Genomic DNA, 57,671 nt, shown 5'->3' with positions numbered 1-57,671 from the left:
CACCACCGCCGTTCAGGTTTCGGGCGACAGCCCGGTGCTTCTGGACAGCTATCTCTCGGGCGCCATTGAGGTCGACGTCGACGCGCTTTGCGATGGCAAAGACGTGCATGTCGCCGGCATCATGGAGCATATTGAGGAAGCGGGTGTGCACTCGGGCGACTCGGCCTGCTGCCTGCCGCCGCATTCGCTCTCGGATGAGACCGTGGCCGAGCTGAAGCGCCAGACCATCGAGATGGCCAAAGCGCTGAACGTGGTCGGTCTGATGAACGTGCAGTTCGCGATCAAAGACGGCGTGATCTTCGTTCTGGAAGTGAACCCGCGCGCCTCGCGCACGGTGCCTTTCGTCGCCAAAGCGACCGACTCGGCGATTGCCTCGATCGCAGCCCGTCTGATGGCCGGTGAGCCGCTGACGAACTTCCCGCTGCGCGCGCCCTATGCGGCAGACGTCGGTCCGGACACCCCGCTGCCGCTGGCCGATCCGATGACCCTCGCCGATCCGAAAACCCCGTGGTATTCGGTCAAAGAGGCGGTGCTGCCCTTCGCCCGCTTCCCCGGTGTCGACCCGCTTCTGGGGCCGGAAATGCGCTCGACCGGCGAAGTCATGGGTTGGGACCGCACCTTCGCTCTGGCCTTCCTGAAGGCACAGATGGGCGCAGGCGTGACCCTGCCGGAAAGCGGCCGCGTGTTCCTGTCGGTCAAAGATCAGGATAAATCGGAAGCTCTGGCCGATGCCGCCCGCGATCTGATCGCCCTTGGCTTTGAGCTGACCGCCACCCGCGGCACCGCGAAATGGCTGGCCGCCGAAGGCATTGCTGCCACCGCGATCAACAAGGTCTACGAGGGCCGTCCGAACATCGTCGATGCGCTGAAGAACGGCGATATCGCTATGGTGATGAACACCACCGAGGGCACGCAGTCGGTCTCTGACAGCCGCGACATCCGCCGCTCGGCGCTGATGGATAAGATCCCCTATTTCACCACCGCCGCCGCCTCGATCGCGGTCGTGGCTGCGCTCAGGGCCCGCGGTGAAGGCTACGGGGTCCGCACCCTCCAGGGTTGACCCCCCCTCTCTCAAAAATTTCAAAGCCGGGCAGCCAGGTTGCCCGGCTTTTCGGTTGCCCTGAGCCGCGCTGGCGGGCTTTCCTTTCGTGATTTTGGCAGACTTCCCTTTGTTGTCCCAAAAGATTTAGCTGATCTCAGGTCACTGTCGCTGCCGTTACATTCTTATGCGCCCCTTTCGACACCGCGCCAGCGAGAGTTTGTCCTGAACAAAGCGCCCGGCCAGCCATGTCGGGTTGATGTCCCTCACTTCCCATCGCCGCAACTGCGAAACTCCCGCGAGACTGCAGGCAAAGCAAAGTCTGAGGCAGGAGAGAATGGAAGACCGCAGCCGCAGAAAACCGCGAACGTCTGCGCCTCTCTGAATGCACCGGGTCAGGCTGCCATCGATGGCATTTCTCCGCTTTCGAACTCCACAGCGCTCCGACAGCGAAGCTCAGCGACAGGCCTTGGCGTCGGCTCCCGCCCTTATGTCAGGGGGGCTCGCCCTGCCCTGGAAAGGGGCGTCGCGATCGGCAATGGCAGATTGCGGTTGTTGACCGGTGAAGACTGCGCAGCGCTTCAAGCTTATGCCGTCACAGGGGCTTCCTGAGAAGCAGCGCAGTCCCAAAAGAAGCTTTGGTCGAGACTCGTAGTGATACTGAGCAGATGGGGCGGTTGCCGCCCGCCCCCTTATCCGCAGGCGACAGACTGCAAACGATGCCGGGTCGCTTGCGGTTGAGGCCTTCACACAAGTTCCCCTCCGGACGCGATTTTCTGCATGGCTGGGGCTGGTGCCAGGCCCACATTCATCAGGGGCGAAGAGCAGTGTGTCCTGTGTCAAAGCCCGACATCTGACGCCTCCCTAACATCGGCGTCAGGTCACGGGTCACAGACAAGGCATCCGCAGCTTTGCGGCTTCGGGTCGGGTCGGACAGCTGAGCGCAGGATGTCAGCGGCAGTCGCCCTCGCAAACAAAAGAACGCGCCCGCTTTGGCCCATGCTGACGCAGACCGCTGATGACCGGGATCCGGTTGCAAGGGGGGCGGTATGACCCAGTCATGGATGTAACTGCGAAGAAGACACTGCCTGTAGGGGAAATGATCGATCAGATCAGGATTGGGAAAACCAGTTAAGGCTAAGGGCCCGGCAGCTCGCGGAACAGATCCGGGCCCGATCATGCTGATCTCCATATCGACCCATGGCCTTTGGAAAAGCCACAGCGCGACCGGAGACCGCAGGCGTTCTGACCCGAAGTGCACAAACTTCCTGCTTCAGGGAGGGCAACCCCAGCAGGCCCGGGTTTCTCAGACACCTGCGCGGCACATCATCGCCCCCCCTCCACTCTCAGCGGGCGAGAGCATCCCGTTCTTCGCGTCTGTACGCCTGGCGCCGTCGCAATCAAACACGTCCCGCCCTGCCTTTTAACGGGTCCCGTCAGTCATACGGCCGATCCGCTCACGCCAGAAGAAGCTCCCGACGATCGCAGTATCGTGTCACTTACAGCGGCGACTCATGGAATGAGCGGGCCTCTGTGCGCGCAAAATGCAGTCCGGTCCATGCTGGTGAACCGGCCGCCGTGATCCGAATGACCCGGCACTTTTCTGATTGATTTGCGCCGCAAGACGGCCAGAGCAGGCCTCTGGAACGAACCCCTTGTCTGCCGGCTTTCCAGCGACCAGCGGGCCACACGCCGGGGCTACAGATCGATGCCCGAGCCATGACTACCCCATTTGTTCGAGCAACCATGGCAGGGCGCAGGGTCAGCAAAGCCTTCCGGCGTTCGGATGAAGGTGATGTCGGGCCCCCAAACCCTGCCTGGTGCATCGGTGTCGAGCGGCCAGCCGAGGCTTCGCCGGTTCCTCTCGAACCGTTCGCGTTCCACAATGATTGCAGATTTGCCGCCATAGCTGCCAGGGCGACGTTTACAGCCGATCTCCCGCTTAATCCCTGTAAGCTGTATCAGGCAGGCGCCGGGGGTGACGGGCAGATGCTTTCGCCCCCTGCCATCAGATAGCCATGTACTGTGCGATAGCCACAGATTTTACCGCTCTCAGTCCAGGCACCGCGCAGAAATTTGATCTGATACCCACCGCCCTGAGCCGCCGCTGGCCGTATTCTTTAGCCACACCGGGCGCCTTCATCATAAGGCAAAATCACTATATTTTCACGCAATAATATTCATTATAATATCATAATGACCGTTATTAAGTGATATTTAAAATTACTGATATACGATCAAACTCTTCAACGCAGTCAGCATTGCACCCTGGCAGGGCCCGACCTTCGATCGACGGGACATTCATCCGCTATCGTCGCTGCAGGTCGGTCCGGGCGCCAGCTGCAGCGTCAGGGCCCGGCCTGCCGGTCCGGCCCGCATTCAACTTATTCTTCGGCTTCAGATCTGACTGGACAGTGACGCTACCCCGATTGGTGTCAGTATGGCTCACATGCGACGACGGATCCCGGTTGCGGGTCCCCTGATCTGCATCTGACCTCAGCCTGACCAACAGACGCCAAATCGCGTCACCATCTGGCAACGGCGCCCAGAACAAACACCATTGGCCGCAAGCGCGCTCAGATCACAGGCCTCCCCCGCTCTATATTGGAGTGTGCAATCCTCGAAACGGCGAGACCGGCTTTCTAAAACACCCACCCTGCCCTGCGGATACTGCCTGCGCATCTGCACCTCTCGGGCATCAGGCCTGAAGAGAGTGTGGCCAGTGCTGCGCTCGATGGGACGAACAATTTTCCATCCTGGAAACAGGCCCTCCCCCGCTCCTGCGCTCAGGCATCAGCCCCATTCGCCCTTACGAATCAGACGGTTTGCGGACCGCTCGGCGTCGGCAGAGGCACATGCCCCCGGTTCTCCCTCACGCGCCTCAAAAGCCGCGGATGCCACAGCATTCTCCCAGAGGCTCAATGCCTTTTTACTATGCCGACGATCAGCGTATAGCGCATCAAGGTCTTTAAACCGAGATATTTAATATATCGAGTAATATCCATTAATCTCATTTTTCAATTCTAATAGATAATTCATGCATATTTTTGGAATAGTTTTCTGACTGCATCCTTAGGTGTTTGATCCCACGGTTTGATGGTGTGATCCTTTCGCAGGAATGGAAGGATGCCCTATGGGACAAATTCGTCATAGAAGCGCCACGATCGAGCCATGGCACGCCACTGGTTCGATCGTGGCGAGGGCACGCTGTCCAAGCAGCAATAATGAGGGCTTGCCCGCCATCGGATCAACGGCAGGCCCGAATGATCGCAAGACGAAAGCCTGCCTGCCATTGGTTCAAAGGCAGGCTTGAGTGCTCGCGGAGCTGAGCCGGGAACTCGGGATCAATCCGAAGACGGTCGCCAAATGGCGTAAGCGATCCTCCGTTGAAGTTCAGAAGACGGGGCCAAAGGAGCCCCGTTCGACCGTTCTGACCGAGGGAGAAGAGGCTATTGTCGTGGCCTTCCGGCGCCACACTCTGCTTCCCCTGGACGATTATCTCTATGCCCTCCAGCCCGGCATCCCGCATCTGAGCAGATCGGCTCTTCATCGGTGTTTACAGCGCCACGGGATCTCAAAGCTGGAGGATATCAGCGGCGATAAGCCCAAGCGGCAGCAGTTTAAGCGCACCCCGATCGGGTTCTTCCACCTCGATATAGCCGAGGTGCAGACGGCGGAGGTATGAGGAGGGTCAGCCAACGATCCGGGGGATCGTTTGCCCGACGCTTGGCTGTATCTCTTTGTGGGCATTGACAGAACCAGCAGGTTCGCGTTGACCCAACTGGTCGACAAAGCCGATCGGAAAACCGCCTGGGAGTTCCTCGAATATCTCCTGCAGGTGGTGCCTTATCGGATCCACACCATCCTCACTGACTGAGCCATTGAGGCGCCATTGGTTCAAGCCCAATGGCGAAGGGCATCCGGTTCGCAGATCAGCCGCGCAACAGAAATCAGGTCTGGTTCCGCCCCATGCGCTTCGACATGATCTGTGACGCGCATGGCATTGAACACCGGCTGACGAAGCCCAACCACCCCTGGAGTTTGGAGGATCAGAAAACAGTCCGGGTATGAGCAGGGCAAGCATTTGATCCGGGGGATCAAATACCCTGCGATTGGTTTTCCCGACAAACGGTCAGGTCGAGCGGATGAACCGAACGATCAAAGACGGTGAAGCAGATCAGAAAACGATCCGGGGGATCGTTTTCCTGCTGAACGTCAAACGCTTCCACTATCAGGATCATCAGCAGCTCAGGGCGCACCTTGGCGACCATATGGCTGCCTATAACTACGCCCGCAGGCTGAAGACCCTCAACGGCCTCACGCCTTATGAATACATCTGCAAAATCCGGACTTCAGAGCCGGAAAAATTCATCCTCGATCCGATCCACCAGATGCCGGGACTGAACACCTAAACAGCCCGGCCAGCGTCTCATGGCCAGGGACTTCGACAGGCAGGTGGAAAAGCTCCAGGTCCGTGCCCTTCGCAATCCTTCCCGGACCAGTGGCGCTCGACTGCTCAGTCCTCAACCCTATCGCAGGAGAAAGAACAGCGATGACCGTTCGTGCTGCATAACCCGCGAGGGGGCGCAGGGGCGGTCTGGCCCATGGCCGGGCTGTGTAACAGCAACAGCGCCTCCGCAAAGGACAGCGGCCCCGCCCTCGCAAGTCAGCGCGGAAACTGGCACGCTTCTCCACACCAATACAGCGCGTCTCACAGCTGCCTCACGCGAAATTTTGCCCGCAGCACTTGCCAAACGCCCCTTACTCAGGCCAGGTGCGGCCGGATTTCAGGAATATCGCATGATGAGCCCTCTCGCCGAACGTCTTCCCCCCGCCACCCCGGCGCTGCACCGCACGGGCCTTCTTCTGGGTCTGGCCCTGCTGCTTGCGGGCTGCGCTGATATGACGTCGACCTCTGCGCCGCGCCTTACCAAAGACGGGGCGGCCGCCCGCAGCAACTATGCTGTCACCCCGAAGAATATCGATGCGGTGCGCGCACGTGCGCTGGACACCGTCAACAACACCCGCAGTTCGGCAGGTCTGGGGCCGCTGGCGCTCGACGGATCGCTTAACAGCGCGGCAGAGCGCCACTCGGCTTCGATGTCGCGGCAAAAACGCGCCTGGGCCTTTGGTGAGGACGGCTCGTCGCCGATCCACCGGGCAAGTCAGGCCGGTTTTCAGGGCGGCTTCCTCGGTGAGATGGTCTCTGAGACCTACCAAAGCGAGGTGCAGGCCATCGCAACCTGGGCCGCAAAGCCCGAGTTGCGCGCAATCCTGCTTGACCCGCGCGCGACCCGCCTGGGCATCGGGGCCTTTCAGGACCCGGATATGAAACTCTGGTGGACCCTGAATGTGGGTCAGTAAAACGGAACAAGAGATGGCACAGAGCTTCAACCGCCGCCGCCTGCTGGGCTATGGCGCATTTGCCGCTGCGGGCCTTGCGGCCCCCGGCCTTCTGCGCGCACAGGTGACCATGGTGCAGCCGACCCAGGGGCATCATCACAATGTCGCCGGCTTCAGCGCACAGCGCTGGCAGGACCACTTTCAGCATCTGCGCAAGGGTGCGATCCTGTGTGATCTGACCTCGCGGGTGCTGCACTTCTGGTCGGAGGATGAGCAGACCTATCTGGTTTATCCCTCCTCCGTTCCCCGGGATGAGGAGCACACGCAGCTCGGCTATACCGAGATCGTGCTGAAGCGCCGGAACCCGACCTGGGTTCCGACGCCCACGATGCGGGCCGCAGACCCGACCCTGCCGGCAAGCGTCCCGCCCGGGCCGGAGAACCCGATGGGCTCTCGCGCACTGAACCTTGGCTGGCAATATTACCGTATCCACGGCATCGACAATCTGGATAAAATCGGTCGTCCGGCCTCGTCCGGATGTGTGGGGTTGTTCAACCCCAACGTCGAAGAACTCTTTGAGCTGGTTCAGGTCGGCACCCAGGTGCGCTTCCTGTGATCCTTCGGGCCGGGGGCTAAAGCCAGCCGCTGGCCCGGAAACTCACCTCCCTTTCGCGACCGATGATCAGATGATCATGCAGCACAAGGCCAAGTGCCTGCGCCGCATCCCCGACCTTCAGGGTCATGGCGATATCTGCGTCTGAGGGGGTGGGATCGCCGGACGGGTGATTGTGGACCAGAATGAAGGCGCTGGCATCGAGTTCAAGCGCCCGCTTCACCACCTCACGCGGATAGACCGGAACGTGATCGACGGTGCCGCGCGCCTGTTCCTCATCCGCGATCAGCACGTTCTTGCGGTCGAGATAAAGCACGCGGAACTGCTCAATGCTGCGGTGCGCCATGGCGGTGTGGCAGTAGTCCAGCAGCGCCGCCCAGCCAGTGAGGACCGGGCGGTTCAGCACCCGCGCCCGCATCATACGGGCGGCTGCCGCTTCGGTGACCTTCAGATGGCAGGCGACGGCCTCGCCCACCCCGGCAAGCGCCAGCAGACGTGGCAGGGGGGCCGCCAGAACGGCGTTGAAGTCCCCGAATATTTCCAGAAGCTTATGCGCCAGTGGCTTCACGTCCTGCCGGGGCAGAGCGGCGAAAAGCACCAGCTCCAGAAGTTCATAATCCGGCATGGCGGCCGCCCCGCCCTGCATAAAGCGGGCCCGCAGCCGCTTGCGATGATCGCGGATATAGGAGGGCACAGGCCCGGGGGCCAGCGCCACCGGTTCAGCCTCTGCGTCAAAAAATGTGGGTGAGATATCCGAAAAGCCCCGGGTCATCCCCGCAGTCTGGCGGCTCAGGGTTAAAATGCGCTTAACATACTCTCCCGACAGCCGGGCCCGGTCAAAGAAAGGGCGCCCGAAGGCGCCCCTTTGATCAGTTTTTCTTATCCCAGAAGCTTTTCACCTTGGAAAAGAAGCTGTTGCCTTCCGGGTTGTTATCCTCGGCCAGGCGCTCAAACTCTTCCAGCAGCTCGCGCTGACGGGCTGAGAGATTCACCGGGGTCTCAACCGCCAGCTCAATCAGCATATCCCCGCTGCCGCCGCCGCGCAGGGCGGGCATGCCCTTGCTGCGCAGGCGCATCTGCTTGCCGGTCTGGCTGCCCGAAGGCACTTTGACGCGGGCTTTGCCACCATCAATCGTCGGCACCTCAACCTCACCGCCAAGGGCGGCAGTGGTGATCGAGACCGGCACGCGGCAGTAAAGGTTCACGCCATCGCGCTGGAAGATCTGGTGATCGCGCACTTCGATGAAGATATAAAGATCACCCGTCGGGCCGCCAAGCATCCCGGCCTCGCCCTCGCCGGTCAGGCGAATGCGGGTCCCGGTCTCAACCCCGGCCGGGATATTGACCGAAAGATTGCGCTCTTTTTCAACGCGACCGGCACCGCCACAGGCGCGGCAGGGGTTCTTGATCGTCTGACCGGCACCCGAGCAGGTCGGGCAGGTGCGCTCAACCGTGAAAAAGCCCTGCTGTGCGCGGACTTTGCCCATGCCCTGACAGGTCGGACAGGTCACCGGCTCTGAGCCGTTTTCCCCGCCTGAGCCATGACAGACGTCACAATTCACCGCCGTCGGCACGTTGATCGCCTTCTGGACGCCGTGAAAGGCCTCCTCCAGCGTCACGCGCAGATTGTAGCGCAGGTCCGATCCACGCCGTGCCCGGCTGCGACCACCGCCGCCACCGCCACCGCGGCCGCCCATGAAATCCCCGAAAAGATCTTCAAAGACATCCGAGAAGGCCGAGGAGAAGTCACCGCCGCCGCCGCCGCCAAAGCCGCCGCGACCGCCGCCCATGCCCCCTTCAAAGGCCGCATGTCCAAAGCGGTCATAGGCCGCTTTCTTCTGCTCATCCTTCAGGGTTTCATAGGCCTCATTGACCTCTTTGAACTGCGCCTCTGCATCCGGATTGTCACGGTTGCGGTCGGGGTGCAGCTCTTTCGCCTTGGTGCGATAGGCCTTTTTGATTTCTTCGGCCGAGGCGCCCTTAGCAGTGCCAAGCACCTCATAGAAGTCACGTTTTGCCATTCCGTTCCCCGTATCGAAGCAAAGGCAAAGGGCGGTCCTTCTTCAGGACCGCCCCCGCTTCGCTTTGTGCTGTCAGCGACGCTTGCGGTCTTCGCCGAGATCTTCGAAATCGGCATCAACGATGTCTTCATCGCTGTCACGTCCGCGTGCGGGGCCTTCGTCGTCGCCATCTGCGCCGCCCTGGGCATCGGCCTGGGCTTTGTAGATCGCTTCGCCGAGCTTCATGGCAGCCTCGGTGAGGTTCTGGATCGCCGATTTGATCTTACCGGCATCGTCTTTCGCCAGAGCCTCTTCCAGCGGGCCCATGGCCAGCTCGATGACTTCAACGGTCGACGGATCCACCTTATCGCCATGCTCTTTCAGCGACTTTTTGGTCGAATCGAGCAGGCTTTCGCCCTGGTTTTTCGCCTCGACCAGCTCTTTGCGGGCCTTATCGGCTTCGGCATTGGCTTCGGCGTCGCGGATCATCTGTTCGATATCCGCATCCGACAGACCGCCCGAGGCCTGGATGGTGATCCGCTGCTCTTTGCCGGTGCCTTTGTCTTTCGCCGAGACCGACACGATGCCGTTGGCGTCGATGTCAAAGGTCACTTCGATCTGCGGCATACCGCGCGGAGCCGGCGGGATCTGTTCCAGGTTGAACTGGCCCAGCATCTTGTTGTCAGCCGCCATCTCGCGCTCCCCCTGGAAGCAGCGGATGGTCACAGCGTTCTGGTTGTCTTCAGCGGTCGAGAACACCTGCGACTTTTTGGTCGGGATGGTGGTGTTGCGATCGATCAGACGGGTGAACACGCCGCCCAGCGTCTCAATGCCCAGGCTGAGCGGGGTCACGTCGAGCAGCACCACGTCTTTGACGTCGCCCTGCAGAACACCGGCCTGAACAGCCGCGCCCATGGCCACAACTTCATCCGGGTTCACGCCTTTGTTCGGCTCTTTGCCGAAGAAATTGGTGACCGCTTCGATGACTTTCGGCATGCGGGTCTGACCACCGACGAGGACAACCTCATCGATATCGCCTTTCGACAGGCCGGCATCTTTCAGCGCTGCAATGCAGGGCTTCAGCGAGGCTTTGACCAGATCGTCGACCAGCGATTCCAGCTTTGCACGGGTCAGCTTCACCATCAGGTGGAGCGGCTGTCCGGTGTTTTTGTCCATCGAGATGAACGGCTGGTTGATTTCGGTCTGCTGCGAGGAGGACAGCTCGATTTTGGCTTTCTCAGCGGCTTCTTTCAGACGCTGCAGAGCCATTTTGTCGAGGGTCAGATCAACGCCATGCTCTTTTTTGAACTCGTCCGCCAGATAGGTGACGATGCGCATGTCGAAGTCTTCGCCACCCAGGAAGGTGTCGCCGTTGGTCGATTTCACTTCGAACAGGCCATCATCGATCTCAAGGATGGTGATGTCGAAGGTACCGCCGCCAAGGTCATAGACCGCGATGGTTTTGCTGTCTTTTTTGTCGAGACCGTAAGCCAGTGCAGCAGCGGTCGGCTCGTTGATGATGCGCAGAACTTCCAGACCGGCGATTTTGCCGGCATCTTTGGTCGCCTGACGCTGGGCATCGTTGAAGTAAGCCGGCACGGTGATGACAGCCTGGGTGACGGTCTCGCCGAGGTAGGACTCAGCGGTTTCCTTCATCTTTTGCAGGATGACAGCCGAGACCTGCGCGGGCGAGTATTTCTCACCGCGGGCCTCAACCCATGCATCGCCATTGCCACCGTCAACGATGTCATAGGGCATGTTTTTCTTGTCTTTTGCCAGTGCCGGATCATTGGCACGACGGCCGATCAGACGTTTCACTGCAAAGATGGTATTGGTCGGGTTGGTGACAGCCTGGCGCTTGGCGGGCTGACCGACGAGACGCTCGCTCTCGGTGAAGGCAACGATCGACGGCGTGGTACGCGCGCCTTCCGAATTCTCGATCACACGGGGCTGCGAGCCGTCCATGATGGCGACGCAGCTGTTGGTCGTGCCGAGGTCGATACCGATGACTTTGGCCATATTGCTTCCTCTTCAGGCGATATGCAGGAGCCGGACCCTCACATGTGGCATCCGGCGCCAATCCCAGATTACAGGTCCGGAGTGATCCGGGCCCCTTACGTTCGGGTATATATGGGGGGGCTTATCGCCCTGCAAGTGTCACGCCGCTGTGATTTTGTCGCGACATCCCTCAGCGGGCGCAAAGCCTGCCATCTGCCTGATTTATTTACCCGCACCCCAGCTCAGCGAGGCATGGCGGCGGGTGTAAAATTCCAGCATCAGCCCCAGCATCAGACAGCAAAGCGTCACAATGACCGGATAACTCAGGTTGGTATAACGCGGATCATAGTTCAAAAACATCGCGCCGCGGGCCTGATCGATGCAGTGAAACAGCGGATTCCAGTCAAAAAGCGCGATCATGCTGCCCGGCAACATATTGGCGACAAACATCTTTCCCGAGGCGATCATATTCACCCGCTGATAGATAGTTGAGATCATCATAATCCCCGACGGCCACCAGGGCTTGGCCGCCAGCAGCACCATGCCGATCGCCGCCCCCGAGCCCCAGGCCAGCAGAAAAATGCCTAAAGTTTTCGCAGGATTGTGAATGGTGATCGGCTGCACCGCCGCATGATAGCCGCCCAGTACAATCGCCGCCGATAAAAGCTGCAGATAAAGCGACGAAAGTGCCGCCGATGTAATGGAGATCACTGTGTTCATCGGAGCATGTTTCATCATGGGAGAGGTCGGCCCCTCTGCCCCGGAAACTGCGCCCACCGCTTTGGTGTGGGTCAGGAACATAAAAACGCCCGACATCACATATAAGAGAAAATCTCCCCGGATCGCCAGGCGGCGCATATTTAACAGCTCAAACATGATGTAAAAAACGCCGACCATCAGCACGGTCTGAAAGATATTCAGCAAAAGGCCCACCATGGCATTGCCATGGGATTTGCGCACATTGCGCACCGTTGCATGATAAATCCGCTCAAGCAGTGAAAATGCACCGCCCAGCCGCCCCGTCTTTGTGCCGTCTGCCGCTTTAAACATGCATCGTCCGTATACTTGCCCTGACCGCGCGCCTGCGCCTAATGTAGAGCCTGATTGCGGCATCACGAAGACATTTGCGCGTGAGAGAGGATTTCCATGACCCTGACATCCGCACAGCGGCAGGCTCTCGTCACGACCATGCGGCGTCTCGCGCTTCAGGCAGGCGAGGCCATTCTTGAGGTTTATCACTCCGGTGAGAGCGGCACCCGGCTGAAGGCCGATGCCAGCCCCGTCACCCTGGCGGATGAGGCCGCCGACCGGCTGATCTCAGCCGGGCTGCGCGCAGATTTTCCCGATCTGGCGCTGATTACCGAAGAACAGGCCGAGAGCCATGAGCTGCAGGCCTCGACCTTCCTGATCGTCGATCCCCTTGATGGGACGAAGGAATTTGTGCAGCGGCGCGGCGATTTCACCGTCAATATCGCCTATGTCGAGAACGGCGTGCCGCAGCTCGGGGTGGTCTATGCCCCGGCCAAAGGACGGCTCTTTTATACCCCCGCAACCGGCGGCGCGGTGGAAGAGGAAGGCCCCTTTACCGATCAGCCGGGCGCTCTCACCCCGCTGCGGGTGGCGGATCCGGACCTCAGCGCGCTGCGCGTCGTCGCCTCCAAATCGCACCGCGATCAGGCGACGGATGACTATATTGCGGGCTATCCGACGGGGGATCTGAAAAGCGCGGGCTCCAGCCTGAAATTCTGCCTTGTTGCCTGCGGCGAGGCCGATCTTTACCCGCGCTGCGGGCGCACGATGGAATGGGATACGGCCGCAGGCGATGCCGTTCTGCGCGCGGCAGGTGGCGTTATGGTCCATATGGAAGACCTGCGCCCCTTTACCTATGGCAAACCCGGCTGGGAGAATGGCTTTTTTATTGCCGCAGCGCCGCAGATCCCTTTAAAGACCGGTTAATCAGCGGAAGATTGCAACCCAGGGTTTGTCCTGAAACAATTCCGTTGCGAGAGCATTAGCACTGATCTACGCCGGAACGGTCCTGCACTGAACCGGCACCCGCCCCGAACGGACAGCATTTAAACCCGAACGGGGCCAAAAGCCTTTCCGCAGACTCAATTTTAAGGATTCCTCCAGATGCAAAAGAAGGTAACGAAGGCCGTCTTTCCGGTTGCCGGCCTCGGCACGCGCTTTCTGCCCGCCACCAAATCGATCCCGAAAGAGATCATGACGCTGGTAGACCGCCCGCTCATTCAATACGCCATTGATGAGGCACGCGCCGCAGGCATCCGGGAATTCATCTTCGTAACCTCACGCGGCAAATCCGCGCTTGAGGATTACTTCGATCACAACCCCGAACTTGAGACCGCGCTGCGCGCCAAGGGCAAGACCGAACTTCTGGAAGAGCTTCAGCACACCAATATGGATTCGGGCGCCATCGCCTATGTCCGTCAGAACAGCCCGCGCGGCCTGGGCCATGCCGTCTGGTGCGCGCGCCGTATGATCGGTGATGAGCCTTTTGCCGTGCTGCTGCCCGATGATGTGATCGCCGCCGACAAGCCCTGCCTTGCGCAGATGGTGGAAGCCTATGCGGAAACCGGCGGCAATATGGTCGCGACCATGGAAGTGGCCGAGGACAAAGCCTCGTCTTATGGCGTGCTCGACATCGGCGAAAACATGGGTCGTGTGGTGCGTGCCAAAGGCATGGTGGAAAAGCCCGCCAAAGGCACTGCCCCCTCGAACCTCGCCGTGATCGGCCGCTACATCCTGACGCCCGAAGTGCTCAAGCATCTCGACAAGGCTGAGATTGGCACCGGCGGTGAGATTCAGCTGACCGATGCCATCGCCAAAGAGACCGCCAAGGGTCAGGTCTATGGCCTGCGCTTTGAAGGCGAGCGTTACGACTGCGGCTCCAAATCGGGCTTCCTGCAGGCCACCGTGGCCTTCGGCCTGAAGCGCCCCGATCTGCGCGATGAGCTGCATGACTTCCTGCGCTCGCTCGATCTGTCGAAATAAGCGATGACAGCCCGCCGGATCCTGCCCCCTGCGGGTCGGGCCGGGGGGCTGCCTGCTGTCAGTCCTGCCGTCGCCCTGCGCCTGCGCGGGCGACGGCAATATCTCATCCTGCGCGGCCAGCGCCGCCGCCTGCGCGAGTTGACCTCTGTCACCGACCGCACCCGCGCCATTGCCCCCGGCGCGATCCTGCTCTTTGCCACCCTGCGCAATGAAGAGAATCGCCTGCCCTGGTTTCTGGCGCATTACCGCCGCCTCGGCGTCACCCAGTTCCTGATCGTCGCCAATAACTGCACCGATGGCTCTGAGGCGCTGCTGAGAGATCAGCCCGATGTCTCGCTCTGGCGCAGCACAGCCTCCTATAAAGCCTCGCGCTTTGGTATGGACTGGATGAACGGGCTGCTGGCGCGCTATGGCCATGGCCACTGGTGCCTGACGGTCGATGCGGATGAGCTGCTGATCTATCCGCATTGGGAGACCCGCCCCCTGCCCGCGCTGACCGACTGGCTGGACGCGCAGGAGATCCCCGCGCTTGGCACCATGATGCTCGATCTTTACCCCGAGGGGCCTCTGGGCGAGATGCCCTCGCGCCCGGGGCAGGATCCGCTGGAGACCATCCCCTGGTTTGACAGCGGCAATTATACGCTGAAGCGCCAGTCAAAGCTGGGAAACCTCTGGATCCAGGGCGGGCCGCGCGCGCGGGCTTTCTTCAGCCCCGCGCCGCACCGCGCCCCCACGCTGGGCAAGGTGCCGCTGGTGCGCTGGCACTGGCGCTATGCCTATGTCAGCTCCACCCATACGCTGCTGCCCCGCCATCTGAACGACCGCGCTGCCACCACGGGGGGCGAAGACATCTCGGGCCTGCTGCTCCATACGAAGTTTCTCAGCACCATTGTCGAAAAATCACGCGAAGAAGCCATTCGGGGAGAGCATTTTGAAAACTCTTCCCTTTATAACGGGTATTACACAGCCCTGAGTTCGGCACCGCAGCTTCAGACGAAGCATTCGATGCGCTATCAGGGCTGGCGCGGGCTTGAGGCACTTGGCCTGATGTCGCGGGGTGGCTGGCTCTGAGGGGAGCCGGGGAAGAGTAACGAGGGGGCGGAGCAGCGTTTGGGGCTTTGGCAGTCATATCGTCTGCGCTGGAAAAGACGGCGGCGGCTCTTTCTTGCGCGACAGCGCGGGCGGGAGTTGCGGGCGCTGCGCGACTGCACCGCGGGGATCCGTCCCGGGCAGATTCTGCTGTTTTGCTGTCTGCGCAATGAACTTGTGCGGCTGCCGTGGTTTCTGGAGTATTACCGAAACCTCGGCGTGAGCCAGTTTCTGATCGTCGACAATGGCTCTGACGACGGCTCAACGGATTATCTCTGCGCGCAGGAAGATGTTTCTGTCTGGCACACCACGGGCTCTTATCGCGGCTCGCATTACGGCGTGGACTGGATGAACTATCTGCTGCGCCGCTATGGCAGCGGGCACTGGTGCCTGACCGTCGATCCCGATGAATTCCTGGTCTATCCTTTCAGCGACAGCCGCCCCCTGAGGGCGCTGACCGACTGGCTGGATGCCTCGGGCACCCGGGCCTTTCCGGCGATGATGCTGGACATGTATCCCAAAGGGCCGATCACCGCGCAGCCCTACCGCGCCGGGACCGATCCTTTTGAGATTGCCTGCTGGTTTGACAGCGGCAATTACACCTGCCGCCGCAATCCCGCGATGGGCAATCTGTGGATCCAGGGCGGGCCGCGCCAGCGGACGTTCTTTACCGACACTCCGGCCAAAGCCCCGGCGCTGAACAAAATTCCGCTGGTGCGCTGGCGGCGCAGCTACACCTATGTCAGCTCCACCCATATGATGCTGCCGCGCGGGCTGAACCTCACTTACGAACGCTCAGGCGGGGAAATCATTTCGGGCTGCCTGCTCCATGCCAAATTTCTCGACACCCTCAGCCACAAAGCCGAAGAAGAGACACAGAGAGGCCAGCATTTCGCCGCAGGTGCCGAATATCGTGCCTACCTTGAGGGGCTGCGCGCCCAGCCCGATCTCTGGAACCGCTGGTCAGAGAAATACATCAACTGGCGTCAGCTTGAGATCCTCGGGCTGATGTCGAAAGGCAACTGGACGTGAGCGCATGACGGTCGGCTATATCATGCTCTGCCACACCGCCCTGCACCGCGCCGCGCAGGTGGCCACGCATTGGGCTGAAAGCGGCTCTCCGGTGGTTATTCACCTTGATGCCCGGGTGCGCGGGGCGCAGGCAGAACGGCTGAGCGCCGATCTTGCTGTCTGTGACACCATCCGCTTCTCGCCCCGCCATGCCTGCGAATGGGGGATGTGGGGGATGGTCGAGGCGACACTTGATGCCGCCCGGCTGATGCTGGAGCAGTTTCCCGGCGTACGCCACATCTGTCTGGTCTCCGGCTCCTGCCTGCCGCTGCGGCCGCCGCAGGAATTTGCCGACTGGCTGGCCGGACAGCCCGAGACTGACTTCATCGAATCCGTGACCACGGCGGATGTCGGCTGGACCATGGGCGGCCTTGATGCCGAGCGCTTTACCCTGCGCTTTCCGTTTTCCTGGCGGCGTCACCGCAGGCTGTTTGACGGTTATGTGCGGCTGCAGCGCCGCCTGCATATCCGCCGTCATATCCCCGAGGGCATGGTCCCGCATATGGGCAGCCAGTGGTGGTGCCTGACGCGCCAGACCCTTGCTGCCATCCTGGATGACCCGCGCCGGGCGGAATTTGACCGCTATTTCTCACGCGTCTGGATCCCCGATGAGAGCTATTTTCAAAGCCTTGTGCGCCTTCATGCGCGGCGCGTCGAAAGCCGCTCACTGACGCTCTCCAAATTCGATCATCAGGGCAAGCCGCATGTCTTTTATGACGATCACCTGCAACTCCTGCGCCGCTCGGACTGCTTTATCGCGCGCAAAATCTGGCCCCAGGCGAACCGGCTTTACCGCGAATTCCTGAAGCCTGAGGCCGAGGCTGCCCCCCGCGCGGAGCCGAACCCCGGCAAGATCGACCGGCTGTTTTCCCGCGCGGCCGAGCGTCGTCTGCGGGGCCGCCCCGGGCTTTACATGCAAAGCCGCTTTCCCGCCAGGGGCCGCGAAGGCGCGCTGACGGCGCAGCCCTATACGGTCTTCGCGGGCTATGACGATGTCTTCGACGGCTTTGAAAGCTGGCTCTCGAAGTCTCTGGGTGCCCGGGTCCACGGCCATCTCTTTGCGCCGGAGCGGGCGGAATTTGCCGGGGGAGAGACGATCTGGAACGGCTGTCTGACCGACAGCGCCGCTTTGCGCGACTATGATCCGCAGCGGTTTCTGACCTCGCTGATCTGGAACAGCCGCGGAGAGCGGCAGACCTTTCAGTTCGGCCCCCGCGACCACCAGGACATTCTGCCCTTCCTTGCGCGCGATCCCCATGCCCGGATCTGTATGATCTCGGGGGCCTGGGCCGTGCGGCTTTTCAGGCAGGGCGGTGATTTTGAAAGCCAGCGCCGCGAGGCCGCACGGCTGCAAAAGATCGAAACCGCGATGATTGACCGGCTGCGCGCGGCACAGATGCCCGCCCGCATCGACATCCGCCCGCTGGCGGAGTTTCTGGAAGATCCCTTCGAGCCGCTGGAACTGCTGCTCAATGAGCTGCGCCCCGGCCCGATCCGCGCCCTGAGTGAGCCGCCGCGCTTAGGCGAAATGGCCGGATTTGGCCGCTTTGTACAAAATCTGCGCAACCAGGGCATGAAACCCGTTCTTCTGGGCGATATCCCGCTTGATGAGCCGGTCACCCCCGGACGCCGCGGCGCGCGCAGTCGTCTGACCGAGGAGAGAGGGTCATGAGCCGCCCCTTTGACCGCTTCATCCTGCTGGCCGATATGCGGACCGGCTCTAATTTTCTTGAGGCGAATCTGAACGCCCTGCCCGGCGTCATCTGCCACGGTGAGGCCTTTAACCCGGTCTTCATCGCCCGCAAGGATCATGAAAGCTATCTCGGAATCACCCTGGAGGAGCGCACCGAGAATCCCCACGCCCTGCTCAGCGCCATGGAGGCCGCGACCGAAGGGCTTGCAGGTTACCGCTTTTTTCACGACCACGACCCGCGCATTCTGGAAACGGCTCTGGCTGACAGACGCTGCGCCAAGATCGTGCTGACGCGCAATCCGCTGGAAAGCTATGTCTCGCTGCAGATCGCGCGGGCCACGGGGCAATGGAAGCTCGGCGATGCCCGCCGCCGCCGCGAGGCAAAGGCGACTTTCGACGGCGCCGGATTTGAGGACCATGTCACCCGCCTTCAGGCCTTTCAGCTGCAGATACAACGCGCGCTGCAGACCTCAGGTCAGACCGCCTTCTGGATTGATTACGACGACATTGGCGAGCTGTCCGTCATTCGCGGTCTGGCGGTCTTTTTGGGCGTCGCCGCGCCCGAAGCCCTTGATGACAGTGTCAAAAAGCAAAACCCCGAAAGCCTTGAGGCGCTGATCGAAAACCCTGAGGCGCTGAGTGAGGGGCTGGCGCGGCTTGACCGTTTCAACCTCTCACGGACCCCGAATTTTGAGCCGCGCCGCGGCCCGCAGGTGCCCTCTTTCATGGCGGCGCGGGATCTGCCGCTGCTCTTCATGCCGATCCGCTCGGGCCCGGTTGAGGGGGTGCGCGACTGGCTCTCCGAGATCGGCGGCGGCTTGATTGAAAATTTCGACCGCCGCTCGCTGCGGGCCTGGCTGAAAGATCAGGACGCGCCGCGCAGCTTTACCGTGCTGCGCCACCCGCTGCTGCGGGCGCTGACGGCTTTTGAAAAGCGCATTCTGCGCGGCCCGAAATCGGAAACCCGTCAGATCCTGCGCAAAAACTGGAAGCTGATACTGCCCGAGACGCCTGCCGAGGCAACGCCTGAGGAGCTTTCTGCCGCTTTTGCCACCTTCCTGCGCTTTCTGAAGGGCAATCTGGCCGGGCAGACGCCGTTGAAAACCGATCCGGCCTGGGCCAGCCAGGCGGCGGTGATTGAAGGCTTTTCCGGCTTTCTGCCCCCCGGCCATCTCTGGCGCGAAGAGGATCTGGGCGAGGCGCTGCCGCTGATGGCAAAGCTTTGTGGCCAGACCACCCCGCCCCCGCGTCTGACGCCCCCCGCCCTGCCGGATTGGGTGACATCCGATCATGAAACCGCCGCCCGCGAGGCCTATGCCCGCGATTACGCCGCCTTCGGCTTTGGCGATCTGCTTTAAGTAAACTGCTCAGAGATCAGCCGCTCTTCGAGGCCGTGGCCCGGATCAAAGAGGATGCGGTGCTGCACGCCCGGCTCTGAGCGGATTTCCACCGCCAGCACATCGCGCACCGAGCGGCCATCGGCATCGGCCATGACGGGGCGTTTTTCTGCCTCCAGCACCTCAAAGCGCACGAGGGCGGTTTTGGGCAAAAGCGCGCCACGCCAGCGCCGGGGCCGGAAGGCCGCCACCGCCGTCAGCGCCAGAACATCAGAGCCGATCGGCAGGATCGGGCCATGAGCGGAGTAGTTGTAAGCGGTCGATCCGGCTGGCGTGCACAAAATCGCGCCGTCGCAGACCAGCTCGGCCATCCGCTCGCGCCCGTCGACCACGATCCGCAGCTTGGCCGCCTGGGGGCCTGCGCGCAGCAGCGAAACCTCATTGATGGCCAGCTTTTCGACCTCGCCACCGTCCAGAGTAAAAGCCTTCATCCGCAAGGGGTTGATCAGCTCTTCTTCCGCCGCGTCCAGCCGCGCGATCAGATCGTCTTCGGCATAAGCATTCATCAGAAATCCGATGGTGCCGCAGTTCATGCCGTAAACCGGCAGGCCCAGTTTTTGCGTGCCATGCAGCGTGTCGAGCATGAAGCCATCCCCGCCTAGCGCCACGATCACGGAGGCCGCTTCCGGCGCGCATTGCCCGTATCTCGCGGTCAGCGCCGCCAGTGCCTCCTGAGCCTGCGGTGCGCGCGAGGCGAGAAAGGCGATGGAACGGGGCGATTCCCCAAAACGGGACAACACGGAACAGGACCCTCCGGAGGCAAAGCCGCCCCATGTTGCGCAATGCCCCCCCGGACGCAAGCAATCTTGCCGTGACCCGGCCAATTTTGACAGATTCGCGCATGGGTCCGGTTTCCCCGCTTTTCCCCGCGGGCTTTGCAGGATAAGGGGTCGCCATCCGCCCAAAGCTCAGAGGAAAGCAGATGACCGCGTCGCACCTTGAAAACGGATTTTTCACCCAGGATCTCGCTGACCGCGATCCCGAGCTGTTCGGCTCGGTCACCAAAGAGCTTGGTCGCCAGCGCGAAGAGATCGAGCTGATCGCTTCGGAAAACATCGTCTCGCTGGCCGTTCTGCAGGCGCAGGGGTCGGTTCTGACCAATAAATATGCCGAAGGCTATCCGGGCAAGCGCTACTACGGTGGCTGCCAGTTCGTCGATATCGCCGAGACCCTGGCGATCGAGCGCGCGAAAGAGCTGTTCGGGGCGAAATTCGCCAATGTGCAGCCGAACTCGGGTAGCCAGATGAACCAGGCCGTGTTCCTGGCGCTGCTGCAGCCGGGCGACACCTTCATGGGTCTTGATCTGAACTCGGGCGGTCACCTGACCCATGGCTCGCCGGTGAATATGTCGGGCAAATGGTTCAACGTCGTCTCTTATGGCGTGCGTCAGCAGGACCAGCTGCTTGATATGGAAGAGATCCGTCAAAAGGCGCTGGAATCGCGCCCGAAGCTGATCCTTGCCGGTGGCACCGCTTACTCGCGTGAGTGGGACTGGGCGGCTTTCCGTGCGATCGCCGATGAGGTCGGTGCTTATCTGCACGTCGATATGGCGCATATCGCAGGCCTCGTGGCAGGCGGCGTGCATGCCTCGCCGGTGCCGCATGCTCATGTGGTCACCACCACCACCCATAAATCGCTGCGCGGCCCGCGCGGTGGTATGATCCTGACCAACGACGAAGATATCGCCAAGAAGATCAACTCGGCCGTCTTCCCGGGTCTGCAGGGTGGTCCGCTGATGCATGTCATCGCCGCGAAAGCTGTGGCCTTTGGCGAGGCGCTGCAGCCGGAGTTCAAAGACTACGCCGCTCAGGTGAAGAAAAACGCCGCCGCCATGGCGGATGAGCTGATGAAGGGTGGCATCGATATCGTTTCGGGCGGCACCGACAACCACCTCTGCCTTGCAGACCTGCGCCCGAAAAAGGTGACCGGGAAAGCGGCTGAGGCGGCTCTGGGCCGGGCGCATATCACCTGCAACAAAAACGGCGTGCCGTTTGATCCGGAAAAGCCGTTTGTGACCTCGGGCATCCGTCTGGGCGCACCGGCGGGCACCACCCGTGGCTTTGATGAGGCAGACTTCCGCCAGATCGCGCGCTGGATTGTGGAAGTGGTCGATGGTCTGGCCGCCCATGGCGAGGCTGGCAATGCGGAAGTCGAAGCGCGTGTGAAGGGTGAAGTCAAAGCCCTCTGCGCCCGCTTCCCGATGTATCCGACTCTCTGATCGTCAGAGCTGATGGTTTTTAAGGCGGCCTTCCGGGGCCGCCTTTTTTGTTGAGGGAGGCGCGGGGGCTGCCGCCCCCGCCCCCCGCTTCAGGGGGAGGTTCCCTCCCCCTGAAAACCCCCGAGGGGTGGCTGCCGCGCGCAGGCTCAGAACGGGCCGCGGAACGCCCAGATCGCCAGAAACACGCCGCCGAGCACCAGAAGCATCAGCGCAATCGTGCCCGCAAAGTTCAGCGCCGCTGAGACGAAGCGCTCTTTGGAGCCGAGCGGGCGGAGATGGTTCATGCAGATCTCATAGGCGGCTTCGGCCCGGCCCTGGCTGACCATCATGGCGCCTTTCGGATGACGGGCCAGCCCCTCGAAGGAGGCAAGTTCCTGAGCGGCGCGGCGCACCTTGCGGGGCAGTCTGCGGCCCGCTTTGCGCACCAGAACGGCCAGAGTGGGACCCCGGACCCGCAGGCGGCTTTCAAGAAGGTCGGCCACCTTTGCCGCCATCTGCTGCACATCCGCCATCAGAGCACCCCTTCGCATCCACACCGCCCCGAAGGGTAGCGGGGCGCTGCGGGACACTCAAGTCACTCGACCCCGTCGCGGCGCAGCGCTAGTCTGCGCCAGTCTCAGGGCCACCGGGGGTTTGCCCCGCTGCCCTGCCCGTGGCCCGATGCGCCGCGGAGCCTTTCTCACGCCCCCTGCGTGGCAATTGCCGCCCACTGAAGGTGCTTTATGTCTGAGCCGCAAACCATCCATCTCGCCGATTACCGCCCCTTTCCCTTTACCCTGGGAGAGGTGCAGCTGACCTTCCGCCTTGCCCCTGCGGCGACGCGGGTGCTGTCGCGCTTCACCTTGGCCCCGAAGGGCGGGCGCGAAGATCTGGTGCTTTTTGGCGCGCATCTGCGGCTGATCCGGGCTGCGGTAAACGGGGCGGAGATCCGTGCAGAGCCCAAGGACGGCCAGATCAGAATTGCGGCGGCCGATCTGCCGGAGGGTCCCTTCACCTGGGAGGCTGAGGTTGAGATTGATCCCGCCGGAAATACCGCGCTGGAGGGGCTTTATATGTCCAATGGCATGTATTGCACCCAATGCGAGGCCGAGGGCTTTCGCCGCATCACCTTTTATCCCGACCGCCCCGATGTGATGACCACCTTCCGGGTCCGCATTGAGAGCGATCTGCCGGTGCTGTTGTCGAACGGCAACCCCGTGGCTGAGGGCCCCGGCTTTGCGGAATGGCATGACCCCTGGCCGAAGCCCTCTTATCTCTTTGCGCTGGTGGCGGGGGATCTGCGCGCCCATCCGGGGCAGTTCACCACCCGCTCGGGCCGCGAGGTGGCGCTGAACATCTGGGTGCGTCCGGGCGATGAGGACCGCTGTGACTGGGCGCTGACCTCTCTCAAGGCCTCCATGCGGTGGGACGAAGAGGTTTACGGGCGCGAGTATGATCTCGATATCTTCAATATCGTCGCCGTGGATGATTTCAACATGGGCGCGATGGAGAACAAGGGGTTGAATATCTTCAACTCCCGCGCGGTTCTGGCCCGGGCGGATACCGCCACGGATGCCGATTTCATGCGGATTGAGGCGATCATTGCGCATGAATATTTCCACAACTGGACCGGCAACCGCATCACCTGCCGCGACTGGTTCCAGCTTTGCCTGAAAGAGGGGCTGACGGTCTTTCGCGACCAGCAGTTCACCGGCGATCTGCGCGGGGCTGCGGTCAAACGCATTGAAGACGCGCTGACGCTGCGCGACCGGCAGTTCCGCGAAGACACCGGTCCGCTGGCCCATCCGGTGCGCCCTTCGAGCTTTGTCGAGATTAACAATTTCTACACGGCCACGGTTTATGAGAAAGGTGCGGAACTCATCGGCATGCTGAAGCGGCTGGTGGGGGATGCGGGCTATAAAGCGGCGCTGGATCTTTATTTCACCCGTCACGACGGTCAGGCCTGCACCCTGGAGGACTGGCTGAAGGTCTTTGAAGAGGCCACGGGCCGCGATCTGACGCAGTTTGCCCGCTGGTATTCCCAGGCCGGCACCCCCCGGCTGGAAGTCAGCGAAGCCTGGGATGAGGCGGGGGTCTTCACCCTCACCCTCCGTCAGAGCCAGCCTGAGACCCCGGATGGGGTGGAAAAACTGCCGCTGCATATCCCCGTGGTGACCGGGCTTCTCAATCCCAACGGCGATGAGCTGGCCCCCTCCGTCACGCTGGAGCTGACCGAAACAGAGCAGAGCTTCCGCTTTGAGGGGCTCTCAACCCGCCCCATCGCCTCGGTCCTGCGTGATTTCTCGGCCCCCGTGATCCTCAGCCACCGTCAGAGCGATGCCACCCGCGCCTTCCTGCTGGCCCATGACAGCGACCCCTTCAACCGCTGGGAAGCGGGCCGCACCCTCTCACGCGAAGTGCTGGCACGGCTGATTTCAGAAGGCACGCCCCCTTCGGCGGACTGGCTTGCAGCTATGGCCGCGCTGCTGCGCGATGAAAGCCTCGAGCCGGCCTTCCGCGCGCTCTGCCTGCGCCTGCCGGGCGAAGATGATATGGCCGCCACGCTTGCGGGCAGCGGCCTTGTGCCCGACCCCCATCACATCCACCGCGCAAGACGCAGCCTGCAGACCACGCTGGCCCGCCACCTTGCCCCGCAGCTGCCGGGGCTGATCCGCGCTATGACACCGCAGGGCCCCTATAGCCCCGATCCCACCTCCACCGGGCAGCGCAGCCTGAAGAACATGGCGCTCGCGCTGCAAACGCGGCTGGACGGCGGGGCGGCGGCGCAAAGCGCCTGGCAGGCGGCGGATAATATGACCGATCAGATGGCCGCCCTGGCCTGCCTGATCGAGGCGGGCTGCGCCGGGACCGCGCTCCGGGCCTTTGAAGCGCGCTACGGCGGGGACCGCCTCGTGATGGACAAATGGTTCATGACCCAGGTGCTCTGTGCCCCCCCGGAGACCGCCGCAGACGTGGCCGAGGCACTGACCGCGCATCCGAAGTTCGATCTGAAAAACCCCAACCGCTTCCGCGCGGTCTTCGGGGCGCTCAGCGCGAACCACGCGGGCTTCCACCGTGCGGACGGCACAGGCTACCGCCTGCTCGCCGACTGGCTCCTGCGCCTCGATGCGCTGAACCCGCAGACGGCGGCACGCATGTCCACCGCCTTTGAGACCCTGCCGCGCTATGATGCCGACCGTCAGGCCATGATGCGCGAGGAACTCCAGCGCCTCAAAGCCGCCCCCCGCCTCAGCCGCGATCTGGGAGAGATGGTCAGCCGTATGCTCGGCTGATCCGGCCCCGCAAAAGAAAACCGGCGCTCACAAAAGCACCGGAGACGGCCTCGGGGGTTTTCAGGGGGAGGGAACCTCCCCCTGAAGCGGGGGGCGGGGGCGGCAGCCCCCGCGCGCCCCTCACTCTTCGTTCAGACGGTTCAGCCGCGCGCGCACCGACAGCCCATGGGCCTCCAGCGATTCCGCCCGGGCCAGCCGCTCAGCCGAAGGGCCAATCGCTGCCAGCGCCGCCGGGGTCATCTTCGCCATGGTGGTGCGCTTGACGAAATCGAGCACCGAAAGCCCCGAAGAAAACCGCGCCGAGCGCGCCGTCGGCAGCACATGGTTCGGCCCGCCGATGTAATCGCCGATCGCCTCGGGCGTCCAGGCCCCAAGGAAGATCGCCCCCGCATGGGTGATCTCTTCGGCCAGGGCCTCCGGATCCGCCACACAAAGCTCCAGATGCTCCGGTGCCACCCGATTGGACAGCGCCGCCGCCTCCGACAAATCCTTCGTCACGATCACCGCGCCATAATCACGCCAGCTCGCGCCCGCGATCTCCGCGCGCTCCAGCGTCGGGATCAGCCGCTCAACAGCCGCCGTCACCTCAGCGGCAAACTCCGCATCATCGGTCACCAGGATCGACTGCGCTACCTCATCATGCTCCGCCTGGCTCAGCAGATCGAGCGCCAGCCACTCCGGATCATTGTCGCGATCCGCAATAATCAGGATCTCCGAAGGGCCCGCGATCATATCAATGCCGACCTTACCAAAAACCCGCCGCTTGGCCGCCGCCACATAGGCATTGCCCGGCCCGGTGATCTTATCAACCGGGCGCAGGCTCTCAGTGCCATAAGCCAGCGCCGCCACAGCCTGGGCGCCCCCGATGCGGAAGATCTCATCCACGCCCGCGATCTCACAGGCGAGGATCACCAGCGGATTGACCACGCCACCCGGGGTCGGGCAGACCACCACCAGACGCTCCACCCCCGCCACTTTCGCCGGGATCGCATTCATCAGCACCGAAGACGGATAGGCCGCCTTGCCCCCCGGCACATAAAGCCCGGCTGCGGAAACCGGCGTCCAGCGCCAGCCAAGGGTCGCCCCCGCCGCATCGGTCCAGGAGGCATCTTCGGGCATCTGCCGCGCATGATAGGCCCGGATCCGCTCTGCCGCGAGCTCCAGCGCAGCGCGATCCTCCGGGGTGACCTGCGCCACCGCCGCATCAATCTCTGCCCGCGAGAAAGCCAGCGTCGCGGGCGTCAGCTCCAGACGGTCGAATTTCGCAGTCAGCTCAATCACCGCCAGGTCGCCCCGCGCGCGCACATCGGCGATGATCGCGGCCACAGCGGCATCCACATCCGGCGCATCTTCGCGCTTCATCGAAAGCAGATGCTCAAATCGCGCGGCGAAATCCGGGTCGGTCGTGGTCAGATGTTGCGGCATGAGAGGCCCCCTTTGTGGCATGGCAGGGTCGTAACGCCCCCCGCCCGCCCGTGCAAGCCGCGCTCAGACCTCCTTCGCGCTTTGCGCCCGTGAAAGCTGCACCGCCAGAATGCCTGCCGCGATCACCACAACCCCCACCACATCCCAGACCCCAAGGGTCTCCCCCAGGAGCGCCCAGGCGATCAGCACGCCAAAGAAGGGATTGAGAAAGTGAAAGGTCGCCGCCTTCACCGCCCCGATGCGCTGGACCAGCAAAAACCAGATCCAGGTGGCCAAAAGCCCCGGCGCATAAACGGTATAGAGAAACGCCCAGACCAGCCGCGGCGACCAGTCCACCGCCCAGCTCTCAGTGGCCAAAGCCACCAGCCCCACCGCGCCGGCCCCGACCAGCATCTGCAGCGAGACTATGACAAACAGACTGTTCCCGGCCCCCGCCGCCCCGCGCATCGACAGCGTCGCCCCGGTCAGCGCCAGCGCACCAAAACAGACCAGCATCAGCCCAAAGGGATCCACCCCGCCCTGAATGCGCGCGCCCATAATCAGCGCCACCCCCAGAATGCCCGCGACCAGCCCCCCGGCCGCCATCCCGCTCAGCCGCTCGCCATAAAAAGCCCAGCCCGCCAGCGCCACCAAAAGCGGCATGGCCGAAGCCACGATCGCCGCCACCGAGGCCCCGGTGATCTTCATGGCGACGAAATTCAGCCCCAGATAAAGCGCGTTCTGCAACAGCCCAAAGACCAGCACCACCCGCCACTGGCCCCGCGTCAGACGAAAACTCTGCCCGAGCGCTTTGGCGATCAGCACCCCCGTCAGCCCCGCCAGCAAAAAGCGCAAAGCCAGCGCCATCAGCGGCGGCGCCGCCTGCACGATCATCGTGGCCGAGGTGAAGGCCGAAGACCACATCACCGCAAAGGCGATCCCCATGGCCAGTGCTTTTACGTCCATCTCACCCCCGACAGCCCAACCCATGAGCAGGCCATAAAAAAGGGCCGCCCGCAGGCGACCCTAAAGCTTCACTCAGCCTCCGCAAGGGGGCTTGAGGGATCAGCCGTTGACGCTGTCTTTCAGCGCTTTTGCAACGGTGATTTTTACCTGTTTGTCCGCCGCTTTGGTGACCATCTCACCGGTTGCGGGGTTACGGACCTGACGCTCGGGACGCTCTTTGCAGGCCACTTTGCCGATGCCCGGCAGGGTCACGGTGCCACCGGCAGCGACTTCGCGTGCCACGACTTCGGCCACTGCGTCCAGAGCAGCAGCAGCAACTTTGCGGTCCGAACCCATTGCTTCTGCGAGAGCAGCCACCAGCTGGGTCTTGGTCATCGGTTTCGCGGTCATACTCGAGTCCTTTCTGCCCCGGCCTGGCCGGGTTAAACCTCTTTGTCCCATGGGCGCGGGACATCCGAACGCCTGAACAACTTTTGTCGCCTCAATTCAAGTCCGAAAGCCACGAAAATTTGCCCCCGCGCGGAAATCCGCAGCTTTTGCCGCAGGGAAACCCCTTCAGAGGAAGGCGGTTTCCTCAAAACTCCGGAGTTTGCGGCTGTGGATCCGCTCCGGCGGCATGGCGCGCAACAGCTCCATCGCCCGCATTCCAATGTCGAGATGCCGCGCCACCTGAGCGCGGTAGAACTCCGTCGCCATCCCCGGCAGCTTCAATTCCCCATGCAGCGGCTTGTCGGACACGCAGAGCAGCGTGCCATAGGGCACCCGAAAGCGGTAGCCATTGGCCGCGATGGTCGCGCTTTCCATATCCAGCGCAATCGCCCGCGCCTGAGAGAGCCGCGCCACCGGCCCGGACTGCTCGCGCAACTCCCAATTGCGGTTGTCGATCGTGGCCACGGTCCCGGTGCGCAGAATGCGCTTCAGCTCATAGCCCTCCAGCTGCGTCACCTCCGCCAGCGCCTGCTGCAGCGCGATCTGAATTTCCGCCAGCGCCGGGATCGGCACCCAGACCGGCAGATCCTCATCGAGCACATGATCCTCGCGCAGATAGGCATGGGCGAGCACAAAATCCCCCAGCCGCTGCGAATTCCTGAGGCCCGCGCAATGGCCCACCATCAGCCAGGCATGCGGGCGCAGCACCGCAATATGATCCGTCGCCGTCTTGGCGTTGGAAGGCCCCACCCCGATGTTCACCAGCGTAATCCCATTGCCATCGGCGCGCTTCAGATGCCAGGCCGGCATCTGCGGCAGCCGCGCCAGCCCCGGCATCTCGCCATCCGGCGCGGTGATGACCTGATTGCCCGGCCCCACAAAGGCCGTATAGCCCGAGCCGCTCCGCCCCAGCATCTCCCGCGCCCGCGCCTCGAATTCATCAACATAGAACTGATAATTCGTAAACAGCACATAGTTCTGAAAATGCTCGGGCAGCGTGGCGGTATAATGGCTCAGCCGCGCCAGCGAATAATCAATCCGCTGCGCCGTAAACGCCGCCAGCGGCCGCGCACCATCAGGATTAAACACCCGGTCGCCATTGACGATATCATCACTGGTCGTCGACAGATCCGGCACATCAAACACATCGCGCAGCACAAAGGTCAAAACCCCCTCCTGCGGCACCACCTGCGGCTCCCCCGCGCCCAGCGCAAAATGCAAAGGAATCGGCGTCTGCGAGGGGCCGATCTCCACGCTGACCCCGTGGTTCTTCATCAAAAGATCAATCTGTTCCGTCAGATAGCGCCGATACAGATCCGGCCGCGTCACCGTCGTCGCATAGATCCCCGGCCCCGCGACATGACCAAAGGAAAGCCGGCTGTCGACCGGCTGAAAGCCCGTCACCTCAAGACGGATCTCGGGATAAACCGCCCGCACCCGTCCCTCTGGCACCTCGCCCGCCAGAGCCCGCGCAAAGCCCTCGCGCAGCACCCCGACTGAGGCCTCATAAAGCCGCTCCAGCTCTGCCACCGCCGCCGCCGCATCGTCAAACCGCATCACGCACTCCTCACACCACCCGACCCGGCTTTGGCTTTTTAAAAATACTCCCGGGCGGGGTCCGGGGAGGGCAGGCAGCCCGCCCCGGCGCTTTCAGTCAGACCCTTACTCAGCCGCGGTTCATCCGGTTGGCCACCAGATCTTCCACCACCGACGGATCCGCCAGCGTCGAGGTATCCCCAAGGCTGCCGTGATCATTCTCCGCGATTTTGCGCAAAATCCGCCGCATGATCTTGCCCGAACGGGTCTTCGGCAGCCCCGGTGCCCATTGAATCAGATCGGGCTTGGCAATCGGGCCGATTTCATGGCGCACAAAGGCCTCCAGCTCGCGCTTCAGCTCCTCTGAGGGCTCCACCCCGTTCATCAGGGTGACATAGGCGTAAATACCCTGGCCCTTGATCTCATGCGGGTAACCCACCACAGCGGCCTCCGCGACCTTCTCATGGGCCACCAGCGCCGATTCGACCTCTGCGGTGCCCATCCGGTGGCCCGAGACATTGATCACATCATCAACCCGGCCGGTGATCCAGTAATAGCCATCACCATCCCGGCGGCAGCCGTCCCCGGTGAAATAATAGCCCTTATACTGGCTGAAATAGGCCTCCTCAAAACGCGCATGATCGCCCCAAAGCGTGCGCATCTGCCCCGGCCAGCTGTCTTTGATGCAAAGAACGCCTTCGGCCTCAGTGGCGCTCTGCACCTCAGCCGTGGCGGGATCAAGAATCTCCGGCTGCACCCCGAAGAAGGGCTTGGTGGCCGAGCCGGGCTTCGTAGCAATCGCCCCCGGCAGCGGCGTGATCAGATGGCCCCCGGTCTCGGTCTGCCAGAAGGTATCGACGATCGGGCGCGTCCCCTTGCCGACATGGGTGTTATACCAGTTCCAGGCCTCCGGGTTGATCGGCTCCCCCACCGTGCCCAGCAGCTTCAGCGAGGAGAGGTCATATTTCTCCACCCACTCCGGCCCCAGCCCCATCAGCGAGCGGATCGCCGTCGGTGCGGTATAGAACTGATTGACCTTATGCTTTTCGCAGACCGCCCAGAAGCGCCCCGCATCCGGCCAGGTCGGCACGCCCTCAAACATCAAAGTGGTCGCGCCATTGGCCAGCGGGCCATAAAGGATATAGCTGTGCCCCGTGACCCAGCCGACATCGGCGGTGCACCAGAAGACATCGCCATCATGATAATCAAAGGTCATCTGATGGGTCATCGCGGCATAGACCAGATAGCCGCCAGAGGTATGCACCACCCCCTTCGGCTTCCCCGTAGAGCCGGAGGTATAAAGGATGAACAGCGGATCTTCCGCCCCCACCTCCACATAGGCGCAATAGGGCTTTGCCGCCGCCATCTCGGCCTTTACGTCGATGTCGCGGCCCTGCACCCAGGAGATCTGATCGCCGGTGTGTTTCACCACCATGCATTTCACATCATCGCGGCAATCCAGCAGCGCCTTATCGGCATTGGACTTCAGCGGGGTCTTTTTGCCGCCACGCGGCGCATAATCGGCGGTAATCAGCATCTTCGCGCCGCAGTCATTGATGCGGCTTGCCAGACTGTCGGGCGAGAAGCCCGCAAAGACCACCGAATGCACCGCGCCAATGCGCGCACAGGCCAGCATGGCATAGGCGGCCTCGGGGATCATCGGCAGATAGATCACCACCCGGTCGCCCTTTTGCACGCCCTGGGCCTTCATCACATTGGCCATCCGCGAGACCTGCTCAAGCAGTTCGGTATAGCTGATGTGTTTCGCCTCGGCCTGCGGGTCATCCGGCTCCCAGAGGATCGCGGTCTGACTGCCCCGGGTCGCCACATGGCGGTCGATGCAATTCGCCGCCACATTCAGCGTGCCATCGCCAAACCAGCGGATCGAGACGGCTCCGGGGGCGAAGCTGGTGTCCTTCACTTCGGTATAGTCGCGGATCCAGTCAATGCGCTGCCCCTCCTGCCGCCAGAATGCCACCGGGTCCTGTACCGATCGGGCATAATCGCGGGCATAGCTCTGCGCCGTCACATGCGCATGGGCGGCAAAGGCTGCGTCAGGCGCGTAAACGGCGCCCTGCTGCTGTTCAGTCATCGGGTCCTCCTTATCCCGGTCTTCCGGGCCGGGCAGGTGCACTTTTTGAAAAAGCCCCCGTCAACACCTGTCCTGCCGCTGGCTGAGCCTAAACCAGAATGGATCCGGGTTGTAAGCCCGCAGGTGAGGGCAGTGCCGCGATCTGCCGTTGCGTAAATTTCCGATAAATTTCAAAGACCTGATTTGCACGCCTTCAGGATTTCCTCCCGGCCGCTTCAGCTGCCCCCTTCCCTGCACCCGCCACCACAGCCTGATGATTCGCCCCTGGCCGCGCTTGCCAGCCGCCCGGGCCTGCGCGAGACTGCCGCCGCCCTGCCCAGCCCCTCACGAGATCCCGGCCATGTCAAAAGACCCGATCCGCCCTACGGACCCCGAGGCCCGTGCCCTGGCCAAAGCGCTGATGTCAAAGGCCCGCCACGGAGCCCTTGCCGTGACCGAGGCCGAGAGCGGGCTGCCTTTTTGCAGCCGCATCGCGCTGGCAAGGGATGAGGACGGGGTGATGCTGGGCTTTGTCTCAGGTCTCGCGCAGCATACCCGCGCCTTACGGGCAAATCCGGCCTGCTGCCCTCTGATCGGAGAGCCAGGCCCCCGGGGCGATCCGCTGACCCATCCGCGGCTCTCGCTTCAGGCCCGCGCGGTCTTTTCCGAAACGGGGCATGAGGCGCGGCTGTCGCTCTGGCTCAGGGCACATCCGAAAGCCCGGATCTATGCCGGGCTTCCCGATTTTCGCTTTCTGCGCTTTGAGCCGCTGGCGGCCTTCCTCAATGGCGGGTTTGGCCGCGCCTTCCGCCTGACGCCCGGGGATCTGCGCCCTTAAGTCGGGCTGTCGGCGCGCATCGTCACATAGGCAGCACCCTTGCAGTTCACCGGCCAGCGCAGCGTGACCGAGGCCTGATCGGCCCCCTGCAGGCTCTGCGTGGCAGGCAGATCATAGCGCGTCACCGCCCCTTGGGTCACCGAGCCATCGGCCACCACCCCCGAGACCACCCGCGCCCGCCCGCCAAAGGGCAGCATCCCCTGCGAGGCCACCGTCCAGACGCTCGCCTCTGAATTCTGCGCGTGGCGCAGGGTCAGCGGGTTCTGAAAGGCCGAAGTCACGCCGTTGAAGTTATTGCCGTGTACGGTGAGGTTGCGAAAGCGGCTGTAGTCCAGATCCGACCAGGTGGTATCGACCTTCTCCACCCGCGCAATCGCGCCATTGAGGGTGCGGAAAGTGTTCCCCGTGATGGAAAGCCCGTGCAGATAATGCCCCGCGCCGCGCGGCGTCACCACCAGCCAGCAAAAGGCGCTGACGACGTTATTGGCGGTGAAAATATTGCCCGTCACCGTCAGCCCGCCAAAGCTGAACTGCGTGTTGAAATCCGGCTCCGGCTCGCGCTCATTGGTCATTTCAATGAAGGAGTTATCGACGTAATTCCCGGTCACCAGGGTTTTGACATTGATCCCCGTCAGCACCAGCCCCGCCGAGCGCACCCCCGGCGTTTCGCTGTCGCCCTGAAACCAGTGGTTGCCCACAAAAAGATGCCCGGTGCCATGCAGCACCCCGAAATGGCGAAAGCGCACCGCGCGGTTGTCGCGGATCTTCACATCATTGGCGTTGACGTTGAAGGCCACGGTGTTGCGGTCCTGCACCTTCAGGGGCTGCTCATCCGAGAGGAACTGGCATTCATCCACCATCATCCCCTGACAGCCCGTCCCGATGGAGGTGATGGCGCGGTTGCGCGGACGGTTGAAGACGCAGCCCTGAAAGCGGGTGGTGATCCCCGAGGGCGGCAGCATCACCGCGCTGGCATGACCGCCGCAGAGAAACTCCAGATCCGCCATCTCAAAGCGGTCAAGCCGCCCGAAGCCCGAGAAATCCAGCATATAGCGAAAGCGCGTAAAGCCATAAGTCCGCGTCCCGCCCTGCGAGCCGGGGGGCAGGCTCAGCTCAATCGTGCCCGCCGCCACATTCTTTGAGCGCACATAGGTTTCGCGCGCGACCCCGGTGCCGGTCACCAGCGCACCCACCTCAATATTGGCGATATTGACCACCCCCGTCAGCGTATAGGGCGCAGAGGTCGCATAGGCGGCCTGAGAGGTCACGCTCACCGGGGCCCAGGCCTCTCCCGCCACGGCGGCAAGCTGGCCGTTGTCGAGCACGCGGCGCTGTGCGTAGCTCGCGCCCTGAAGGCCTGCGTTTTCCGCGATCATCAGCGGGGCTGTCACCCCCACACTGCGGCCCTTCAGATCAAAAGAGACGTGATCGCTGAAGTGAAAGATGGCCTGCAGACCGCGCTTCAGCCCCTCCTCTTCGCTGCCGAAGGCAGAGGTATAGGTGTCGATATCGAAATTGCGGGTCAGCGCCAGGCGGTGCCCCGCAGCCATGCTGACGCGGCCCTCAAAGCGAACGGCGCTGGCCAGCGAGAGGGTGCCGCCCAGCGCATAGACACCCTCCGGGATCAAAAGCACCCGCCCCGCCGCCAGCGCCGCCGCATCCGCCGCCTGAAAGGCCGCCAGATCATTGGTGCTGCCATCGCCCTTCGCGCCGTAATCCATCACATCGGTCAGCGCCAGCATCTGGCGGTGAAAGACCGAAGTCACATCCTCCACCACCAGATTTTCAATCCGCAAAGTCGCGCCGTTCGCGCCGGTGAACTCAATGCCGACATGCGCGCCGGTGGGCGTGGTGCCCCAGACGAGATCCACCCCCGGACGCGCGCCCGAGCCTAAGATCGCGCGGATCGTGACCACCTCGCCGTAGCTGCTCAGGGCCTGCGCGGTGGCCGTCTGCGTCAGACCGCTGATCGCGCCCGAAGCCCCCATGGGCAGGCAGGAAACCCGCACCGAAGGCATCGCGCCAGAGAGCACCTTCACCCGCGCCGTGACGCGCAGATACATCCCCACCTGAAAAGGCGTGACCCCCATAGCGCGCAGCCGCTGGGTGCCGCTGGTCTTCACCAGCTCGAGGCAACTGCCGAAATCGGCATCCCCGGAGACCAGCCCCGCATTGGCCGCGCCCGCATAGCTCGCCGAGCCAGACGTGCCATCGCCCGAAGCCCAGGCCGACAGCCCGGCCGCAAAAGCCGGCGGCATCAGTGAAAGCCCGTGCGTTACTGCCATATTCATCCGCAATCCCCCGCCAATATCTGTCCGGTCACCCTGCCGCCTGACCGCCCCTCGGGGTCGCGGCACCTGAGGCCCATGAGGCGCGGGAAAGCTTAATTCCTCTTCACACCTGCGTGCGCAGCGGCCCGGGCTTGCAAGCGGGGGGCGGCTCGGGCATCACAGGGGGCGAGAAGCCCGGAATGCGACATGACCCGTATCTGCCACATCGAAATCGATGAAAGCGGCCTTGCCGCCCCCACCGCCGCCATCGAGCAGGAGCGGCGCGTAGCTATTTTCGATCTGCTTGAAGACAACAGCTTTTCGCTGCCCGCCCGCGAAGGCCGTGAGGTGCCGCCCGGCCCCTACCGCCTTGGCCTTGCGATCCGCGAGGGGCGGCTGGTCTTCTCGCTGGCCTCAGAAGACCTGCAGAAGATCGGGGAATTTCATCTCTCGCTCGGGCCGTTCCGCCAGGTGGTGAAAGACTACTTCCAGATCTGCGAAAGCTATTTCGACGCCGTAAAGCGCCTGCCCCCGAGCCAGATTGAGGCGATCGATATGGCGCGGCGCGGCATTCACAACGAGGGTGCGCGCACGCTTCAGGAACGCCTTGAGGGCAAGGCTGAGGTGGATATCGACACGGCGCGGCGGCTCTTTACCCTTATCTGCGTGCTGCACTGGGGGTAAGATTGGCCGAAGAGTTTCCGCAGGCGATCCTCTTCTGCTGCGATCACAACGCAGTCCGCTCCCCGATGGCGGAGGGTCTGATGAAACAGATCCATGGCCAGCGTGCCTATGTGCAGTCGGCGGGTGTTGAAAATGATATGGAAGTCGATGGCTTTTCCATCGCGGTCTGCCGCGAACTGGGGATAGAGCTCTCGCGCCACCGCTCGCGCTCATTTCAGGAGATGCAGGACTGGGGCGATGATCTGGGGCAGTTTGACCTGATCGTGGCGCTGTCCCCCGCCAGCCGCGATCTGGCGCTGGATCTGACGCGGCATTCGGCGGTCGAAGTCGCCTATTGGCCGGTCCCCGATCCCACCGCCACCGGCGACAACCGCGACCAGAAGCTCGATGCCTACCGCGCGGTGCGCGATGATATTGCCGCAAGGATCCGCGCGCGCTTTGGCCCGCCCGCCTGAGACGGTGCCGCGCCCTTCCGCCTGGCCTTTTTGAAAGCCCGCACCCTCCTGTTGCCTGGCGCGCAAGCCCGCCCGCTCAAACCGAAACCATCCCCCACCGCCGCAATCGACAGAAGCCGCGCGGCGTGACAGACTGCCCGCATGGCAGATCTGTTCAGTTCCTTTTTCAGCAATTATTGGCCCCATATCCTTGCCATAGCGGGCTTTGCGATGTCCGTCCTCGCGGGCTGTCATGCGATTTTGAACAAAAGCGATGCGCGGGCGGCGGTGGGCTGGGTCGGGGTGGTTCTGCTCTCGCCGATCCTGGGGCCGCTGATTTATCTGGCCGCAGGGATCAACCGCATCCGGCGCGATTCGCTGCGCGAAAGCCGCGAGGCGGCGGGGCTGCCGCTGCTGTCGGAGGAGCTGACCACCGCGCCGGACCACATCATCTCTGAGCGGTTTGGCCGCCGGTTTCAGGCGCTCCGGACCCTGGGCGACAGGGTGACCGATCTGCCCCTCACCACCTCAAACCGCATTGAGATGCTGCTGGGCGGAGACGAGGCCTATACCCGGATGCTGGCTGAGATCGACGGGGCCGAACGCTCGGTGCTGATCGAGAGCTATATTTTCGACAATGACCACATGGGCCAGCGCTTTGTCGGGCGGCTGGCCGCAGCCCAGGCGCGCGGCGTTGAGGTCAGGGTGCTGATTGATGCGGTCGGCGTGCGCTACAGCCTGCCCGCCATCACCCGCGATCTGGCCCGGGCGGGCATCCCTTCGGCGCTCTTTAACGGGCGGCTTATCGCGGGGCTGCGGCTGCCCTATGCCAATCTGCGCACTCACCGCAAACTGCTGATTATCGACGGAAAAACCGCTTTCACAGGCGGGCTGAACATCCGCGAGCATTTCACCTCGGAGTGGTGGGGGGACGAGGTTTCTCACGACACCCATTTCCGCGTCGCCGGTCCGGTTGTCGGAGAGTTGCTGGCCATCGGGGCGGGCGACTGGGCCTTTGCCGCGGGCGAGCGGTTGAGCGGTGCGGCCTGGGCCCTCACCCCGGTTCCCGCGGCCCCCACCGCGCCGGTTCTGATGCGCGCGGTGGCCTCAGGCCCCGATGACAGCCTGGGCTGCAGTCACCGTCTGCTGATGGGGGCCTTCAGCACGGCGCGCCGCTCAATCCGGATTCAGTCGCCCTATTTCCTGCCCGACCGCGAGCTGACCGCCGCGCTGACCACCGCCGCGCTGCGCGGGGTCACCATCGACATTCTGGTGCCGGGGCAGAACAACCTGGCCTTTGTGGACCGCGCGATGCGGGCGCAGTTTGACCAGCTGCTGGTGCAGGGCTGCCGGATCTGGCGCAGCACCGGGGCGTTTGATCACTCAAAACTTCTCTGCGTGGACAATACCTGGTCCTTCGTCGGCTCGACCAACCTTGATCCGCGCTCACTGCGCCTGAACTTTGAGGTCGATCTTGAGGTCTATGATGCCGCCTTTTCCGGTAAAATCGCCGCGCGGATTCAGCAGGGTCTGACCACCGCCGAGCCGGTCACCCTCGAAAGTCTGGCCCGGCGCCCCTTCCTGACGCGGCTGATCGACCGCACCATCTGGCTGGCCTCGCCTTATCTCTGAGCCCTTGATCGCGGGCGCAGGGCGCTTACCTGATAGAGACCCAGAATGAGGAAGTCCCTTGCGCCGACCCGATCTGCCTGCCCCACCGCGTCCGCGGTTTCCGATCACCGGCCTGCCCGCCTCGATCCGTGCGGTGCTGAAACCGGTTCCGGCCATCCCTCATGCCGCTGAAGCGCCCCACCGCGCGCTCAGGGTTGCAAGCTATAACGTGCATAAATGCATCGGCACCGATGGCCGCTTTGATCCCGACCGCATCCGCGAAGTGATCCGCGAGATCGACGCCGATATCATCGCCCTGCAGGAGGTGGACCGCCGCTTTGGCACCCGCGACGGGCTGTTGAACCTGGCCGAACTGGAAGCCCGCACCGGGCTTGTGCCGGTGCCGGTGAACGGCATCCGCAATGCCCATGGCTGGCACGGCAATCTTTTGCTGGTGCGCAGCGGTCTTGTGCATAACGTCGAGCAGATCGCTCTGCCCGGCCTTGAGCCGCGCGGCGCCATTGTCACCGATCTGCGCTTTGACGATCACGGGCCTTTGCGGGTGGTTGCGGCGCATTTCGGCCTGCTGCGGCAGTCCCGCGCCCGTCAGGTGGCGCGGTTAAGCAGCTATCTCAGTGCCACGCAGGATATGCCGGCGCTGCTGATGGGCGATCTGAACGAATGGCGCTCAGATCACGGCTCGGTTCTGCACGGGCTGCATGCGGGCATCGACCGCCTGCCGCCTGCCGTGGCGAGTTTTCCCGCCTCGCGCCCGCGGCTTCCGCTCGACCGGATCATCCCCTTCGGGCGCAGCGATATTTCGCCCGTCACCGCCCATGACAGCGATTTGGCCCGCATGGCCTCGGACCATCTGCCAATCAAGGCCTGGCTCTCGCTTCCCGCCTGAGGCCTCCGACTTTTGGCCCCGTTGCAGGCCGCCGCGCGCTGTGGCTCTATGCCGCTCCGACGCAAGGGGAGACCGCCATGAGCCGCCAGGAAACCGAAAACCTGATCGCCCGCTATTACGCCGCCTTCAACGCGGGCGACGCCGCGGGCATGCTGGCGCTGGTCAGCGATGACATTGAGCACCGCGTGAATGAGGGCGCGACCCGCAGGGGCCGCGCGAAATTCGAAGAGTTCTGCGCCCATATGGGGGTCAGCTACCGCGAAGAGCTGCGCGATCTGGTGATCTTCGCCTCCGAAGACGGCCGCCGCGCGGCGGCGGAATTCACCGTGCATGGCGAGTATCTGCAGACCGACCCCGGCCTGCCTGAAGCAAAGGGCCAGCGCTATATCCTGCCCGCAGGCGCGTTCTTTGATGTGAAAGGCGCGGCGATCACCCGCATCACCACCTTCTACAATCTTGCGGACTGGACCGCCCAGGTCTCGGCATGATTGAGGTTCGTGTCCTGACCGGAGAGGAGCTTCTCGCGCGGCTCGATGATGTGGCACGGCTGCGCATCGAGGTGTTTCGCGCCTTTCCCTATCTCTACGACGGCGATCTTGACTATGAGCGCGGCTATATGCGCGCCTATCGCGAAAGCCCCCGGGCCGTGGTGGTGGCGGCTTTTGCCGATGGCGCGGTTGTGGGGGTTGCCACCGGCACGCCGCTCAGCGACCATGACGGCCAGTTCATCCAGGGCTTCCGCGCCAGCGGCTATGAGCCGGCAGAGGTCTTTTACTGCGCCGAATCGGTCCTGCTGCCGCAGTGGCGCGGCCATGGCATCGGGCATAAATTCTTCGACGCCCGCGAGGCCCATGCCAGGGCGCAGGGCTTTAAATACTCCGCCTTCTGCAGTGTGATCCGCCCCGCCGATCACCCGGCACGCCCTGCAGATTACCGCCCGCTTGACGCCTTCTGGGAGAAGCGCGGCTACCGCGAACTGCCCGGGGTCCTGGCGGAATTTTCCTGGAAAGACGTCGGCGCTCTTGCAGAAGACGCCAAAGCCCTGCAATTCCGCATTCGCCCCCTCTGAGCGACCCGGAGCCTGCCGATGTCCCGCCCTGTTTTGCGATGTGATCTGCCACCCGCCCCTGCGGGTCAGGTGATCGGCCTGCTGGGCGGCTCGTTTGATCCCGCGCATGAGGGTCATGTGGCGATCACCCGCGCGGCCTTTCGCAGCTTCGGTCTGGACCGCATCTGGTGGATGGTCTCGCCCGGCAATCCGCTGAAATCAGAGGGGCCCGCCCCGACAGAGCGCCGCATCGCCGCCGCCCGGCAGCTGATCACGGACCCCAGAGTGACCGTCACCGCCATTGAGACCGTGCTTGGCACCCGCTACACCGCCGACACCCTGACGGGGCTGCGCCATCTCTGGCCGGGGCAGCGGTTTGTCTGGCTGATGGGCTCGGACAATCTGGCGGGCTTTCACCGCTGGGACCGCTGGCAGGAGATTGCCGCGCATCACCCGATCGGGGTGCTGGCGCGGCCGGGCTCGCAGCTTGCGGCGCTGTCCTCTCCAGCGGCACGCTTTATGGCCGATGCGCGGCTGAACGGGGCCGCCATGGCCCGGCTCGGCCGAAGCGCCGCCCCGGCCTGGGCGCTGGCGGGACTGCCGCTGAACGACAGCTCGTCAACCGCGATCCGCAACAGCGGGGCCTGGTCGCGCCAGAGCTGATCCCCCGTCCGCGCCCCATTGCAACCCCAGGTTCCAGGCCGCAGAATGATGCCCGGTCCCCCATCCCGGAGAAATTTCCGTGTCTGACGCCAAATCCGCAGCCGTCCTTACCCGCCGTCTGCTGATCGGAGGACTTCTCGGCGGGGCCGCCCTTGCCGCCGCGCCTGCGCTGGCCAATGCCCCCGGCCAGTCGCTGCGCCCGCGCCCGCGCGGCGGGCTGACCCCGGCCGCTGCCCCTGCTGCTGCGGCGCAGCCCGCCTCTGCAGGGGCGCTCATTGAGCAGGCACGCCTCGGTGGTCAGGTCAGCTATGTCGTCCTTGATGCCCGCAGCGGTGAGGTGCTGGAGGCCCGGGGCGAGAGCCTGGCCCTGCCCCCCGCCTCGGTGGCGAAAGCCGTCACCGCCCTTTTCGCGCTGGAGCGTCTGGGCGGCGGCTACCGCTTTGCCACAAGGGTTCTGGCCACCGGCCCGGTCTCAGGCGGGCGGGTGCAGGGCGATCTGATCCTCGCGGGCGGCGGCGATCCGACGCTTGATACCGACCGCCTCGCGGATCTGGCCCAGGCCCTGAAGGCCCGCGGCATCCGCGGCATCACGGGGCGGTTTTTACTGCAGGACAACGCGCTGCCGGGCCTCAGCCGCATTGATGCGGGCCAGCCTTTGCATGTGGGCTATAACCCCGCCATTTCGGGGCTGAACCTGAATTTCAACCGCGTCCATATGGAGTGGAAACGCGCCTCCAAAGGCTGGCAGATCGCCATGGATGCCCGCGGCGCGCGCCACAACCCCGCCGTGCGGATCGCCCGCGCCGCCATTGCCGAGCGGCAATCGCCGATCTTCACCTTCGAAGAGCGCGACGGTACCGAGCGCTGGACCTTGGCCTCTGCCGCGCTTGGCAAGGGCGGCAGCCGCTGGCTTCCCGTCCGCCGCCCCGCCGCCTATGCGGGCGAGGTCTTCCAGACGCTCTGCGCAGCCCAGGGGATTACCCTTCCCAATCCGCGTCAGGGCGGCGCGCAGGGCTCGGTTCTCGCCGAGACCCTCAGCCCGCCGCTCACCAGCCTGCTGCGCGATATGCTGCGCCATTCAACCAATCTGACGGCAGAAGTGGTGGGGCTGACGGCCTCGGGCCAGACGAGCCTGCGGGCCTCGGCCGCGATGATGAACGCCTGGGTGCGCGAGCGTCACGGGGTGGATCTGGCCCTTGTGGATCACTCCGGCCTTGGCGGCGACAGCCGCGTGAGCGCGGCCTCCATGGCACGGCTGATGCTGCGCAACCCGCAGCTGACTGAGATCCTGCGCCCCTATCAGACCCCCGCCAAAGCCCCCGCAGACCGCGCCCCGGTGCTGGCCAAAACCGGCACGCTGAATTTCGTCTCGGGCCTTGCGGGCCATGTGCAGACCCGCCGCCCGCTGGCCTTTGCGATCTTCTCAGCCGATACCCCCCGCCGCGACGCCCTGCGCGGAGATGAACGCGAACGCCCCCGCGGCGGCCCCGAATGGACCACCCGCGCCCGCAACCTGCAGGGCCTGCTGCTGGAACGCTGGGCGGCAGTTTACGGCGGGTGACAGGCATGAAAGATGCACCACAGGGTCCTGAAGCCAGACCTTTACCTGCCCCCGAAAACCCTGCCGAAGAGCAACTTCTCCGGCTTTGGACCAGCGGGCAGTCCTGCCTTCTTGGCGACGGAAGCCTGCCAGCAACACATGAGCACAGCGGACAAAGGAGAATAGGCGCCCGCTTTCTGAGCGACATGCTCACTCTGGCCGGGGCCAGCAATGACCTCACCCTTGAAGGGGCAGTAATTACCGGCCAACTCGAATTTTCTGGTAAAGAAAGCCGCCGCTGGCTTCGCTTCACCAACTGCCGTTTTACCCATGCCCCGCTATTAAGCCGCTCCAAACTCGTCGGTGCCGAGTTCACAGGCTGCCACCTGCCCGGATTGCACGGCTATCAGGTCCATGTGGCAGACGCTTTTTTGCTGATCGACTGCCAGGTGGACGGTTTTTGCAACCTGGAGCACGCACGCTTCGGCTCAGGCGTCAGCCTTCAAGGCACAGCCTTCACCGCCAGCCGATCAGAACATTTGCCTTCGAGCAGAACCGATAACGGCCATGCCGGTTTCGCGCTGTCGATGCAGGGCGCAACTATTGAAGAAAGCCTCAGAGCCGTTGATATGTCCGCGAAGGGGGCCTGTTCCCTTGCCGGAATGACAATCCGCGGGCAACTTGAGTTGCATGGCGCAAAATTTGACAGCGCCTCAGGCCCGTTTGCTCTGACGTTACAGCAAACGCGCGTCGGGCAGGATCTGTTCTGGCTTCAAATTCAGGTAGCAGGCGGCGAAGTCAGTTTCAGCAGGGCCGAGACTGACGTGCTGATCGATGATCCGCAAAGCTGGAAAGCCTGCACCGGCGGTCTGGATCTGGATGGATTTCGCTACACGCACATCCGGGCCGAAAACATCGGTGAGATCCGGAACCGTATATCCTGGCTCGCATCAGCCACCTGCGGGAAGCTGACCTTCTCCAGCCAGCCCTGGCGTCAGTTCGCGCAGGTTCTACGTGAAAACGGCGACGATTCGGCGGCCCGTAAAGTGCTCATGGCCCGCGAAGCGCAGTATATCTCCCACGAACAGACCCAGATGCGCGCCCGCTATGAGGCGGCTCGCACCTGCGACTGGCAGCAAGGGCCAGCCTTTTTGAAACAGTGCCTGCGTGCGGACGGACTTTGGCTGGAGTATCAGGTGCACCGCCTCTGGTCCTGCCTGAAACGCCTTGTCATCGGCTATGGCTATGATCCCAAGCGCCCGCTTTATTGTTCCGTGGCGCTGATCGCACTCGGCGCAATGCTTGCGCATCTGGGCTGGCAGGCCGGGGTTTTCGCCCCTGCCTCAGATCAGATCCTCACCTCACCGGACTGGCTGACCGCCATGGCCGCAGACCCGGTATCGCCGACACAGCCCTGGCTGAGCAGCGCCTCGGCGCAGCATTATGAGGCGTTTTCACCCTTTCTCTTCGCGCTTGATACCTATCTGCCGGTCATGGATCTCGGGCAGGAGCGGTCCTGGGCGGTGACCACCGTGACCACAACCGGCTCGATCGGCCGCGCGCTTTGGGTCGTGCTGCAGGCGGCGGGCTGGATTGTCACCTCGCTGGGGATCGCAGCGGTGGCGGGGCTGGTGCAGAAGGGGCGCAATGACTGAAGGGGCTTCGCCTCATGAAGCGCCCCCGGACTGGCCGGTTGCAGGCGCCTCAGGCGGCCTGAAAGGTGACGCCCTCAGGCGGTTTCGCGCAGGACTTTGGGGACTTTGAACTCGACGTTCTCAACCGCCGTCTCGACCAGCTCCACCGTCGTCTCAAAGCGGGCGCGGAAGGCGTCGATGACCTCATTGATCAGCACTTCGGGGGCCGAGGCCCCGGCGGTGATGCCGACCGAGGTGATCCCCGAGAGGGCACGCCAGTCGATATCCGCCGCGCGCTGCACCAGCTGGCTGTAAGCACAGCCCGAGGCGCTGCCCACTTCCACAAGCCGCTTTGAGTTTGAGGAATTCGGCGCGCCGATCACCAGAAGCGCGTCGATTTTCGGCGCAATGGCTTTGACCGCCGCCTGACGGTTGGTGGTGGCATAGCAGATGTCATCCTTGGCCGGGATGACGATGGCCGGGAAGCGCGCCTGCAGGGCGGCGGCGATGTCTTTGGTGTCATCGACGGAAAGCGTGGTCTGGGTAATCATCGCAAGCTTCGCGGGATCGCGCACCTGAAGACCCGGCACATCCTCAACCGTCTCGACCAGAAGCACCTCTCCGGGCGGCAGCTGGCCCATGGTGCCGACGGTCTCGGGATGGCCCTCATGGCCGATCATCACCATCTGCAGGCCATTGGAGAAATGGCGCGCGGCCTCATTATGAACCTTGGTCACCAGCGGGCAGGTCGCATCCACGGCGATCATCTCGCGCCGCGCCGCCTCAGCGGGCACGGCTTTCGGCACGCCATGCGCGGAAAAGATCACCGGGCGATCATTGGGGCAATCGTCGAGTTCTTCAACGAAAACAGCGCCCTTGGCGCGCAGATCATCCACGACATATTTGTTGTGCACGATCTCATGACGGACATAGACCGGCGCGCCCCATTTCTGCAGCGCCATCTCAACGATGCGGATCGCCCGATCGACGCCTGCGCAAAAGCCGCGCGGTGCGGCAAGATAAAGGGTCAGCGGCGGCAGAGACATGGCAGGTCCTCAGATCACTTGCGTGCAGCGAACCTAAGCCCATCCGGGATGAAGTTAAAGGCTCAGCCGAAAAGGCCCAGCGTCAGCAGCGCAAGGGCCGCAAAGCGCAGCGTTTTGGCGAAGGTCAGAATGGCGGTCACGGCCACAATCGGCGCACGGGCCAGACCTGCCAGGATCACCAGCAGATCGCCGCCGGGGATCCAGGCCAGCAGAAGGGTCCAGAGACCCCATTTGCGATACCAGGCTTCCAGCTTCTCGCGCTTTTTGCCCGAGACCGGCATCCATTTGTCGCCGCCTGCAGCCCCCGCAGCCCGCGCCATCATATAGGTGGCGACAGAGCCTGCGGTATTGGCGATCGAGGCCACCAGCACAATCACCAGCGGCAGACCAAGCCCCGAGACCAGAAGGCCGATAAACAGGGGCTCAGATGTAAAAGGGAGCGGCGTTGCCGCAGCGAAACTTGCCACGGCCAGGCCTGCAAGGCCGGCTGCCCCCCCGACGCTCATGCGCCGCGCTCCGTGTGACGGAAGATATATGCGCGACGCTGTGTTCTCACCGGACCTCTGCCATAGGCTGCTCTGGTGCATCTTCACCCGTGGGGCGGTCAGATGCAACCCGCGGATCACGCGGCGGTCGGCCGATAACGTCCCGAAGTTCATCGAGTTCGATGAAATTATCCGCCTGACGGCGCAGCTCATCGGCGATCATCGGCGGCTGGCTGCGGATGGTCGAGACCACCGAGACGCGCACACCCTGACGCTGCAGGCTTTCCACCAGCGGCTTGAAGTCACCATCACCCGAGAAGATCACGACATGATCGACATGCGGTGCGAGTTCCATCGCATCCACCGTCAGCTCAATATCCATATTGCCCTTCACCTTACGGCGGCCCTGGCTGTCGGTATATTCCTTGGCCGGCTTGGTGCGCATGGCGAAGCCGTTGTAATTCAGCCAGTCGACCAGCGGCCGGATGGGTGAATACTCTTCATTTTCCAGCAGCGCGGTGTAATAAAACGCCCGCACCAGCTTTCCGCGGCGCATGAACTCCTGACGAAGGAGCTTGTAATCAATATCGAACCCGAGGGTGCGTGCCGCTGCATAAAGGTTGGAACCGTCAATAAACAATGCCAACCGGTCGTCTTTGTAAAACATTTGGTGTCCCCTGAAACCAGCCCTGGGCGTCGCTGACGGGAAAAATGGCAACCGTCAGGTGCTGCCGTCTCCGGGCTGCAGAACTTAAATCGTGTAAAACATCGGCTGCCGCAACATACCTCAATCGAAAGTGTAACATTGCTGTCACCTTCCGCAAAGCGCGTGATCATCGCCGCAGGCGCAAATCTGCCTGTAAAACCTGGTGAAACCGGCCTTTGTTCTACGGGTCCTTATGGGACAATCAGCCGCGTTATTGAGCAGCTTCAGTCTGCAGGCTTTTCGGGACTGCGCGCAAGCCCGGTATACCGTACCCAGGCCTTCCCCGCGGGCTCCGGGCCGGACTATGCCAATGCCGCGTTTTCAGCCTGCTGGAGCGGGACCGCCGCTGAGGCCCTGGCCGCGCTTCATGCAATCGAGGCGGAGGCGGGCAGAGAGCGGCTCACCCGCTGGGGGGCACGGACGCTGGATCTGGACCTCATTGCCATGGAAGATACCGTGCTGCCCGACCGCGCAGGCTTTGCGCATTGGCTGCACCTCGCCCCCGAAGACCAGAGCCGCCTCAGCCCCGATCAGCTGATTCTGCCGCATCCGCGCCTGCAGGATCGGGCCTTTGTGCTGGTGCCTGCGGCCGATGTGGCCCCCGACTGGCGCCACCCGGTGCTGGGCCGAACGATCCGCGAACTCTGCGATGCGCTGCCCCCGAAAGATCGGGCAGAGGTGCGGCTGTGGGATCACAGCGAAACGTGACCGCGCTGCGCCAGGGCTGCCCTTGTCAAGCCCCGATATTTCCACTAAACGATTCCTTCCCATGCCCTATCCAAACCGGAGTACCACATGGCCCGCGTGACGGTCGAAGATTGCGTTGACAAGGTCCCGAACCGTTTCGAGCTGGTGATGCTCGCTTCGCATCGTGCCCGTGAGATTGCTGCCGGTTCCCCCATCACGGTTGACCGTGAGCGGGATAAGAACTCGGTTGTTGCCCTGCGCGAAATCGCAGAAGAAACCCAGCTTGCCGACCCGCTGCGCGACCGCATGATCGCCAGCCTGCAGACCCAGATTGAGGTCGATGAGCCGGAAGAAGATAAAATGTCTCTGCTGATGAGCGCCGAGATGGACCGCCCCGCCTCTGACGATATGTCGGAAGAGCGGATGCTGCGGATGCTCGTCGAAGCTCAGCGCGAAGACTGACGCGCCCCCACACATAAGACCCGGACGGACCTGCGATGATTGATGTTGAAGATCTGATCGCGCTGGTCCGTCTTTACAACCCGCATACCAATGCAGCGCTCATCCGCGAGGCCTATGCCTATGGGATGAAAATGCATGACGGGCAGTTCCGCCGCTCGGGCGAGCCCTATTTCACCCATCCCGTTGCCGTCGCCGCCATCCTGACTGAGATGCGGCTTGATGATGCGACGCTGATCACCGCGCTTTTGCACGACACGATTGAGGATACCAAATCCACCTATACCGAGGTGGAGCGGATGTTTGGCTATGAAGTGGCCGAGCTGGTCGATGGCGTGACCAAGCTGACCAATCTTCAGCTCTCCTCCACCCAGTCGAAACAGGCTGAAAACTTCCGCAAGCTCTTCTTCGCGATGTCGAAGGATCTGCGCGTCATTCTGGTCAAACTCGCGGACCGGCTGCATAATATGCGCACCATCCGCTCGATGAAGCCGGAGAAACAGGCGCAGAAAGCCCGCGAAACCATGGAAATCTATGCGCCCCTCGCCGGTCGCATGGGGATGCAGTGGATGCGCGAAGAGCTGGAGGATCTGTCCTTCCGGGTGCTGAACCCGGAGGCCCGGAACTCAATCCTGCGCCGCTTTATCACGCTGCAGCGCGAATCCGGCGATGTGGTGCATGTCATCACCAATGACATCCGCTCGCTGCTGGAAAAGGCGGAGATTGAGGCCAATGTCTATGGCCGCGCCAAGAAACCCTATTCGATCTGGCGCAAGATGCAGGAGAAGGACCTCGCCTTCTCGCGCCTGTCAGACATTTATGGCTTCCGCGTCATCACCGACAGCATGGAGAACTGCTACCAGATCCTTGGTCTGGTGCATCAGCGCTGGCGCGCGGTGCCGGGGCGCTTCAAGGATTATATCAGCCAGCCAAAGCAGAACGGCTACCGCTCGATCCATACCACCGTCTCGGGCCGCGACGGCAAGCGCGTTGAGGTGCAGATCCGCACCCGCGAGATGCATGAGGTCGCGGAAGCCGGTGTGGCTGCGCATTGGTCCTATAAGGACGGCGCGCGCACGGTGAACCCCTTTGCCGTCGATCCCGCGCGCTGGATCGCGCAGCTGACCGAGCGTCTGGAAGAGACCGATCACAATGAGTTCCTCGAGCATGTGAAGCTTGAGATGTATCAGGATCAGGTCTTCTGCTTCACGCCGAAGGGCGATGTGGTGCAGCTGCCGCGCGGGGCCACGCCCCTCGATTACGCCTATGCGATCCACACCCGCATCGGCAATGCCTGCGTCTCGGCCAAGGTCGACGGCATCCGCGTGCCGCTCTGGACCCGGCTGAAGAACGGGCAATCGGTTGAAATCATTACCGCCGAGGGGCAAAAACCCCAGGCGACCTGGATCGATATTGTGGTCACCGGCCGCGCCAAGGCCGCGATCCGCAAATCCCTGCGCGAAGAAGACCGCGAGCGTTTTGTGAAACTGGGCCGTGAACTCGCGCGGGTCAGCTTTGAGCGCGTCGGCAAAAAGGCCACCGATAAGGCGCTGGAAACCGCCGCCCGCACCCTTTCGCTCCCCGATGCGGAAGAACTGCTGGCGCGTATCGGCTCGGCGGAACTCACCGCGCAGAAGGTGGTGGCGACGCTTTATCCCGAACTCTCGGTCAGCAATACCGAAGTCGACAAAAGCCGCCCCGTGGCGGGTCTTGCCGATGATCAGACCTTCCACCGCGCCAATTGCTGCCAGCCCCTGCCGGGTGAGCGCATCGTCGGCATCACCTATCGTGGCCGCGGTGTGGTCGCCCATGCGATCGACTGCCCGGTCCTTGAAGAATATGGCGATCAGCCCGGACGCTGGATTGACCTGCGCTGGCATCCCGGCCGTCACGCGGCGGTCAATACCGTCTCCCTCGATGTCACCATAGCGAACCACTCGGGCGTGCTGGGCCGGATCTGTACGCTGATCGGCGATCGTCAGGCCAATATCTCGGATATCGTCTTCACCGACAAAAAGCCGGATTATTACCGCATCCTCTTTGATGTGGATCTGCGCGATCTTGAGCATCTGCACACGCTGATGATGACGCTCGATGCCGAGACCGATGTCGCCCGCGTCTCGCGCCGCCGTGATCCGACCCGCAAGCCGGGCAGTTAAGCGGCGGGCGTCGTTAAAATCCCGCCGATTACCCGATTGTGATGGCGAGGGGGCTGCGCCATTTCTGCCGGAGCACCCAGATATGAGAGCTGCCGTCACCCGCCCGGGTTCTGCCGGACGTCTGCCAGAAAAGGACTGTCCCCCTGGTTTTCAAACGTCGCGACAGCCGCCCGCTCTGGCGCTCTGCACTGGAAATGATCTGGCCCAGCAGCGGCTGGAAGCGGGCCGCGACCTATGTCTGGCACCGCATGCGCCGCCTGCCCGACACACCCGAGCGGATTGCCCGGGGCTTTTTCGCCGGGGTCTTCATCTCGTTCACGCCGCTTTTTGGCTTTCACTTCCTCGGCGCGGCCGGGATTGCCTGGGCGATGCGCGGCAATGTTCCGGCGGCTCTCTTTGGCACATTCGTCGGTAACCCCCTGACAACGCCGATCTTTATGACCCTCTCGCTGGAGACGGGCTATTGGCTTTTAGGCACCGAGAACCGCATGACGCTGTCGCAGGTGCTGCCGTTCTTCTCCGAGGCCTCTGCCCAGATCGCGCGCAACCTTTTGTACTTCTGGACCGGGGGCACGCCGGACTGGACACCTCTGCGCGAGTTTTTCTGGCGGATCTGGCTGCCGATGCTGGCAGGCTCCGTGATCCCCGGCACCATTGCCGGGCTGATGTTCCAATGGGGCAGCCTGCCGCTGATCCGCGCCTGGCAGCGCCTGCGCGCCCGCCACCGCGACGCCCGCATCAGCGCGGCGAAAGCCCGGAGCCCAAAGCCGTGAAAGCGGTTTCCTTCCCGGGGCCCCAGGGCTAATCTTTGCCAAAATTCGCTTCTCACCGGAGTTCTGCAATGTCCGCAGCTCAAGCCCTTCGCCTTGGCGTCAATATCGACCACATTGCCACTTTGCGAAATGCCCGCGGCTCGGCCTATCCCGATCCGGTGCGCGGAGCGCTGCTGGCCCAGGCGGCGGGTGCCGATGGCATCACCGCCCATCTGCGCGAAGACCGCCGCCACATCATCGACAGCGATATTGAGCGGCTGATGGCGGTCATTGCGCTGCCGCTGAACTTTGAGATGGCGGCCACCGATGAGATGCAGGCCATTGCGCTGCGCCACAAACCCCATGCCGTCTGCATCGTGCCGGAAAAGCGCGAAGAGCGCACCACCGAGGGCGGTCTCGATGTGCTCTCCGATGAGGCGCGCCTCACGGATTACATCGCGCCCCTGGCTGCTGCAGGCAGCCGGGTGTCGCTTTTCATCGGCCATGATCCGCGTCAGATCGAAGCAGCCGCCCGCGCAGGGGCTGCGGTGGTCGAACTTCACACCGGCCATTACTGCGATCTGCACGCCGAAGGCCGCATGGCTGAGCGCGATGATGAGCTTCGCGACCTGATGGGCGGCGCGGCGCTGGCCGCCTCGCTGGGCCTTGAGGTCCATATGGGCCACGGCCTCAGCTTTGAAACCGTTGAGCCGATCGCCGCCATCCCCGAAGTGGTTGAGCTGAACATCGGCCATTTCCTGATCTCGGAATCCGTCTTCATGGGCCTTGATCCGGCGATCCGCGAAATGCGCCGCCTGATGGATCTGACCCGTCAGGCCATGGCCTGATCGTGCGGACACCTGGCGGAATGATCCTCGGCATCGGCACGGATCTGGCGAATATCGAACGGATTTCCGGCACGCTTGACCGCTTTGGCGACCGCTTTCGCAACCGCGTCTTCACCGAGGCCGAACAGGCCCGGGCCGAGCGGCGCCGCGAAACGGTGGCCACCTATGCCAAACGCTGGGCCGCCAAAGAGGCCTGCTCCAAAGCGCTTGGCACCGGTCTGCGCATGGGCATCGCCTGGCGCGATATGGAGGTGTCAAACCTGCCCTCCGGCCAGCCGGTGATGAAAGTCCATGGCTGGGCGGCCGAGCGTCTGGCCGCCATGACGCCCCCGGGGCATGAGGCCATTATCCATGTCTCGCTGACCGACGATCACCCCTGGGCCCAGGCCTTTGTGGTCATCGAGGCGCGCCCCAGGCCGCCCGCAGCCGTCGCTTGACAGCCGCCCCCCTCACGCGCACATAGCACCGAAGCTCAGGAAAGACGGAAATGGCAGCCAAAGCAGAAAAAAAAGACGGCATCTTTGAAACGGTCAAGACCGTGGTCTACGCGGTTGCGATCGCGGCTGTCTTTCGGACTCTGCTGTTTCAGCCGTTCTGGATCCCCTCGGGGTCGATGAAAGAGACGCTGCTGATCGGGGATTTCCTCTTCGTCAACAAGATGTCCTACGGCTATTCGCGCTATTCCTGCCCGATGGGTCTTTGCCCCTTCGAGGGCCGTCTCTTCGCCTCTGAGCCTGAGCGCGGTGATGTGGTGGTCTTCCGCCATCCGGTCAACGGCTCTGACTTCATCAAGCGCCTGATCGGCCTTCCGGGTGACACCGTGCAGATGGTGGACGGCAAAGTGGTGCTGAACGGCACCGAACTGCCCCAGACCCCCGCGGGCGATTTCACTGAGACCTATGAGCCCCAGGGCCCCATGGGCAATGAGCCGCGCTGCGCCAATGCGCCGGTCGGTGCGGGCGGCACCTGCATCAAACCGCGCATGATGGAGACGCTGCCCGGTGGCCACAGCTATCCGGTGCTCAATATCGACGACGGCGGCTTTGCCGATAATACCCCGGTCTTCACAGTTCCGCCGGGGCATTACTTCTTCCTTGGTGACAACCGTGACAACAGCCAGGACAGCCGTTACGGCCGTGCCGTGGGCGGCGTGGGCTTCGTGCCGGCGCAAAATCTGATCGGTCGCGCGGACCGCATCATGTTCTCCTCGGCGGGCAAGTCGCTTTTCTTCTTCTGGACCTGGCGGTCAGATCGTTTCTTCAAGGCAGTACAGTGAGACTCTCGGCAGACCTTCAGACGTTTCAGATCACACTCGGGCATCATTTCCGCAGGCCCGAGCTTCTGGTCCGTGCCCTGACCCATCCCTCCATCGCGACCGCCACCCGGCCTGACAACCAGCGGCTTGAGTTTCTCGGCGACCGCGTGCTGGGCCTTGTGATGTCGGAAGCTCTGCTGATGGCGGATCGCGCGGCCTCAGAAGGCCAGCTGGCCCCGCGCTTCAACACGCTGGTGCGCAAGGAAACCTGCGCCGAAGTCGCCCGCGAGCTGGGCATCGGCGACGTGCTGCGCCTTGGCCGCTCAGAGATGCTCTCCGGCGGGCGCCGCAAAGAGGCGCTGCTGGCCGATGCCATGGAATCTGTGATCGCCGCCGTCTACCGCGATGCCGGCTTTGAAGTGGCCAAGGCCCTCGTGCTGCGCCTCTGGGGCAGCCGTGTCACCGATGTGCGCGCCGATGCCCGCGACCCCAAGACCTCGCTGCAGGAATGGGCCCAGGCCCGCGGCCTGCCGCCCCCGAGCTATACTGAGATCGCCCGTGAGGGTCCCCCCCACGAGCCCCGCTTCACCATCGCCGTCCGCCTCGCCTCCGGCGAGGAGGAGCAGGCGAAAGCCGGTTCCAAACGCGCCGCCGAACAGACGGCCGCCCGCACGCTTCTCGCGCGCCTGGAGACTACCTCATGAACGACCAGAACGACGAAATCCCGCACATCGCCCCCGCTGAAACCGCCGTTGACCTCCCGAAAGGCCCGCAGCGCGCGGGCTTTGTTGCTCTCATCGGAGAGCCCAATGCCGGCAAATCGACCCTGCTGAACCGCGTGGTCGGGGCGAAAGTCTCGATCGTGACGCATAAGGTGCAGACCACCCGCGCCCGCATCCGCGGCGTCGCCATGGCACCCGGCGCCAATGCGCAGATCGTCTTCATCGACACCCCCGGCATCTTTCGCCCGCGCCGCCGCCTTGACCGCGCCATGGTCACCGCCGCCTGGGGCGGTGCTGCCGACGCTGACATCGTGGTCCTGCTGATTGAGGCCCACCGCGGCCTCACCGAAGGCACCAAAGCCATCCTTGAGGCGATCCGCGACAAACTGCCCGGCAAGACCCAGGTGGCACTGGCGATCAACAAAATCGACCGCGTCAAAGCCGAAACCCTGCTCGCCCTGACCCAGGAAATGAACGAAGCCTATCCCTTCGTCAAAACCTTCATGGTCTCGGCAGAACGCGGCTACGGCGTTGAGGATCTGCGCAACTGGCTCGGCAATCAACTCCCCGAGCATCCCTGGCTCTACCCGGAAGACCAGATCGCCGATCTGCCGATGCGCATGATCGCCGCCGAAGTCACCCGCGAAAAGCTGACCCTGCGTCTGCACGAAGAGATCCCCTATCAGCTCACCGTTGAGACCGAGAAATGGGAAGACCGCAAAGACGGCTCCACCCGGATCGACCAGCTGATCTATGTCGCGCGGGATGGCCACAAGGGCATCATCCTCGGCTCCGGCGGCACGACGATCAAAGCGGTCTCCACCGCCGCCCGCCAGGATCTGAGTGAGTTCCTCGGCCGCCCGGTCCACCTTTTCCTGCAGGTGAAGGTCCGCCCCGAGTGGCTCAATGAAAAAGAGCGCTACTCCGAGATGGGCCTCAATTTCAAAGACGGCGACGCCTGACTTTGGCTTTTTAAAAATACTCCGGGGCCCGGGGCAGCGCCCCGGACCTCTCCGCCAGGATCCCGCTCTGACGGATCCCCCGGCAACAGTTTCGCCCCACTCCCCCCCTCCCCGCAGGTTTCTGATGTCCGCTCCCCGCCTCACCGCTGAGTTCTGGGTCAAAGCCTATCTCACCCGGCTGCGGCTGGCGGATATTGCGGCCTATGTCACGGCAAAGGGCGATGCGGATGCGGGAACGGTGCTGGTGAAATGCGCCACCCTCGACGGTCAGGCCCGCGCCTTCAGCCGCAGTTATGATCTGATGACCGGAGCCCGCGTCTGGCTGGAACTCGCCTCCGGCCCCGAGCGCGACGTCGATGAGGCGCTGACCCGCGCCCGCAGCCGCGACCGGGATCTGTGGATTATCGAGCTGGAAGACCGTGCCGGGCGCACCCTTCTGGATGAGCCCGGCCTGAAAGACTGACGCCGCCGTTTGCACCTGCAGACAGAGGTCCCCGCCTCAGCCCGCCACCGGCACGCAGATCAGGATCTCCGCATCATCGGGCTGAATCCCCGGCTCCATGCTGTCAGCATAAAGCTCAAAGGGCTTGCGGCTGTCATCAATCTGCTCACCCGAGCCGGGCATCCAGTCTTCATAGAACCAGCACCAGGCCTTCATCAGGCTGTCAAAGCCGCCCTTATGGGTCAGAACGGCATAGCGCCCCGGCGACAGTTCTGCCGGGGTCATGCCCTCAGGGGCAGCCAGGATCTCAGACATCAGCACCCCCAGATCGGCGCGCTGATCCGCAGGGGGCGTGGTGCTGGGATCATCGAGATAGATCCCGACAATGGCCTCAACCTCGGGCGCGAAAACCCGGGCACCGGCCAGGATCTCTTCAAGCTTTTCGAACCCTTTTTCGACTTCCGCATAGGGGCCCGTCCAGGGCATCAGCAACATGGGTTGTGTTTCAAGCGTCGTTACTCGTACCGGATACATGGGGTGCTCCTCACACTACCTCCGGCTAACGCCCGAGGATCAGGCAGAGTTTCCCATGCGAAAATTTTACAACAACGTTTCCGCACCCATTCACGTAATGTTGAACAAATAAATCAGGGCGTGTTTATGCAGCATTATAAACAACTTATGGGTAAATAGCGAACCATACCAATCGCCTGCCGATCGCAAAATCCGTCCCAACTCCGGTCCCTGGCCCCGAAGGCCCCACACCTACTGTAACAGACGGCAGAGCCGGATGTTCCCGACATTTCGCCAAGATCAAGGGCTGCCCACCTCAGGTTGCAAAGGATCCGGCCTGTCCGCAGCGGAAAGAGAATCACCGGGCAACCCGCCCGCTGCCCCCCGAAGGCCACACGGGCCCTGCCCCTCCGCCGCATCCGACGCCCGCGCGCCGCTGGCAATCGTCCCCCGCCAGGGCCCTTCAGCAGCCCTTTTGCCGCTGTGACTTCTCATCGGGTTGATCCTGCCGCAACACTTCTCCATATAGACAGGGTTCCTCCGGAGGTCCGTGTTGATGCAATATCTCGAATTCGAAAAACCCCTCGCTGAAATCGAAGGCAAGGCGGAAGAGCTGCGTGCCATGGCACGGGCGAATTCTGAGGCTGACGTCAGCAAAGAAGCCGATGCGCTTGACCGCAAGGCCGAAGCGCTGCTGAAAGACCTCTATAAAGACCTGTCGGCCTGGCGCAAATGCCAGGTGGCCCGTCATCCTGACCGGCCGCATTGTAAAGATTACATCGACACGCTCTTTACCGAATATACCCCCCTCGCCGGGGATCGCAATTTTGCCGATGACCATGCCGTCATGGGCGGTCTGGCCCGTTTCAACGACCAGCCGGTCGTGGTGATCGGTCAGGAAAAAGGCCATGACACCAAGTCGCGCATTGAGCGCAACTTCGGCATGGCCCGTCCCGAAGGCTACCGCAAAGCCGTGCGCCTGATGGAAATGGCCGACCGCTTCGGCCTGCCGGTCATCACCCTTGTCGACACCCCCGGCGCCTATCCCGGCAAAGGTGCGGAAGAGCGCGGGCAGTCGGAAGCCATTGCCCGCTCGACCGAGAAATGCCTGCAGATCGGCGTGCCGCTGATCTCGGTCATCATCGGCGAAGGCGGCTCGGGCGGCGCTGTGGCCTTTGCCACCGCCAATAAAGTCGCCATGCTGGAGCATTCGGTCTATTCGGTCATCACGCCCGAAGGCTGCGCCTCGATCCTGTGGAAAGACGCAGACCGCGCCCGCGATGCCGCCGAAGCGCTGCGCCTGACCGCGCAGGATCTGCTGAAGCTGGGCGTGGTCGACAAGATCATCCGCGAGCCGCTGGGCGGCGCACAGCGCGACCGCGAGAGCACCATTGCGGCTGTCGGCGATGCCATCACCGCCATGCTGAAAGACCTGAACGAGAAATCCCCCGATGCGCTGGTCAAAGCCCGTCGGGAGAAATTCCTCGGCATGGGCGCGCGCGGCCTCGCCGCCTGAGCCACCCGTCCTCCAGATAAAAACACCGGCAGCGCCCTTCGGCCTGCCGGTGTTTTCATATCTGACAGCGCCTTACTTCAGGCAGTCGCTGATTTTCTGCGCCAGATCACGCATCAGCGCCGCATAAAGCCCGGGGCCTTTCTCCAGCGTTGAGCCTGCCGGATCGAGGGCCGCGCCCTTCTGAACGGCACTCCCCTCCAGAACGGTGTCCAGAAGCCGCTCGGACTGCCCGACCTCGGGAAAGGCGCAGACGACCTCCTCCCCGGCCAACTGCATCCGAAGCGCGCTCAGATGCTGTGCACCGGGGCCTGCGGCATCCCCCGCAGCCACGGTGCCTGCGGTGTGCAGCCCGTAATGCCCGGTGAAATAGCCATAGGCATCATGGCCCAGCACGAAAGCGCGGTCCTTCACCGGCTCCAGCAAAGCGCGCAACTCTGCGTCAAGGCCGCGCAGGGTGGCAGCGGCCTCTTTGGCGTTGGCGCGGTAATGCGCGGCGTTCTCCGGATCAGCTTCAGCCAGACGGCGCGCGATCAGATCGAGCCAGTAAAGCGCATTCGCAGGCTCCAGCCAGGCATGGGGGTCGGTGTCGCCATGGGCGTGGTCATGCCCCTCATGATCATGCTCGTCATGCGCGTGGCCCTCATGGTCGTGAGGCTCATGCTCCCCATCACCCCAGGCACGCAGCCGGGTGCCGGGGGCCTGCAAAAGCGGCAGCGAGGCCTTTTTGCCCCCCTCCAGCGCGCGCGCCATCCAGGGCGCCATCTCCGGGCCGGTCCAGATCACCAGATCCGCCCGCGCAAGCGCCGAGGCCTGGCTCGGGCGCAGCGCGAAGGTGTGGCCGTCCCCGGGCTGATCCATCATCAGAACCGGCACGGCCCTGTCGCCCGCCACCAGCGAGACAAGCGAATGCACCGGCGGCAGATCCGTCACAAGGCGCAGCTCCGCCGCCTGAAGCGCCAGCGGCATCAGGCAGGCCACCGCGGAGGTCCTTACGAATTTCAGCATAGCGGGGTCCTTTGCGGGCTTTCCTTAGGGCGTCAGTTTCTGTATGTGATAATATAACATGTCAAGCGGTGAAATTCGAATGCAGACCCCGGCCTTTCATCACCACGAACATCACCATTGCACCGGCACGGTCCTGGCCGAAGCCGAGCAGCGCGCGCGCCGCTCTGGCGTGCGCCTGACCCCCGTGCGCCGCCGCACCCTTGAGATTTTGCTCGAAGAACACCGCGCCATGGGCGCCTATGAGGTGCTGGACCGCCTGGCCGCCGAGGGCTTTGGCCGCCAGCCTCCGGTCGTCTATCGGGCACTGGAATTTCTTGTGGATCAGGGGCTTGCCCACCGGGTTCAGCGGCTCAATGCCTTTGCCGCCTGTATGCACCCGGCCGAAGATCATGAGCCCGCCTTCCTGATCTGCCACCTGTGCAAGCGCATCGCTGAGGCCCCCGCCGACGAGATCCGCGCCGCCCTTGTCGCCACGGCTGCGGCCTTTGGCTTCACGGTTGAGGGCATGAGCCTTGAGGCCACCGGGCTTTGCCCCGACTGCAGCGAGGGCAATGATGCTCGTTGAGGCAAAGGCACTGACCATCCGCCGCGGCAGCGAGACGCAGCTTTCGGCAGTCGATTTTCACATCAAAGCGGGCGAAATCGTCACCGTGCTCGGGCCGAACGGCTCGGGCAAATCGACGCTGATGCGCGCGCTTTTGGGGATCCTGCCGCCCTCCTCGGGGGAGGTGCGCCGCGCGCCAGGTCTGGTGATCGGCTATGTGCCGCAGAAACTGGCCGTGGATCACAATCTGCCGATGACGGTGCGGCGCTTTCTCTCGCTGCCCAAACGGGTCAGCGATGCTGAGGCCATGGCCGCGCTCGCCCGGACCGGCGTCGATGCGGGGCTGGCGCAGCGGCAGATGTCGGCGCTGTCGGGCGGACAGTTGCAGCGCGTGCTGCTGGCCCGCGCTCTGCTGGCGAAACCGCAGCTTCTGGTGCTGGATGAGGCGACCCAGGGGCTCGATCAGCCCGGAGAGGCCGCCTTTTACCGCCTGATCGCCGAGATCCGCGCCGAGACCGGGGCGGCTGTGCTGATGGTCAGCCATGATCTGCATGTGGTCATGGCCGCCTCGGACCGCGTGGTCTGCCTCAATGGTCATGTCTGCTGTGAGGGCACGCCGCGCGTGGTCTCTAACGCGCCGGAATATCGCGCGCTCTTTGGCCTTGGCACCCAGGGCGCGCTGGCGCTTTACCGCCATGAGCATGACCACGGCCATGATCACAGTCACGCCCATGATGGCGCGCTGCTGCCCGCCACCCATATCCACGGCCCCGGTTGCAACCACGGACAT

The 57,671-nt window shown here is 63.2% G+C and carries 51 protein-coding genes and 1 pseudogene (2 of these 52 running past the window's edge); 35 read left to right on the top strand and 17 right to left on the bottom strand.

Annotated features, from left to right (window positions below; genetic code table 11):
* The 4 genes and pseudogenes from carB to EG244_RS00890 all read left to right on the top strand — a co-directional run.
* On the top strand, positions 1-1,060 hold the 3' end of the coding sequence (carB, locus tag EG244_RS00910) for a carbamoyl-phosphate synthase large subunit (RefSeq protein ID WP_124963120.1). It extends 2,270 nt beyond the left edge of the window; 1,060 of the gene's 3,330 nt are visible here — the last part of the coding sequence; its start codon lies off the left edge, out of view; the stop codon is at positions 1,058-1,060.
* A gap of 3,295 nt (positions 1,061-4,355) precedes the next feature.
* Positions 4,356-5,451: pseudogene (locus EG244_RS00900) on the top strand (hypothetical protein); the annotation flags it as partial.
* 388 nt (positions 5,452-5,839) lie between these two features.
* Positions 5,840-6,403: a CAP domain-containing protein gene (locus tag EG244_RS20295; RefSeq protein ID WP_158617212.1), complete on the top strand. Its 564-nt coding sequence runs from the start codon at positions 5,840-5,842 to the stop codon at positions 6,401-6,403.
* Between the two features lie 13 nt (positions 6,404-6,416).
* On the top strand, positions 6,417-6,998 hold the full coding sequence (locus EG244_RS00890) for a L,D-transpeptidase (protein ID WP_124963118.1): 582 nt from the start codon (positions 6,417-6,419) through the stop codon (positions 6,996-6,998).
* Between the two features lie 16 nt (positions 6,999-7,014).
* On the opposite strand, the gene radC is transcribed toward EG244_RS00890, so the two are convergent.
* From radC to EG244_RS00870, 4 genes are all read right to left on the bottom strand, one after another.
* Positions 7,015-7,767, bottom strand: coding sequence for a RadC family protein (gene radC / locus EG244_RS00885; protein ID WP_124963117.1), 753 nt, complete (start codon positions 7,765-7,767; stop codon positions 7,015-7,017).
* Between the two features lie 97 nt (positions 7,768-7,864).
* Positions 7,865-9,016 (bottom strand): molecular chaperone DnaJ, encoded by a 1,152-nt coding sequence (gene dnaJ, locus EG244_RS00880; RefSeq protein WP_124963116.1) that lies wholly within the window; start codon positions 9,014-9,016, stop codon positions 7,865-7,867.
* 72 nt (positions 9,017-9,088) lie between these two features.
* Positions 9,089-11,014, bottom strand: coding sequence for a molecular chaperone DnaK (gene dnaK, locus EG244_RS00875; RefSeq protein ID WP_124963115.1), 1,926 nt, complete (start codon positions 11,012-11,014; stop codon positions 9,089-9,091).
* Positions 11,015-11,215: 201 nt separating this feature from the next.
* Positions 11,216-12,043 carry an ABC transporter permease gene (locus EG244_RS00870; RefSeq protein ID WP_124963114.1) on the bottom strand — a complete coding sequence of 276 codons (828 nt, stop codon included), beginning with the start codon at positions 12,041-12,043 and terminating at the stop codon, positions 11,216-11,218.
* A gap of 96 nt (positions 12,044-12,139) precedes the next feature.
* On the opposite strand from EG244_RS00870, the gene cysQ reads away from it, so the two are divergent.
* The 6 genes from cysQ (at position 12,140) to EG244_RS00840 (ending at position 19,216) form a co-directional block, all read left to right on the top strand.
* Positions 12,140-12,949: a 3'(2'),5'-bisphosphate nucleotidase CysQ gene (cysQ, locus tag EG244_RS00865; RefSeq protein ID WP_233588879.1), complete on the top strand. Its 810-nt coding sequence runs from the start codon at positions 12,140-12,142 to the stop codon at positions 12,947-12,949.
* 177 nt (positions 12,950-13,126) lie between these two features.
* A complete protein-coding gene (galU, locus tag EG244_RS00860) occupies positions 13,127-14,005 on the top strand; it encodes a UTP--glucose-1-phosphate uridylyltransferase GalU (protein WP_124963113.1) in 879 nt (292 codons plus the stop codon).
* 3 nt (positions 14,006-14,008) lie between these two features.
* Positions 14,009-15,076 (top strand): glycosyltransferase family 2 protein, encoded by a 1,068-nt coding sequence (locus EG244_RS00855; RefSeq protein WP_199737687.1) that lies wholly within the window; start codon positions 14,009-14,011, stop codon positions 15,074-15,076.
* A 39-nt stretch (positions 15,077-15,115) separates the two neighbouring features.
* On the top strand, positions 15,116-16,126 hold the full coding sequence (locus EG244_RS00850) for a glycosyltransferase family 2 protein (protein ID WP_124963112.1): 1,011 nt from the start codon (positions 15,116-15,118) through the stop codon (positions 16,124-16,126).
* Positions 16,127-16,130: 4 nt separating this feature from the next.
* Positions 16,131-17,837, top strand: a complete 1,707-nt coding sequence (locus EG244_RS00845) for a DUF5927 domain-containing protein (RefSeq protein WP_124963111.1) — start codon at positions 16,131-16,133, stop codon at positions 17,835-17,837.
* Positions 17,834-19,216 (top strand): nodulation protein NodH, encoded by a 1,383-nt coding sequence (locus EG244_RS00840; protein ID WP_124963110.1) that lies wholly within the window; start codon positions 17,834-17,836, stop codon positions 19,214-19,216. Before EG244_RS00845 ends, EG244_RS00840 begins: the two co-directional genes overlap by 4 nt.
* Here EG244_RS00840 and EG244_RS00835 read toward each other — a convergent pair.
* The gene (locus EG244_RS00835; RefSeq protein ID WP_124963109.1) at positions 19,213-19,992 is read right to left on the bottom strand and encodes an NAD kinase; all 780 of its coding nucleotides are present in this window, start codon (positions 19,990-19,992) and stop codon (positions 19,213-19,215) included. The genes EG244_RS00840 and EG244_RS00835 overlap by 4 nt on opposite strands.
* A 185-nt stretch (positions 19,993-20,177) precedes the next feature.
* Here EG244_RS00835 and glyA point away from each other — a divergent pair, with 185 nt between their 5' ends.
* Positions 20,178-21,473: a serine hydroxymethyltransferase gene (gene glyA, locus EG244_RS00830; RefSeq protein WP_124963108.1), complete on the top strand. Its 1,296-nt coding sequence runs from the start codon at positions 20,178-20,180 to the stop codon at positions 21,471-21,473.
* Positions 21,474-21,619: 146 nt separating this feature from the next.
* On the opposite strand, the gene EG244_RS00825 is transcribed toward glyA, so the two are convergent.
* Positions 21,620-21,985, bottom strand: a complete 366-nt coding sequence (locus EG244_RS00825; RefSeq protein WP_199737685.1) for a hypothetical protein — start codon at positions 21,983-21,985, stop codon at positions 21,620-21,622.
* A gap of 210 nt (positions 21,986-22,195) precedes the next feature.
* Here EG244_RS00825 and pepN point away from each other — a divergent pair, with 210 nt between their 5' ends.
* Positions 22,196-24,745: an aminopeptidase N gene (gene pepN, locus EG244_RS00820; protein ID WP_124963106.1), complete on the top strand. Its 2,550-nt coding sequence runs from the start codon at positions 22,196-22,198 to the stop codon at positions 24,743-24,745.
* Positions 24,746-24,865: 120 nt separating this feature from the next.
* Here the strand turns inward: pepN and hisD are convergent, their stop codons facing one another.
* The 5 genes from hisD to acs all read right to left on the bottom strand — a co-directional run bounded on the left by hisD (position 24,866) and on the right by acs (position 31,172).
* Positions 24,866-26,170 (bottom strand): histidinol dehydrogenase, encoded by a 1,305-nt coding sequence (hisD, locus tag EG244_RS00815; protein WP_124963105.1) that lies wholly within the window; start codon positions 26,168-26,170, stop codon positions 24,866-24,868.
* Positions 26,171-26,233: 63 nt separating this feature from the next.
* Positions 26,234-27,115, bottom strand: coding sequence for a DMT family transporter (locus EG244_RS00810; RefSeq protein ID WP_124963104.1), 882 nt, complete (start codon positions 27,113-27,115; stop codon positions 26,234-26,236).
* 99 nt (positions 27,116-27,214) lie between these two features.
* On the bottom strand, positions 27,215-27,505 hold the full coding sequence (locus tag EG244_RS00805) for an HU family DNA-binding protein (protein ID WP_124963103.1): 291 nt from the start codon (positions 27,503-27,505) through the stop codon (positions 27,215-27,217).
* 165 nt (positions 27,506-27,670) lie between these two features.
* Entirely contained in the window at positions 27,671-29,101 is a 1,431-nt protein-coding gene (locus tag EG244_RS00800) for an AMP nucleosidase (RefSeq protein WP_124963102.1), read from the bottom strand.
* A gap of 109 nt (positions 29,102-29,210) precedes the next feature.
* A complete protein-coding gene (gene acs / locus EG244_RS00795) occupies positions 29,211-31,172 on the bottom strand; it encodes an acetate--CoA ligase (protein WP_124963101.1) in 1,962 nt (653 codons plus the stop codon).
* Between the two features lie 340 nt (positions 31,173-31,512).
* On the opposite strand from acs, the gene EG244_RS00790 reads away from it, so the two are divergent.
* Entirely contained in the window at positions 31,513-31,989 is a 477-nt protein-coding gene (locus EG244_RS00790; RefSeq protein WP_124963100.1) for a HugZ family pyridoxamine 5'-phosphate oxidase, read from the top strand.
* Here the strand turns inward: EG244_RS00790 and EG244_RS00785 are convergent.
* Entirely contained in the window at positions 31,986-34,274 is a 2,289-nt protein-coding gene (locus tag EG244_RS00785) for a glycosyl hydrolase family 28-related protein (RefSeq protein ID WP_233588878.1), read from the bottom strand. The two genes, EG244_RS00790 and EG244_RS00785, sit on opposite strands and share 4 nt — an antisense overlap.
* Before the next feature lie 192 nt (positions 34,275-34,466).
* Between EG244_RS00785 and EG244_RS00780 the strand changes: the two genes are divergently transcribed.
* The 9 genes from EG244_RS00780 (at position 34,467) to EG244_RS20290 (ending at position 42,801) form a co-directional block, all read left to right on the top strand.
* Entirely contained in the window at positions 34,467-34,943 is a 477-nt protein-coding gene (locus tag EG244_RS00780) for a UPF0262 family protein (RefSeq protein ID WP_124963098.1), read from the top strand.
* A 2-nt stretch (positions 34,944-34,945) separates the two neighbouring features.
* On the top strand, positions 34,946-35,398 hold the full coding sequence (locus EG244_RS00775; protein ID WP_124963097.1) for an arsenate-mycothiol transferase ArsC: 453 nt from the start codon (positions 34,946-34,948) through the stop codon (positions 35,396-35,398).
* 141 nt (positions 35,399-35,539) lie between these two features.
* The gene (locus tag EG244_RS00770; protein WP_124963096.1) at positions 35,540-37,009 is read left to right on the top strand and encodes a phospholipase D-like domain-containing protein; all 1,470 of its coding nucleotides are present in this window, start codon (positions 35,540-35,542) and stop codon (positions 37,007-37,009) included.
* A gap of 58 nt (positions 37,010-37,067) precedes the next feature.
* Positions 37,068-37,895, top strand: a complete 828-nt coding sequence (locus tag EG244_RS00765) for an endonuclease/exonuclease/phosphatase family protein (protein ID WP_124963095.1) — start codon at positions 37,068-37,070, stop codon at positions 37,893-37,895.
* Between the two features lie 77 nt (positions 37,896-37,972).
* Complete coding sequence (locus EG244_RS00760) at positions 37,973-38,383, top strand: ketosteroid isomerase-related protein (protein ID WP_124963094.1); 411 nt, start codon at positions 37,973-37,975, stop codon at positions 38,381-38,383.
* Positions 38,380-38,964 (top strand): GNAT family N-acetyltransferase, encoded by a 585-nt coding sequence (locus tag EG244_RS00755; RefSeq protein WP_124963093.1) that lies wholly within the window; start codon positions 38,380-38,382, stop codon positions 38,962-38,964. Before EG244_RS00760 ends, EG244_RS00755 begins: the two co-directional genes overlap by 4 nt.
* A 33-nt stretch (positions 38,965-38,997) precedes the next feature.
* Complete coding sequence (locus tag EG244_RS00750) at positions 38,998-39,606, top strand: nicotinate-nucleotide adenylyltransferase (protein WP_199737701.1); 609 nt, start codon at positions 38,998-39,000, stop codon at positions 39,604-39,606.
* Between the two features lie 79 nt (positions 39,607-39,685).
* Positions 39,686-41,167, top strand: coding sequence for a D-alanyl-D-alanine carboxypeptidase/D-alanyl-D-alanine endopeptidase (gene dacB / locus EG244_RS00745; RefSeq protein ID WP_124963091.1), 1,482 nt, complete (start codon positions 39,686-39,688; stop codon positions 41,165-41,167).
* 803 nt (positions 41,168-41,970) lie between these two features.
* On the top strand, positions 41,971-42,801 hold the full coding sequence (locus tag EG244_RS20290; protein WP_124963090.1) for a hypothetical protein: 831 nt from the start codon (positions 41,971-41,973) through the stop codon (positions 42,799-42,801).
* A 74-nt stretch (positions 42,802-42,875) separates the two neighbouring features.
* Here EG244_RS20290 and ispH read toward each other — a convergent pair whose 3' ends face one another.
* The 3 genes from ispH to EG244_RS00725 form a co-directional block, all read right to left on the bottom strand.
* A complete protein-coding gene (gene ispH, locus EG244_RS00735; RefSeq protein WP_124963089.1) occupies positions 42,876-43,826 on the bottom strand; it encodes a 4-hydroxy-3-methylbut-2-enyl diphosphate reductase in 951 nt (316 codons plus the stop codon).
* Between the two features lie 62 nt (positions 43,827-43,888).
* On the bottom strand, positions 43,889-44,332 hold the full coding sequence (locus tag EG244_RS00730; RefSeq protein WP_124963088.1) for a YqaA family protein: 444 nt from the start codon (positions 44,330-44,332) through the stop codon (positions 43,889-43,891).
* A 46-nt stretch (positions 44,333-44,378) separates the two neighbouring features.
* A complete protein-coding gene (locus EG244_RS00725) occupies positions 44,379-44,978 on the bottom strand; it encodes a LabA-like NYN domain-containing protein (protein ID WP_124963087.1) in 600 nt (199 codons plus the stop codon).
* Between the two features lie 138 nt (positions 44,979-45,116).
* Here EG244_RS00725 and folK point away from each other — a divergent pair, with 138 nt between their 5' ends.
* The 10 genes from folK to EG244_RS00675 all read left to right on the top strand — a co-directional run bounded on the left by folK (position 45,117) and on the right by EG244_RS00675 (position 53,324).
* Positions 45,117-45,725 (top strand): 2-amino-4-hydroxy-6-hydroxymethyldihydropteridine diphosphokinase, encoded by a 609-nt coding sequence (gene folK / locus EG244_RS00720; protein WP_325050374.1) that lies wholly within the window; start codon positions 45,117-45,119, stop codon positions 45,723-45,725.
* Between the two features lie 87 nt (positions 45,726-45,812).
* Positions 45,813-46,166 (top strand): DNA-directed RNA polymerase subunit omega, encoded by a 354-nt coding sequence (rpoZ, locus tag EG244_RS00715; RefSeq protein ID WP_124963086.1) that lies wholly within the window; start codon positions 45,813-45,815, stop codon positions 46,164-46,166.
* A gap of 35 nt (positions 46,167-46,201) precedes the next feature.
* The gene (locus EG244_RS00710; protein WP_124963085.1) at positions 46,202-48,322 is read left to right on the top strand and encodes a RelA/SpoT family protein; all 2,121 of its coding nucleotides are present in this window, start codon (positions 46,202-46,204) and stop codon (positions 48,320-48,322) included.
* Positions 48,323-48,516: 194 nt separating this feature from the next.
* Positions 48,517-49,095, top strand: a complete 579-nt coding sequence (locus tag EG244_RS00705) for a DUF2062 domain-containing protein (RefSeq protein ID WP_124963084.1) — start codon at positions 48,517-48,519, stop codon at positions 49,093-49,095.
* Between the two features lie 68 nt (positions 49,096-49,163).
* Positions 49,164-49,922, top strand: a complete 759-nt coding sequence (locus EG244_RS00700) for a pyridoxine 5'-phosphate synthase (RefSeq protein WP_124963083.1) — start codon at positions 49,164-49,166, stop codon at positions 49,920-49,922.
* A gap of 20 nt (positions 49,923-49,942) precedes the next feature.
* Positions 49,943-50,359: a holo-ACP synthase gene (gene acpS / locus EG244_RS00695; RefSeq protein ID WP_124963082.1), complete on the top strand. Its 417-nt coding sequence runs from the start codon at positions 49,943-49,945 to the stop codon at positions 50,357-50,359.
* Between the two features lie 50 nt (positions 50,360-50,409).
* Positions 50,410-51,198: a signal peptidase I gene (gene lepB, locus EG244_RS00690; RefSeq protein WP_124963081.1), complete on the top strand. Its 789-nt coding sequence runs from the start codon at positions 50,410-50,412 to the stop codon at positions 51,196-51,198.
* Positions 51,195-51,881: a ribonuclease III gene (gene rnc, locus EG244_RS00685; protein ID WP_124963080.1), complete on the top strand. Its 687-nt coding sequence runs from the start codon at positions 51,195-51,197 to the stop codon at positions 51,879-51,881. Before lepB ends, rnc begins: the two co-directional genes overlap by 4 nt.
* Positions 51,878-52,861 (top strand): GTPase Era, encoded by a 984-nt coding sequence (era, locus tag EG244_RS00680; RefSeq protein WP_124963079.1) that lies wholly within the window; start codon positions 51,878-51,880, stop codon positions 52,859-52,861. The genes rnc and era overlap by 4 nt, the downstream gene beginning before the upstream one ends.
* 124 nt (positions 52,862-52,985) lie before the next feature.
* Positions 52,986-53,324, top strand: a complete 339-nt coding sequence (locus EG244_RS00675; protein ID WP_124963078.1) for a DUF1491 family protein — start codon at positions 52,986-52,988, stop codon at positions 53,322-53,324.
* 36 nt (positions 53,325-53,360) lie between these two features.
* Here EG244_RS00675 and EG244_RS00670 read toward each other — a convergent pair whose 3' ends face one another.
* Positions 53,361-53,837, bottom strand: coding sequence for an AraC family transcriptional regulator (locus EG244_RS00670; protein ID WP_124963077.1), 477 nt, complete (start codon positions 53,835-53,837; stop codon positions 53,361-53,363).
* Between the two features lie 535 nt (positions 53,838-54,372).
* On the opposite strand from EG244_RS00670, the gene EG244_RS00665 reads away from it, so the two are divergent.
* Positions 54,373-55,332, top strand: coding sequence for an acetyl-CoA carboxylase carboxyltransferase subunit alpha (locus EG244_RS00665; protein ID WP_124963076.1), 960 nt, complete (start codon positions 54,373-54,375; stop codon positions 55,330-55,332).
* Positions 55,333-55,404: 72 nt separating this feature from the next.
* On the opposite strand, the gene EG244_RS00660 is transcribed toward EG244_RS00665, so the two are convergent.
* Complete coding sequence (locus EG244_RS00660) at positions 55,405-56,337, bottom strand: zinc ABC transporter substrate-binding protein (RefSeq protein ID WP_124963075.1); 933 nt, start codon at positions 56,335-56,337, stop codon at positions 55,405-55,407.
* Positions 56,338-56,416: 79 nt separating this feature from the next.
* On the opposite strand from EG244_RS00660, the gene EG244_RS00655 reads away from it, so the two are divergent.
* Positions 56,417-56,902, top strand: a complete 486-nt coding sequence (locus tag EG244_RS00655; RefSeq protein ID WP_199737682.1) for a Fur family transcriptional regulator — start codon at positions 56,417-56,419, stop codon at positions 56,900-56,902.
* Positions 56,889-57,671: the 5' portion of a metal ABC transporter ATP-binding protein gene (locus EG244_RS00650; RefSeq protein WP_124963073.1), read on the top strand. It continues 15 nt past the right edge of the window; 783 of the gene's 798 nt are visible here — the first part of the coding sequence; it begins with the start codon at positions 56,889-56,891; the stop codon falls past the right edge of the window. The genes EG244_RS00655 and EG244_RS00650 overlap by 14 nt, the downstream gene beginning before the upstream one ends.

Source organism: Falsigemmobacter faecalis, from assembly GCF_003863335.1.
Taxonomy (GTDB): Bacteria; Pseudomonadota; Alphaproteobacteria; order Rhodobacterales; family Rhodobacteraceae; genus Wagnerdoeblera; species Wagnerdoeblera faecalis.
The sequence above is the reverse complement of the archived record's forward strand: the minus strand, read 5'-3'. Positions and strand labels throughout refer to the sequence as shown.

Bases quoted from the DNA above. Each gene is read 5' to 3' on its own strand.
- EG244_RS00755 (WP_124963093.1), top strand. From the start codon at position 38,380: ATGATTGAGGTTCGTGTCCTGACCGGAGAGGAGCTTCTCGCGCGGCTC.
- rpoZ (WP_124963086.1), top strand. From the start codon at position 45,813: ATGGCCCGCGTGACGGTCGAAGATTGCGTTGACAAGGTCCCGAACCGT.
- EG244_RS00670 (WP_124963077.1), bottom strand. From the start codon at position 53,837: ATGTATCCGGTACGAGTAACGACGCTTGAAACACAACCCATGTTGCTG.
- EG244_RS20295 (WP_158617212.1), top strand. From the start codon at position 5,840: ATGATGAGCCCTCTCGCCGAACGTCTTCCCCCCGCCACCCCGGCGCTG.
- era (WP_124963079.1), top strand. From the start codon at position 51,878: ATGAACGACCAGAACGACGAAATCCCGCACATCGCCCCCGCTGAAACC.
- lepB (WP_124963081.1), top strand. From the start codon at position 50,410: ATGGCAGCCAAAGCAGAAAAAAAAGACGGCATCTTTGAAACGGTCAAG.
- acpS (WP_124963082.1), top strand. From the start codon at position 49,943: ATGATCCTCGGCATCGGCACGGATCTGGCGAATATCGAACGGATTTCC.
- dnaJ (WP_124963116.1), bottom strand. From the start codon at position 9,016: ATGGCAAAACGTGACTTCTATGAGGTGCTTGGCACTGCTAAGGGCGCC.
- EG244_RS00790 (WP_124963100.1), top strand. From the start codon at position 31,513: ATGTCAAAAGACCCGATCCGCCCTACGGACCCCGAGGCCCGTGCCCTG.
- EG244_RS00760 (WP_124963094.1), top strand. From the start codon at position 37,973: ATGAGCCGCCAGGAAACCGAAAACCTGATCGCCCGCTATTACGCCGCC.
- EG244_RS00660 (WP_124963075.1), bottom strand. From the start codon at position 56,337: ATGCTGAAATTCGTAAGGACCTCCGCGGTGGCCTGCCTGATGCCGCTG.
- EG244_RS00655 (WP_199737682.1), top strand. From the start codon at position 56,417: ATGCAGACCCCGGCCTTTCATCACCACGAACATCACCATTGCACCGGC.
- EG244_RS00665 (WP_124963076.1), top strand. From the start codon at position 54,373: ATGCAATATCTCGAATTCGAAAAACCCCTCGCTGAAATCGAAGGCAAG.
- radC (WP_124963117.1), bottom strand. From the start codon at position 7,767: ATGACCCGGGGCTTTTCGGATATCTCACCCACATTTTTTGACGCAGAG.
- EG244_RS00785 (WP_233588878.1), bottom strand. From the start codon at position 34,274: ATGGCAGTAACGCACGGGCTTTCACTGATGCCGCCGGCTTTTGCGGCC.
- EG244_RS00705 (WP_124963084.1), top strand. From the start codon at position 48,517: ATGATCTGGCCCAGCAGCGGCTGGAAGCGGGCCGCGACCTATGTCTGG.
- EG244_RS00825 (WP_199737685.1), bottom strand. From the start codon at position 21,985: ATGGCGGATGTGCAGCAGATGGCGGCAAAGGTGGCCGACCTTCTTGAA.
- EG244_RS00855 (WP_199737687.1), top strand. From the start codon at position 14,009: ATGACAGCCCGCCGGATCCTGCCCCCTGCGGGTCGGGCCGGGGGGCTG.
- EG244_RS00700 (WP_124963083.1), top strand. From the start codon at position 49,164: ATGTCCGCAGCTCAAGCCCTTCGCCTTGGCGTCAATATCGACCACATT.
- EG244_RS00725 (WP_124963087.1), bottom strand. From the start codon at position 44,978: ATGTTTTACAAAGACGACCGGTTGGCATTGTTTATTGACGGTTCCAAC.
- EG244_RS00800 (WP_124963102.1), bottom strand. From the start codon at position 29,101: ATGCGGTTTGACGATGCGGCGGCGGCGGTGGCAGAGCTGGAGCGGCTT.
- dnaK (WP_124963115.1), bottom strand. From the start codon at position 11,014: ATGGCCAAAGTCATCGGTATCGACCTCGGCACGACCAACAGCTGCGTC.
- EG244_RS00780 (WP_124963098.1), top strand. From the start codon at position 34,467: ATGACCCGTATCTGCCACATCGAAATCGATGAAAGCGGCCTTGCCGCC.
- EG244_RS00840 (WP_124963110.1), top strand. From the start codon at position 17,834: ATGAGCCGCCCCTTTGACCGCTTCATCCTGCTGGCCGATATGCGGACC.
- EG244_RS00710 (WP_124963085.1), top strand. From the start codon at position 46,202: ATGATTGATGTTGAAGATCTGATCGCGCTGGTCCGTCTTTACAACCCG.
- hisD (WP_124963105.1), bottom strand. From the start codon at position 26,170: ATGCCGCAACATCTGACCACGACCGACCCGGATTTCGCCGCGCGATTT.
- glyA (WP_124963108.1), top strand. From the start codon at position 20,178: ATGACCGCGTCGCACCTTGAAAACGGATTTTTCACCCAGGATCTCGCT.
- EG244_RS00810 (WP_124963104.1), bottom strand. From the start codon at position 27,115: ATGGACGTAAAAGCACTGGCCATGGGGATCGCCTTTGCGGTGATGTGG.
- EG244_RS00805 (WP_124963103.1), bottom strand. From the start codon at position 27,505: ATGACCGCGAAACCGATGACCAAGACCCAGCTGGTGGCTGCTCTCGCA.
- EG244_RS00730 (WP_124963088.1), bottom strand. From the start codon at position 44,332: ATGAGCGTCGGGGGGGCAGCCGGCCTTGCAGGCCTGGCCGTGGCAAGT.
- ispH (WP_124963089.1), bottom strand. From the start codon at position 43,826: ATGTCTCTGCCGCCGCTGACCCTTTATCTTGCCGCACCGCGCGGCTTT.
- EG244_RS00770 (WP_124963096.1), top strand. From the start codon at position 35,540: ATGGCAGATCTGTTCAGTTCCTTTTTCAGCAATTATTGGCCCCATATC.
- EG244_RS00675 (WP_124963078.1), top strand. From the start codon at position 52,986: ATGTCCGCTCCCCGCCTCACCGCTGAGTTCTGGGTCAAAGCCTATCTC.
- pepN (WP_124963106.1), top strand. From the start codon at position 22,196: ATGTCTGAGCCGCAAACCATCCATCTCGCCGATTACCGCCCCTTTCCC.
- EG244_RS00890 (WP_124963118.1), top strand. From the start codon at position 6,417: ATGGCACAGAGCTTCAACCGCCGCCGCCTGCTGGGCTATGGCGCATTT.
- cysQ (WP_233588879.1), top strand. From the start codon at position 12,140: ATGACCCTGACATCCGCACAGCGGCAGGCTCTCGTCACGACCATGCGG.
- galU (WP_124963113.1), top strand. From the start codon at position 13,127: ATGCAAAAGAAGGTAACGAAGGCCGTCTTTCCGGTTGCCGGCCTCGGC.
- EG244_RS00845 (WP_124963111.1), top strand. From the start codon at position 16,131: ATGACGGTCGGCTATATCATGCTCTGCCACACCGCCCTGCACCGCGCC.
- acs (WP_124963101.1), bottom strand. From the start codon at position 31,172: ATGACTGAACAGCAGCAGGGCGCCGTTTACGCGCCTGACGCAGCCTTT.
- EG244_RS00870 (WP_124963114.1), bottom strand. From the start codon at position 12,043: ATGTTTAAAGCGGCAGACGGCACAAAGACGGGGCGGCTGGGCGGTGCA.